Origin of the sequence: Streptomyces iakyrus, assembly GCF_000717055.1 — a bacterium.
GTDB lineage: Bacteria > Actinomycetota > Actinomycetes > Streptomycetales > Streptomycetaceae > Streptomyces > Streptomyces iakyrus.
On the sequence record NZ_JNXI01000001.1, the window covers coordinates 400,417 to 456,414 of the forward strand.

Annotated in this window: 50 protein-coding genes (2 of these 50 cut by a window edge); 27 read left to right on the forward strand and 23 right to left on the reverse strand. The window is 72.2% G+C overall.

Going from position 1 to position 55,998, the window contains the following annotated elements; translation table 11 throughout:
• On the reverse strand, positions 1-534 hold the 5' portion of the coding sequence (locus OO68_RS01815; protein WP_033306271.1) for a sirohydrochlorin chelatase. The gene continues 234 nt to the left of window position 1, outside the view; the window shows 534 of its 768 coding nt (coding positions 1-534); the start codon lies at positions 532-534; the stop codon falls past the left edge of the window.
• A gap of 213 nt (positions 535-747) precedes the next feature.
• On the opposite strand from OO68_RS01815, the gene OO68_RS01820 reads away from it, so the two are divergent.
• Both OO68_RS01820 and OO68_RS01825 read left to right on the forward strand, forming a co-directional pair.
• Positions 748-1,446, forward strand: a complete 699-nt coding sequence (locus OO68_RS01820; protein ID WP_033306272.1) for a SanA/YdcF family protein — start codon at positions 748-750, stop codon at positions 1,444-1,446.
• Between the two features lie 160 nt (positions 1,447-1,606).
• Positions 1,607-1,915: a hypothetical protein gene (locus OO68_RS01825; RefSeq protein WP_157852661.1), complete on the forward strand. Its 309-nt coding sequence runs from the start codon at positions 1,607-1,609 to the stop codon at positions 1,913-1,915.
• A 113-nt stretch (positions 1,916-2,028) separates the two neighbouring features.
• Here OO68_RS01825 and OO68_RS01830 read toward each other — a convergent pair whose 3' ends face one another.
• Genes OO68_RS01830 through OO68_RS01840 form a run of 3 tightly spaced genes read right to left on the reverse strand, consistent with a single transcriptional unit; the run spans position 2,029 to position 5,581 of the window.
• On the reverse strand, positions 2,029-2,796 hold the full coding sequence (locus OO68_RS01830; protein ID WP_033306274.1) for an enoyl-CoA hydratase-related protein: 768 nt from the start codon (positions 2,794-2,796) through the stop codon (positions 2,029-2,031).
• An 11-nt stretch (positions 2,797-2,807) separates the two neighbouring features.
• The gene (locus tag OO68_RS01835; protein ID WP_033306275.1) at positions 2,808-4,064 is read right to left on the reverse strand and encodes an FNR domain-containing protein; all 1,257 of its coding nucleotides are present in this window, start codon (positions 4,062-4,064) and stop codon (positions 2,808-2,810) included.
• On the reverse strand, positions 4,061-5,581 hold the full coding sequence (locus tag OO68_RS01840; protein ID WP_033306276.1) for an amino acid adenylation domain-containing protein: 1,521 nt from the start codon (positions 5,579-5,581) through the stop codon (positions 4,061-4,063). The genes OO68_RS01835 and OO68_RS01840 overlap by 4 nt, the downstream gene beginning before the upstream one ends.
• A gap of 393 nt (positions 5,582-5,974) precedes the next feature.
• On the opposite strand from OO68_RS01840, the gene OO68_RS01845 reads away from it, so the two are divergent.
• A complete protein-coding gene (locus OO68_RS01845) occupies positions 5,975-8,089 on the forward strand; it encodes a molybdopterin oxidoreductase family protein (protein WP_033306277.1) in 2,115 nt (704 codons plus the stop codon).
• Between the two features lie 3 nt (positions 8,090-8,092).
• Here OO68_RS01845 and OO68_RS01850 read toward each other — a convergent pair whose 3' ends face one another.
• Positions 8,093-9,739 carry a M4 family metallopeptidase gene (locus tag OO68_RS01850; protein WP_033306278.1) on the reverse strand — a complete coding sequence of 549 codons (1,647 nt, stop codon included), beginning with the start codon at positions 9,737-9,739 and terminating at the stop codon, positions 8,093-8,095.
• A 139-nt stretch (positions 9,740-9,878) separates the two neighbouring features.
• On the opposite strand from OO68_RS01850, the gene OO68_RS01855 reads away from it, so the two are divergent.
• Positions 9,879-10,295, forward strand: coding sequence for a gamma-glutamylcyclotransferase family protein (locus tag OO68_RS01855; RefSeq protein ID WP_033306279.1), 417 nt, complete (start codon positions 9,879-9,881; stop codon positions 10,293-10,295).
• 24 nt (positions 10,296-10,319) lie between these two features.
• Here OO68_RS01855 and OO68_RS01860 read toward each other — a convergent pair whose 3' ends face one another.
• Complete coding sequence (locus tag OO68_RS01860) at positions 10,320-10,937, reverse strand: NADPH-dependent FMN reductase (RefSeq protein ID WP_051814281.1); 618 nt, start codon at positions 10,935-10,937, stop codon at positions 10,320-10,322.
• A 269-nt stretch (positions 10,938-11,206) separates the two neighbouring features.
• Here OO68_RS01860 and OO68_RS01865 point away from each other — a divergent pair, with 269 nt between their 5' ends.
• On the forward strand, positions 11,207-11,728 hold the full coding sequence (locus OO68_RS01865) for a GVDTG sorting domain-containing protein (protein ID WP_033306280.1): 522 nt from the start codon (positions 11,207-11,209) through the stop codon (positions 11,726-11,728).
• A gap of 109 nt (positions 11,729-11,837) precedes the next feature.
• Positions 11,838-12,497 (forward strand): class F sortase, encoded by a 660-nt coding sequence (locus OO68_RS01870; RefSeq protein ID WP_051814283.1) that lies wholly within the window; start codon positions 11,838-11,840, stop codon positions 12,495-12,497.
• On the opposite strand, the gene OO68_RS01875 is transcribed toward OO68_RS01870, so the two are convergent.
• On the reverse strand, positions 12,435-12,821 hold the full coding sequence (locus OO68_RS01875) for a winged helix-turn-helix transcriptional regulator (protein ID WP_033306281.1): 387 nt from the start codon (positions 12,819-12,821) through the stop codon (positions 12,435-12,437). The genes OO68_RS01870 and OO68_RS01875 overlap by 63 nt on opposite strands.
• A 107-nt stretch (positions 12,822-12,928) precedes the next feature.
• Between OO68_RS01875 and OO68_RS01880 the strand changes: the two genes are divergently transcribed.
• Entirely contained in the window at positions 12,929-13,822 is an 894-nt protein-coding gene (locus OO68_RS01880; RefSeq protein ID WP_033306282.1) for an NAD(P)-dependent oxidoreductase, read from the forward strand.
• On the opposite strand, the gene OO68_RS01885 is transcribed toward OO68_RS01880, so the two are convergent.
• Complete coding sequence (locus tag OO68_RS01885) at positions 13,819-14,601, reverse strand: sulfite exporter TauE/SafE family protein (protein WP_033306283.1); 783 nt, start codon at positions 14,599-14,601, stop codon at positions 13,819-13,821. The genes OO68_RS01880 and OO68_RS01885 overlap by 4 nt on opposite strands.
• A 206-nt stretch (positions 14,602-14,807) precedes the next feature.
• Between OO68_RS01885 and OO68_RS01890 the strand changes: the two genes are divergently transcribed.
• The 5 genes from OO68_RS01890 (at position 14,808) to OO68_RS01910 (ending at position 20,578) form a co-directional block, all read left to right on the forward strand.
• Positions 14,808-16,025 (forward strand): NAD(P)/FAD-dependent oxidoreductase, encoded by a 1,218-nt coding sequence (locus OO68_RS01890; protein ID WP_033306465.1) that lies wholly within the window; start codon positions 14,808-14,810, stop codon positions 16,023-16,025.
• Entirely contained in the window at positions 16,025-18,640 is a 2,616-nt protein-coding gene (nirB, locus tag OO68_RS01895; protein WP_033306284.1) for a nitrite reductase large subunit NirB, read from the forward strand. Before OO68_RS01890 ends, nirB begins: the two co-directional genes overlap by 1 nt.
• On the forward strand, positions 18,637-18,987 hold the full coding sequence (nirD, locus tag OO68_RS01900; RefSeq protein ID WP_033306285.1) for a nitrite reductase small subunit NirD: 351 nt from the start codon (positions 18,637-18,639) through the stop codon (positions 18,985-18,987). Before nirB ends, nirD begins: the two co-directional genes overlap by 4 nt.
• An 88-nt stretch (positions 18,988-19,075) precedes the next feature.
• On the forward strand, positions 19,076-19,660 hold the full coding sequence (locus tag OO68_RS01905; RefSeq protein WP_033306286.1) for a TetR/AcrR family transcriptional regulator: 585 nt from the start codon (positions 19,076-19,078) through the stop codon (positions 19,658-19,660).
• Between the two features lie 138 nt (positions 19,661-19,798).
• The gene (locus tag OO68_RS01910; protein ID WP_033306287.1) at positions 19,799-20,578 is read left to right on the forward strand and encodes an SDR family NAD(P)-dependent oxidoreductase; all 780 of its coding nucleotides are present in this window, start codon (positions 19,799-19,801) and stop codon (positions 20,576-20,578) included.
• A 49-nt stretch (positions 20,579-20,627) separates the two neighbouring features.
• Here the strand turns inward: OO68_RS01910 and OO68_RS01915 are convergent, their stop codons facing one another.
• A complete protein-coding gene (locus OO68_RS01915) occupies positions 20,628-21,905 on the reverse strand; it encodes a helix-turn-helix domain-containing protein (protein ID WP_033306288.1) in 1,278 nt (425 codons plus the stop codon).
• Positions 21,906-22,138: 233 nt separating this feature from the next.
• Between OO68_RS01915 and OO68_RS01920 the strand changes: the two genes are divergently transcribed.
• Positions 22,139-22,567 carry a peptidase inhibitor family I36 protein gene (locus tag OO68_RS01920; RefSeq protein WP_051814286.1) on the forward strand — a complete coding sequence of 143 codons (429 nt, stop codon included), beginning with the start codon at positions 22,139-22,141 and terminating at the stop codon, positions 22,565-22,567.
• Between the two features lie 90 nt (positions 22,568-22,657).
• Here OO68_RS01920 and OO68_RS01925 read toward each other — a convergent pair whose 3' ends face one another.
• Positions 22,658-24,268: a SulP family inorganic anion transporter gene (locus OO68_RS01925; protein WP_033306467.1), complete on the reverse strand. Its 1,611-nt coding sequence runs from the start codon at positions 24,266-24,268 to the stop codon at positions 22,658-22,660.
• A 764-nt stretch (positions 24,269-25,032) separates the two neighbouring features.
• Positions 25,033-25,638 carry a carbonic anhydrase gene (locus tag OO68_RS01930; protein ID WP_033306289.1) on the reverse strand — a complete coding sequence of 202 codons (606 nt, stop codon included), beginning with the start codon at positions 25,636-25,638 and terminating at the stop codon, positions 25,033-25,035.
• A 217-nt stretch (positions 25,639-25,855) separates the two neighbouring features.
• Between OO68_RS01930 and OO68_RS01935 the strand changes: the two genes are divergently transcribed.
• From OO68_RS01935 to OO68_RS01950, 4 genes are all read left to right on the forward strand, one after another.
• Positions 25,856-26,662 (forward strand): response regulator transcription factor, encoded by an 807-nt coding sequence (locus OO68_RS01935; RefSeq protein ID WP_033306290.1) that lies wholly within the window; start codon positions 25,856-25,858, stop codon positions 26,660-26,662.
• Complete coding sequence (locus OO68_RS01940) at positions 26,659-28,146, forward strand: sensor histidine kinase (RefSeq protein ID WP_033306291.1); 1,488 nt, start codon at positions 26,659-26,661, stop codon at positions 28,144-28,146. Before OO68_RS01935 ends, OO68_RS01940 begins: the two co-directional genes overlap by 4 nt.
• Before the next feature lie 165 nt (positions 28,147-28,311).
• The gene (locus OO68_RS01945) at positions 28,312-29,469 is read left to right on the forward strand and encodes an alkaline phosphatase PhoX (RefSeq protein WP_033306292.1); all 1,158 of its coding nucleotides are present in this window, start codon (positions 28,312-28,314) and stop codon (positions 29,467-29,469) included.
• A gap of 114 nt (positions 29,470-29,583) precedes the next feature.
• Positions 29,584-30,102 (forward strand): NUDIX hydrolase, encoded by a 519-nt coding sequence (locus tag OO68_RS01950; protein ID WP_033306293.1) that lies wholly within the window; start codon positions 29,584-29,586, stop codon positions 30,100-30,102.
• Between the two features lie 147 nt (positions 30,103-30,249).
• Here OO68_RS01950 and ppdK read toward each other — a convergent pair whose 3' ends face one another.
• Together ppdK and OO68_RS01960 are read right to left on the reverse strand one after the other, a co-directional pair.
• A complete protein-coding gene (gene ppdK, locus OO68_RS01955) occupies positions 30,250-32,997 on the reverse strand; it encodes a pyruvate, phosphate dikinase (RefSeq protein ID WP_033306294.1) in 2,748 nt (915 codons plus the stop codon).
• Between the two features lie 406 nt (positions 32,998-33,403).
• On the reverse strand, positions 33,404-34,606 hold the full coding sequence (locus OO68_RS01960; protein ID WP_106974239.1) for an ROK family transcriptional regulator: 1,203 nt from the start codon (positions 34,604-34,606) through the stop codon (positions 33,404-33,406).
• A gap of 121 nt (positions 34,607-34,727) precedes the next feature.
• On the opposite strand from OO68_RS01960, the gene OO68_RS01965 reads away from it, so the two are divergent.
• The 3 genes from OO68_RS01965 (at position 34,728) to OO68_RS01975 (ending at position 40,058) form a co-directional block, all read left to right on the forward strand.
• Positions 34,728-36,137 (forward strand): MGH1-like glycoside hydrolase domain-containing protein, encoded by a 1,410-nt coding sequence (locus OO68_RS01965; protein ID WP_033306296.1) that lies wholly within the window; start codon positions 34,728-34,730, stop codon positions 36,135-36,137.
• Positions 36,137-38,074 (forward strand): amylo-alpha-1,6-glucosidase, encoded by a 1,938-nt coding sequence (locus OO68_RS01970; RefSeq protein ID WP_033306297.1) that lies wholly within the window; start codon positions 36,137-36,139, stop codon positions 38,072-38,074. Before OO68_RS01965 ends, OO68_RS01970 begins: the two co-directional genes overlap by 1 nt.
• 154 nt (positions 38,075-38,228) lie before the next feature.
• A complete protein-coding gene (locus tag OO68_RS01975; protein WP_033306298.1) occupies positions 38,229-40,058 on the forward strand; it encodes a sulfatase-like hydrolase/transferase in 1,830 nt (609 codons plus the stop codon).
• On the opposite strand, the gene dusB is transcribed toward OO68_RS01975, so the two are convergent.
• Positions 40,059-41,192, reverse strand: coding sequence for a tRNA dihydrouridine synthase DusB (gene dusB / locus OO68_RS01980; protein ID WP_033306299.1), 1,134 nt, complete (start codon positions 41,190-41,192; stop codon positions 40,059-40,061).
• Positions 41,193-41,270: 78 nt separating this feature from the next.
• On the opposite strand from dusB, the gene OO68_RS01985 reads away from it, so the two are divergent.
• Entirely contained in the window at positions 41,271-42,716 is a 1,446-nt protein-coding gene (locus OO68_RS01985; protein ID WP_033306468.1) for an MFS transporter, read from the forward strand.
• 81 nt (positions 42,717-42,797) lie between these two features.
• Here OO68_RS01985 and OO68_RS01990 read toward each other — a convergent pair whose 3' ends face one another.
• The gene (locus tag OO68_RS01990; protein ID WP_033306300.1) at positions 42,798-43,232 is read right to left on the reverse strand and encodes a VOC family protein; all 435 of its coding nucleotides are present in this window, start codon (positions 43,230-43,232) and stop codon (positions 42,798-42,800) included.
• A gap of 205 nt (positions 43,233-43,437) precedes the next feature.
• Here OO68_RS01990 and OO68_RS01995 point away from each other — a divergent pair, with 205 nt between their 5' ends.
• Positions 43,438-43,647, forward strand: a complete 210-nt coding sequence (locus tag OO68_RS01995; protein ID WP_033306301.1) for a hypothetical protein — start codon at positions 43,438-43,440, stop codon at positions 43,645-43,647.
• A gap of 6 nt (positions 43,648-43,653) precedes the next feature.
• On the opposite strand, the gene OO68_RS02000 is transcribed toward OO68_RS01995, so the two are convergent.
• From OO68_RS02000 to OO68_RS02015, 4 genes are all read right to left on the reverse strand, one after another.
• On the reverse strand, positions 43,654-44,520 hold the full coding sequence (locus OO68_RS02000; protein ID WP_033306302.1) for a GNAT family N-acetyltransferase: 867 nt from the start codon (positions 44,518-44,520) through the stop codon (positions 43,654-43,656).
• A 91-nt stretch (positions 44,521-44,611) separates the two neighbouring features.
• Positions 44,612-45,205, reverse strand: a complete 594-nt coding sequence (locus OO68_RS02005; RefSeq protein WP_033306303.1) for a TetR/AcrR family transcriptional regulator — start codon at positions 45,203-45,205, stop codon at positions 44,612-44,614.
• Between the two features lie 25 nt (positions 45,206-45,230).
• Positions 45,231-46,235, reverse strand: coding sequence for an aldo/keto reductase (locus tag OO68_RS02010; protein ID WP_033306469.1), 1,005 nt, complete (start codon positions 46,233-46,235; stop codon positions 45,231-45,233).
• A 127-nt stretch (positions 46,236-46,362) separates the two neighbouring features.
• Positions 46,363-46,980, reverse strand: coding sequence for a LysE family translocator (locus OO68_RS02015; RefSeq protein ID WP_033306304.1), 618 nt, complete (start codon positions 46,978-46,980; stop codon positions 46,363-46,365).
• A 211-nt stretch (positions 46,981-47,191) separates the two neighbouring features.
• Between OO68_RS02015 and OO68_RS02020 the strand changes: the two genes are divergently transcribed.
• Positions 47,192-48,316 carry an endonuclease/exonuclease/phosphatase family protein gene (locus OO68_RS02020; protein WP_051814287.1) on the forward strand — a complete coding sequence of 375 codons (1,125 nt, stop codon included), beginning with the start codon at positions 47,192-47,194 and terminating at the stop codon, positions 48,314-48,316.
• A 153-nt stretch (positions 48,317-48,469) separates the two neighbouring features.
• On the opposite strand, the gene OO68_RS02025 is transcribed toward OO68_RS02020, so the two are convergent.
• Entirely contained in the window at positions 48,470-49,852 is a 1,383-nt protein-coding gene (locus OO68_RS02025; RefSeq protein WP_033306305.1) for a glycine--tRNA ligase, read from the reverse strand.
• Between the two features lie 184 nt (positions 49,853-50,036).
• Here OO68_RS02025 and OO68_RS02030 point away from each other — a divergent pair, with 184 nt between their 5' ends.
• From OO68_RS02030 to OO68_RS02045, 4 genes are read left to right on the forward strand one after another with little or no spacing between them, the layout of a single operon-like run.
• Positions 50,037-51,002, forward strand: coding sequence for a metal ABC transporter substrate-binding protein (locus tag OO68_RS02030; RefSeq protein WP_033306306.1), 966 nt, complete (start codon positions 50,037-50,039; stop codon positions 51,000-51,002).
• A 20-nt stretch (positions 51,003-51,022) separates the two neighbouring features.
• Complete coding sequence (locus OO68_RS02035; protein WP_033306471.1) at positions 51,023-51,790, forward strand: metal ABC transporter ATP-binding protein; 768 nt, start codon at positions 51,023-51,025, stop codon at positions 51,788-51,790.
• Positions 51,790-52,692 carry a metal ABC transporter permease gene (locus OO68_RS02040; RefSeq protein WP_033306307.1) on the forward strand — a complete coding sequence of 301 codons (903 nt, stop codon included), beginning with the start codon at positions 51,790-51,792 and terminating at the stop codon, positions 52,690-52,692. Before OO68_RS02035 ends, OO68_RS02040 begins: the two co-directional genes overlap by 1 nt.
• Positions 52,693-52,750: 58 nt before the next feature.
• Entirely contained in the window at positions 52,751-53,170 is a 420-nt protein-coding gene (locus tag OO68_RS02045; RefSeq protein ID WP_033306308.1) for a Fur family transcriptional regulator, read from the forward strand.
• A 97-nt stretch (positions 53,171-53,267) separates the two neighbouring features.
• Here OO68_RS02045 and OO68_RS02050 read toward each other — a convergent pair whose 3' ends face one another.
• The 3 genes from OO68_RS02050 to recO all read right to left on the reverse strand — a co-directional run.
• Positions 53,268-54,668: an MFS transporter gene (locus OO68_RS02050; protein ID WP_051814289.1), complete on the reverse strand. Its 1,401-nt coding sequence runs from the start codon at positions 54,666-54,668 to the stop codon at positions 53,268-53,270.
• A gap of 64 nt (positions 54,669-54,732) precedes the next feature.
• Positions 54,733-55,566: an isoprenyl transferase gene (locus tag OO68_RS02055; protein ID WP_033306309.1), complete on the reverse strand. Its 834-nt coding sequence runs from the start codon at positions 55,564-55,566 to the stop codon at positions 54,733-54,735.
• 55 nt (positions 55,567-55,621) lie between these two features.
• Positions 55,622-55,998, reverse strand: partial view of a DNA repair protein RecO gene (gene recO, locus OO68_RS02060; protein ID WP_033306310.1) — the 3' portion only. The gene runs 370 nt beyond the window's last position; only the last 377 of its 747 coding nucleotides appear in the window; its start codon lies beyond the right edge, outside the window; it ends in the stop codon at positions 55,622-55,624.

A 55,998-nucleotide genomic window follows, 5' to 3' on the forward strand; every position in this document is an offset into this window, starting at 1 on the left:
GGCCGACGCGTAGGCCGGGACGACCGGGACGCCCAGGCGGGCCGCCAGGAGGTGGGCCGTGCGGGCGGTGTCCGCTTTCGCGTCCGGGTCGCGGGAGCCGGCAGCGGCGAGGACGACCGCGCTGGTGCGGTGGGGGGTGTTGCCCCAGCCGGCTTCCGTGAGGCGGGCCTGGAGGGCGTCGACCAGGAGCGGGTGCGGGCCCAGCGGGGCGGCCAGGTGGGTGCGGGCCCGGGAGACCGCAGCCATCTCGGGGATGTCCCGCTTGACGTGGTAGCCGCGGCTGAGGAGCAGCGGTACGAGGACCGCCTCCGTGTCTTTGAGGCCGGCGAGCGTGTCGGGGAGCAGCGGGGCGTTGAGTTCGATGTGGCCCAGGTGCACCGGCACGTCGGGGCGCAGGGCCCGGACCCGGTCCAGGAGCGCGCTCACCGTGCTCAGCGCGCGGGGGTCGCGGCTGCCGTGGGCCACGACCACGAGGGCGGGCGGGGCCGGGCGGCGCGTGGCGGGCGGCGGGACGAGGCTGAGCTGACTGGGCATGCACCGATGGTCGCGGCGCCACGTTGCCTTCCCGTTGCGTGGGCGTCACGGGTGTTTTCCAGCGGTTCACCATGCGGGGCAGGGAGGATGTGAGCCGCCTTGACCTGCGGTTTCCATGGACGGCGTGAAGCTGGTCACGTGACCGCGGGTGAACCGGGCGGCCCGTAGGGACGTCCCTGACTGTCGAGGGGCCGACCTGGGGAGGGACCGCCGATGCGTCGTGTGACGTTCCGCAGACCGCGGCTGCCGCGGACCCGGCGGGGGCAGCGGAGGCTGGTGCAGGCCGTGATGGCCGGGTGCGTACTCGCGCTGCTTCCGGCGACGTGGATGTACACCGTGGCGGGTGACCGGCTGCGTACGGCGGCTGATGTGCCGCGTACCGATGTGGCGGTGGTGTTCGGTGCCGGGCTCTGGGACGGGGAGCCGTCGCCGTACCTCGCGCACCGGCTGGACGCGGCGGCGGAGCTGTACCGGGAGGGCCGGGTCGAGGTGGTGCTGGTCACCGGGGACAACAGCCGGGAGGACTACGACGAGCCGGACGCCATGCGCGGTTATCTGACGCGGCACGGGGTGCCCGACGGGCGGATCGTCAGCGACTACGCGGGGTTCGACACCTGGGACTCCTGCGTGCGCGCGAAGAAGATCTTCGGGGTGGAACGGGCCGTGCTGATCAGCCAGGGTTTCCACATCCGGCGGGCGGTGGCGCTGTGCGAGGCGGCCGGGGTGGAGTCGTACGGGGTCGGGGTGGACGCCGTGCACGACGCGACCTGGTACTACGGGGGCGCCCGGGAGATCTTCGCCGCCGGGAAGGCGGCGCTGGACGCGGTGTTCCGGCCGGATCCGCGCTTCCTCGGGCCGCGGGAGCCGGGCGTGGAGAGGGCGTTGGCCAGGGCCGAAGAGACGCTCGGATGAATCCGGACGTTCTCCTCCCACAGGTTTGACGCGGTCATTTCACCCCCGCGCGTGAATTGCACCTCCGGCGCTCCCCGTGTTCATGCGATCACGCTTAGTGTCTTCGCCGGGCGGCGGCGGATCGGACCGTCCGCCGCGAACTGGGGGAAAGGACAGAGCGATGACTCGACTTCGCTCCGCATGGGTGGTGGCCGCCGCGGGTGCGCTGCTGGCGGTGCCGGCCGCCATGGGGACCGCCTCGGCGGCGCCCGTGGCGGCACCGGTGATCCAGGCTCCGGAGCCGGGCTGCGCGAAGCTCGGCGGCTACGGCCAGGGGTGGGCCGACATCCGCAACGTGTGTGGACACACCATCTCCGCCAGCGTGGAAGTCGACGGCTGGGACCCGTCGTGCATCCAGATCGGCCCCGGCGGGGTCGGCAGGATCGGCCTGGATCAGGGTGACGAGCCGTACTACGCGTACGAGTGCTGACCCTGCTGTCCGCAGGGTGACCGGGACCGTGTCCTGACCAGGCACCGTCCCTGCACGCGTCCGGGGGTGGGGGCATGGCTTGACGCTGCCCCCGCCCCCGGATCAACCTGGCCTCAGCGGCCCCGGAAGCGCGGCGGGCGCTTCTCCAGGAACGCCGTCATCCCCTCCTTCTGGTCGTCGGTGGCGAACAGGGCGTGGAAGACGCGGCGTTCGAAGCGGATGCCGTCGCGCAGGCCGGTTTCCAGGGCCCGGTCGACGCACTCGCGGGCCGCCCTGACCGCCGCACGGCCGTGGGAGGCGATCGCCGCCGCCGCTTCGAGGGCCTCGGGCAGGACCCGGTCGTCCGGGACCACGCGGGAGACGAGACCGCAGCGTCCAGCCTCCCGTGCGTCCATCGTGCGGCCCGTGAGGACCAGGTCCATGGCCGTGGCCCGGCCCACGAGACGGGTCAGCCGCTGGGTGCCGCCGATGCCGGGGATCACGCCCAGCTTGATCTCGGGCTGCCCGAAGACCGCCGACTCCCCCGCGACGACCAGGTCGCACATCATCGCGAGCTCGCAACCACCGCCGAGGGCATGGCCGTTGACCGCCGCAATCTTCGGGGTGCGGAGCTCGGCGAACTCCTCCCAGTCGGCGAAGTAGTCCTCGGCCATCATGTCGACGGCCGACTTCCCCGCCATCTCCTTGATGTCCGCGCCGGCCGCGAAGACCGTGTCCGAGCCGGTGACGACGAAGCAGCCGACCTCTGGGTCCGCGTCCAACGGGCGTAGTGTGCCGAGGAGTTCGGCGAGGAGCTCACTGCTGAGCGCGTTGCGCACGTGCGGGCGGTGCAGGCGTACGGTCACCACCCGGCCGTCCCGCTCCAGCTTCAGGTTGTTCATCGGCATCCCTTCTACGAGTCCCAGATCGCGCCGTACGCCGGAATCCCCCGCCGTTCCAGGCCGTGGACCACCTGCCAGGTCAGCTTCTTGTTGGAGATGCAGATGACCGCCTCGGCGCCGAAGTCCCGGTGGGCCTCGTGGGCGAGTCGCACCATGTCGGGCTTGCCGTGCCGGGAGGTGTCCCAGATCAGGGCGTGCGGCTGCACGGCGAGGATCTCGTCGACCAGGGCGTCGCCGTAGGTCGTCCGGGGGTCGCGGGTCGCCCAGACCAGCCGGGAGGGCACCTGGGCGGCGAGCAGGTGGGGCAGGCAGGGGCCGATGCCGCTGCCGGTGGCGACGTAGACGACCTTGGTGAACAGGACCTCGATGTTGGCGACGCCGGCCGTGGTGATGCCCTTGACCCACACCTGCCGGGGCAGGTCGTCGATGAAGGAGCCGGTCCAGTCGCCGGCCCGGGAGATGGTCAGGCGGAAGCCGGGCTCGCCGGGGGCGGGGACGTTGGCGAAGGAGTGCCATTCCCTCAGCGGGCTGCGGCTGATCGCGGTGGAGGAGCCCGCGAAGGGGGTCTCGCCGTGGTCGAAGCGGGCCAGCACCACGTGGGAGGAGGGACGTTCGAGGCGGACGTCCACCCTGCGCAGCCGGAGCCAGGGCAGGGCGACGCTGAAGGTGACCACCGCGAGCGTGCCGACCTCCCAGGGACCCGGCGACGCCAGCAGCGTGTGCGTCCAGAACAGGGCCAGGGCCGTCCAGCCGCCGAAGCGGTGGATCTTCTCGAAGTGGTCGTGGTGGCGGGAGCGGAAGGGCGGCAGGGCGGTGGCGATGATCAGGGCGAGGAGGGCGATCAGGGTCCAGCCCACGGCCCTGAGGGGGCCGCCGGGTGTCGTGACCGTCAGGGCCAGGAACCAGGCCGTGCCCGCCAGCGCCCCGCCGACGTGCAGTCCGCCGAAGTGGTAGACCTTGCCGAGCGTCCAGCGGACCCGCAGCGGCCAGCTGGTCGGCGCCGAGGTCGCCAGGCGGAACAGCAGGTTGATGACGTACTGCTGGCGGACGACGACGGCGAGGGCGAGGTTGGCGAGGGCCGCGTGCCCGAGGGTGGCGGCAGACAGGGGCCACAGGGTCCAGGCGCACGCCGCGTTGGCGAGGAGCACCAGGGCCGCGAGCCGGTTGTAGTGCATCAGGCGGGGGTGCTTGAGCAGGCGGCGGGGAGCGGGCAGGAGAGGCGGGAGCCCGCCGGTGGCCTGGTGGTTCCGGGGCGGGGACGTGGTCATCGCGCCACCGCCACGCGCTCCTCGATCATGTGCAGCAGCGCCTGTTTGTCGACCTTGCCGCGGTCGGTCTCGGGGAGGAACGCGAGCGGCAGGATCCGCTCGGGGACGCAGTAGTAGGGCAGGGCGTCCGCGACCGCGCGGCGCGCCGCGTCCGGGTCGACGTCGGCCGGGCAGACGAAGGAGACCAGGGTCCGGGCGTCGCGTTTCAGGGTGACGGCCCGGGTGCAGCCGGCGGCCGACTCCAGGACCGAGGAGACGGAGTCCAGCTCGACGCGGAAGCCGCGCACCTTGACCTGGTCGTCGGTGCGGCCGAGGTGCTCCAGCTCGCCCCCGGCGGTCCAGCGGCCGAGGTCGCGGGTGCGGAACATGCGCCGGCCGCCGCCGAGGAACGGGTCGGGGGCGTAGCGCTCGGCGTTGAGGGCGTCGTCGCCGAGGTAGCCGGCGGAGACGCAGTCGCCGCCGGCCCACATCTCGCCCACCTCGCCGACCGGCAGGGGGCGGCGGTCGGCGTCGAGGACGTACACCGTGTTGTTGGGGGTGGGGCGGCCGATGGTGAGCAGCGGGGCGGACGGGTCGTGGCGGCTCATCGTGTTGACGATCGTGGTCTCCGTGGGGCCGCAGCAGTTGAAGAAGGCGGCCTGCCGGGCCCACCGGTCGGCCAGCGGGCGCGGGCAGGGCTCCCCCGCGACGGCGACCGTGCGTACCCGGGGGCAGGCGGCCGGGTCGAGGCCGGAGAGCACGGTCGGGGTCGCGATCAGCACGTCCGCGGTGCGGGCCGCCGCGGCGAGGTCCTTGCCGCGGATGACGAGCGTGCCGCCCTGGGCGAGGCAGCCGAGGATCTCCCAGGCGGCCATGTCGAAGGCGATGTTGAGGAGCTGGGCGACCCGGTCGCCGGGCCGGACGCCGAGGCCGCCCGGGGCGGTGAGCAGGAGGTTGGCGACGTTGCGGTGGGTGACCTTCACGCCGTTGGGGCGGCCGGTGGTGCCGGAGGTGAACAGCACGTAGCAGCCGTCGTCGCCGGTGACGCGGACGCGTGGGGCCGGGGCGTGCGGCAGCGGTTCGTCGAGCGGGAGCAGCAGATGGCCGTCCGGCAGGGGCACGCGGTGGACGTGCTCCGCGGCCGTGAGGACGACCCGGGTGCGGGCGGTGCGGATGACGTGGGTGAGCTGGGCCGGGGGCGCGAGGCCGATGTCCTGCGGGACGTAGGCGGCGCCGGCCTTCAGGATGCCGAGCAGGCCGACCAGCATCGGGATCGAGCGGCGGACGAACAGGCCGACGTGGTCGCCGGGGCGGATGCCCTCGCGGACCAGGCGGGCGGCGAGGGCATCGGCGTACCGGTCGAGCTCCCCGTAGGTGATGCGGGCGCCCTGGTGTTCGGCGGCCACGGCGTGCGGGGTGGCCCTGGCGTGCCGGGCGACGGCGTGGTGCAGGAGCGGGTCGGGGACGGGGACGGTGGGGCCCCGGCCGTACTGCCGGAAGAGCTGCTGGTCGTGTGGGGTCAAGTGGCGCAGAGGCATGATCGGATGGCCTCCTGGCTGTTTCGAGATCGGATTGCCACCCGCGGGCCGGCCGCGGGTGGATGCTGCCGTGAGCGGCGGGCATGCCCGGGTGTCGAACGCCGTGCGGAGTCGTGCGAGCGCTGCGCGTAGCCAGAGCGTAGTGCTGCTGGTTCAACTCTCAACGAGGTCGGATCGGCCAAGAAAGGAACGCAATGAGCCACATGTGGCGTTCCTCGTCCCAAAGGCAACGTACGTGGCGGTCGGCGACGACCTGTAGGAGGGCGGGCCTGTGCCCGGCCGGGCCAGGGGCTGCTGCCTCACGCGGGCGGGCCGGTGGCGGGGAGGTTGCCGTCCCGGCCGCGTAACAGGGAACCGTCCCGGGCGTAACACGGCCGACGCACGCTGAACGGTATGCAGAGCACCGTGACGCCCACGCACTGCCCGTACTGCGCCCTGCAGTGCGGGATGAACCTGACGCCCGCGCCGGACGGGACCGTCGAGGTGAGCGAGCGCACGGACTTCCCGGTGAACCGGGGAGCCCTGTGCGGCAAGGGGCGCACATCAGCGGCGGTGCTCGCGAGCAACGTCCGTCTGACCTCCCCGTTGGTGCGCGACGAGGGCGGCACCCTGGTGCCCGCCTCCTGGGACGAGGCGCTGGAGAGGATCGCCGCGGGGCTGGGCCGTACGCGCGCGGAGCACGGGCCGGACGCGGTCGGGGTGTTCGGCGGAGGCGGGCTGACGAACGAGAAGGCGTACACGCTCGGCAAGTTCGCGCGGGTCGTGCTCGGCACCTCGCAGATCGACTACAACGGCCGTTTCTGCATGTCGTCGGCGGCCGCAGCGGGCATCAAGGCGTTCGGGCTCGACCGGGGGCTGCCGTTCCCGCTGGAGGACATCCCGAAGTCCGGCTGCGTGATCCTCGTCGGGTCGAACCTCGCGGAGACCATGCCGCCGTCGCTGCGGTTCTTCACCGAGCTGAAGGAGAACGGCGGCACGCTCATCGTGATCGACCCGCGCCGCACCAAGACCGCCGAGCAGGCGGACCTGCACCTGGCGCCCCGGCCGGGCACGGACCTGGCTCTCGCCCTGGGCCTGCTGCACCTGGTGATCGCCGAGGGCCGGGTGGACGAGGGGTACGTCGGTGAGCGCACGGCCGGCTGGGAGGACGCCCGGGCGGCGGCGATGGCGCACTGGCCGGAGTACGTGGAGCGGATCACGGGGGTGTCCGTTCCACAACTGCGGGAGACGGTACGGCTGTTCTGCGAGCCGGAGTCGGCGATGGTGCTCACCGCCCGGGGGCCCGAACAGCAGTCCAAGGGCACCGACACCGTGGGCGCGTGGATCAACCTGTGCCTGGCGACCGGCCGGGCGGGCCGCCCGCTGTCCGGGTACGGCTGTCTGACCGGGCAGGGCAACGGGCAGGGCGGGCGTGAACACGGGCAGAAGGCCGACCAGTTGCCCGGCTACCGCAAGCTCGACGACCCGGCCGCGCGGGCGCACGTCGCCGAGGTGTGGGGCGTCGACCCGGACAGTCTGCCCGGGCCGGGGCGCAGCGCGTACGAGCTGCTGGACGCGCTGGGCACCGACATCAGGTCGCTGCTGCTGATGGCGTCGAACCCGGTGGTGTCGGCGCCGCGGGCCGCGCACATCGAGGAGCGGATCAGGTCGCTGGACTTCCTGGCGGTCTGCGACGTGGTGCTGTCGGAGACGGCGTCGCTCGCGGACGTGGTCCTGCCGGTCACCCAGTGGGCCGAGGAAACGGGCACGACGACCAACCTGGAGGGCAGGGTCCTGCTGCGGCGCCGGGCGATCACCCCGCCCGAGGGCATCCGCAGCGACCTTGAGGTGCTGCACGAACTCGCCGCCCGGCTGGGCGTGGAGAAGGGCTTCCCGACCGACCCGGAGGAGGTCTTCGAGGAGCTGCGGCGGGCGTCGGCGGGCGGGGCGGCGGACTACTCGGGGATCACCTACCGGAGGCTGGCGGAGGAGAACGGGGTGTTCTGGCCCTGTCCGGCGGCGGTGGAGGCGGCCGGTGACCCCGCCGGGGAGACACCTGCCGCGCACCCGGGCACACCCCGCCTCTTCCTGGACCGTTTCGCCACCCCCGACGGCCGGGCCCGGTTCGTTCCCGTGTCGCACCGCGCGATCGCCGAGGAGCCGGACGACGAGTACCCCGTGCTGCTCACCACCGGGCGGGTCGTGGCGCAGTACCAGTCCGGGGCGCAGACCCGGCGCGTGGCGGAGCTGAACGCCGCCGCGCCGGGGCCGTTCGTCGAGCTGCACCCGAGGCTGGCGGCCCGGCTCGGAGCGGCCGAGGGGGATCCGGTGGCCGTCGTGTCCCGGCGGGGCCGGGCCGTCGCGCCCGCGAGGATCACGAACGCCATCCGGCCCGACACCGTCTTCATGCCCTTCCACTGGCCGGGCGAGGGCCGCGCCAACACCCTCACCAACCCCGCGCTCGACCCGACCTCCCGGATGCCGGAGTTCAAGGCGTGCGCGGTGCGGCTGGAGGCCGTCGAGCGGTAGGGGTCAGCTCACTGCGACGGCCTTCCAGGCCGCGGCGACCGCCTTCTGCTCGGTGCTGTCGGCGCCGTAGAGGTCCTTGGCCGCGCTCAGGGTCGCCGTGCGGGCGTCCGCGTAGTCCGTCGAGGACGTCATGTAGACCGTCAGCGCGCGGTACCAGATTTTGCCCAGGGCGGCCCGGCCGATGCCGTTCACCGTGGAGCCGTCACAGGTCGGGGAGGTGTAGGCGACGCCGTTGACGGTCTTGCTGCCGCTGCCCTCCGCGAGCAGGTAGGCGAAGTGGTTGCCGACGCCCGAGGAGTAGTGCACGTCGAGGTCGCCGAGCTTCGGGTTCCAGCAGTCCGCCGACTTGCCGTCCTTCGACGGCTTGTCCATGAAGCGCAGGGCCTCGCGGCCCAGGCCGGAGCGGACGACTTTCTCACCGATGAGCCAGTCGCCCCGGTCCTCGGAGTTGGCCGCGTGGAACTCCACCAGCGTGCCGAAGATGTCCGAGGTGGCCTCGTTCAGGCCGCCGGACTCGCCCGAGTACGTCAGCGCCGCCGTCTTGGACGTCACGCCGTGGGACATCTCGTGCCCGGCGACGTCCAGCGACACCAGCGGGCCCATCAGCTTGCCGTCTCCGTCGCCGTAGGTCATGCAGAAGCAGTTGTCGTCCCAGAAGGCGTTGTTGTAGTCCTTGCCGTAGTGGACGCGGTTGAAGGAGCCCTTGCCGTCGCCCGCGATGCCGGCGCGGCCGTGGACCTCCTTGTAGTAGTCCCAGGTGACGTCGGTGCCGTACTGGGCGTCGACCGCGGCCGTGGACCGGTCGGCGGCCGTCCCCGTCCCCCAGTGGTTGTCGGCGTCCGTGAAGAGCGTCGCGGGGGCGCGGGTCAGACAGATGGTCAGCAGGCACTGGTCCGTCTTGTTCTCGGCGTCGCCGGTGTAGGTGCCGCCGCGTGTCGCGTCCTTGAGCCGGTACGACGAGCCGGACGCCGTCGTCTCCAGCGGGACCGTGCCGCCGTAGAGGGACTTGCCGTCGCCGGAGGCCGACTCCATGGTGTCCCAGGCGTCGATCCGGGTGCCGGTCGTCGCGTCGGTCAGCACCGTGCGTCCGACCGGGTTGCCGAGCTCGTCGTGCGCCACCGCGTCGGTCTGCCAGGCCAGCTTCGGGGCGCCGTGCAGGGCGTCGACGACCAGCCGCGGCTTGGCGGTCAGCTTCTTCAGGGTCTCGCCGAGGTGCGCGGCGCGCAGCAGGTTCGCCGCGAGGTCGGCGGCCCTGGGGGCGGTCACCTTCGGGGTGACGCTCGCCAGGGAGAGCGCGGACGTCGTCGCGCGGGTCGTGCCCCGGTAGGTGCCGTCCGGGTTCAGGTGGAGCACGAAGTCTCCGCCCAGGACCGGGAGCCGGTGGTAGGTGCGGTCGTAGCGGACGTGGCGGGTGCCGTCCTCGTCGACGACGACGTCCCGGACCTCCGTCTTCTGGGCCGGGGTGAGGCCCAGGGCGGCGGCCCGGTCCGCGAGCACCGCCTCCGCGTCCTCGATCGCGCCGGACCTGGTCGGCCGGTCCGCCGCGCCGGCGGCCGGGGAGAGGACGGCGGCCAGCAGGGCGGTGGTGCCGGTGAGGGCCACACCGGCGAGGGCGAGACGGGAACCGCGGACATGACGTATCCGACTCATCGGTCTCCTCATACGGGCGCACCCGGTCGCGTGGGGTCGACCGGGGGCGGCGTTGATGTTGACCGCGAGTTAAGGCGGCGCGGACATGGCATGTCCATAGCGCCGTTGTGCAGGTGTGTGAGGGTGCAGAATCGTTCCTGTGACCCTCCCCTTCTTCGTCTACGGCACCCTCCGCCCGGGGGAGGTCAACCACGACCTCTTCCTGCGCGGCCGCACCCGGTCCGAGGAGCCGGGGCGGCTCGCGGACGCGGTGCTCTACGCCGGGCCGGGCTACCCCTACGCGGTCGAGGAGCCGGGCGGCGGCGTGGTCAGCGGGGAACTGGTGACCGCATGGCCGGAGGCGTACGAGCGGCTGCTCGCCGAGCTGGACCGGCTGGAGGAGTACGTGCCCGGGGATCCGCGCAGCCTGTACGAACGCGTCGAGCGCAAGGTCGTCCGGGCGGCGGACGGAGTGGCGGTCCGGGCCTGGGTGTACGTGGCCGCACCCGCCGTCGCCACGCGGCTGCGGGCCCGCGGGCGGACGATCGAGGGCGGCGACTGGCGGACTCGGACGTGAGGGCCGTGCGCGGCTGAAGCCGGCTCAGCCCCCGTACGGCCGCTTCGCCCTGGCCTCCCGCAACGCGTGGCCCCACCACACCAGTTGGTCCAGCATGGTCTTGGCCGCCGCGTCCGGGCCGGACCGGTCGCGCAGGGTGCCCCGGTCGTCGAAGGAGGCGCCGACGTTGTGGAAGGAGACGGTGTCGCGGACCGTCACGGCGTGGAGCTCCGCGAAGACCTGGCGCAGGTGCTCCGCGGCGCGCAGGCCACCGGACAGGCCGCCGTAGGAGACGAGCCCGACGGGCTTGGCCTGCCATTCGGTGAAGTGCCAGTCGACGAGGTTCTTCAGGCCCGCCGGGAAGGAGTGGTTGTACTCGGGAGTGAGGACCACGAACGCGTCCGCGCGGGCCAGCTTCGGGGTGATGCCGGACAGCGCGGTGGTCGCCTCCTCGGTCGGTTCGAGGGACATCGGCAGCGCGGCCTCGGCGACGTCCACGACCTCGGCGACCAGGTCGTCCCGGTCCCGGATGCGGCCGAGGAGCCAGTCGGCGACGACGGGGCCGAAGCGGCCGTGCCGGTTGCTGCCCACGACGAGGGTCAGCCGGAGCGGGTCGGCGGCGGTCCGCGGCGGGGCGGCTGGATCCGTAGCGGTTGTCTTCATGCGGCACAGCCTCGTACCTCAACCAAACTTGAGGTCAAGCACCGGCCGCGCGCATCCGGGGTCACCCGTTCACACGCGCTCCCCGCGCTTTTCCCCACCTCGCCCGCCGAACGCCCGTGACCTGCCGAAACGGCCAACGAAGGCAGCCGGTTCGGCCCTGCCCGACACCCATTCACCCCAATTCTGACGCCCTTTCAGCAAGCGCGGTCGTCCCGCTGCCCGTTACCTCGGAAGGGCAGGCGCCGACCGAACCGCTCGAAGGAGCACCGATGCGACGTATCGCCCCGCCGCTGACCGGTACCGCGCTCGCCGTCGCCACCGCGGCCCTCGCCGCCGCCCCCGCGTACGGCGCGTCCGCCGGTGGCCTGGAGCTGTCCCCGGCCTCGGTCGTGCCGGGCGGCCAGGTCACGGTGCGCACGACGGCCTGCGGCGACGGCGGCTCGGCGACGGGTGACGCCGGCGCGGTCGGGGCGGGTTCCGTCGGCCTGGCGCCGGACGCGCACGGGCCGGGCGCGACCGGGCGGTTCAAGGTGCCGCCGAGCGCGCAGCCGGGAACGTACGAGATCATCGCGACCTGCACCGGCAGCGGCCGGCGGCTCACGGGGGACCTGGTGGTCACGCTGACGCCGGTGCGCGAACAGGTCCATCCCCGGGGAAGCGTGAAGACGGGGGTCGGCGGCGCTCTGGGCCCCGATCCCGTGCAGACCGCGGCAGGTGTGGCGGCCCTCGCCGTCGCCGCCGCGGGCGGTACCTGGCTCCTGCATCGCCGGGCGAGAGGCGACGGGATCTGACGGACACCCTCCGCTGTCCGTCGCCGGTACCGCATGTCCCCTCCCCTCCGGGTCCGACGCCCCTCGCGGCCCGGAGGGGGTACGGGGCTGGCTCAGAAGAGGGTGGGTTATGCGCGGGTTCCCCAGGTTCGGCAGCGGTGTGCGCGATCCCGCGAACGCCGCCATGGCCGCCGTCACGGTGTTCGCCCTGTGCTCCGGGGTGTGGCTGCTGCGCGACGGCGCCGGGACGCACACCCCGCCGCAGCCGTCCGCCGCACAGGCCCGGGCCGGGCTGGACGGCCGGGCCGGTGAGCGGCCCGCCGTGCCCCCGCTGCCGCCCTCACCGCCCGACCGGATCCGCATCCCGGCGATCGGGGTGAACGCGCCGCTGACCGGCCTCGGCCTGACGAGGACCGGCAGCCTCGACGTACCGCCCGCCGCGGAGAAGAATCTCGCCGGCTGGTACGAGGCCGGCACGACCCCCGGGGAGCGGGGCACGGCGATCGTGGCCGGCCACGTCGACAACGCCGACGGCCCCGCCGTGTTCTACGACCTCGGCGCCCTGGCCAGGGGCAGCACGATCGAGATGGACCGGCGGGACGGCGGGGTCGCGGTGTTCACCGTGGACGCCGTGGAGGTCCACGCCGCGAAGGACTTCCCCGACGAGAAGGTCTACGGCGCCGCCGGCCGCCCCGAGTTGCGGGTCATCACCTGCGGCGGCACCTACTCACGCGGCACCGGTTACCAGGGGAACGTCGTCGTCTTCGCGCATCTGACCGGGAGCCGGTGACAGGACGTTGGCCCTCCCCCAGGCCCCCAGCGGTTCCAGTGCCTCGTTCAGGGACATGCCCCGGGGCGTCAGCGAGTACTCCACGCGCGGCGGCACCTCGTCGTACGCCTCGCGGTGCACCAGGCCGTCGGCCTCCATCTCCCGCAGCTGCGAGGCGAGCACCTTCTCGGTGACACCGGGCAGTTCCCGGCGCAGCTCGCCGAAGCGGCAGGGCCGCTCGTGCAGCGCCCAGAGGATCAGCACCTTCCACTTGCCACCGATCACGTCCATCGCCGCGTCGATCCCGCAGACGTACGCGCCCGGCCGCCGTCCCGTCGTTCCCATGCCCGGTCTCCTCCCCCTTCGCCTGCCTGGACTCTTCCCCCGTGGTAACCACCCACTTCGAAGTACGTACTTGAGCAGGCGCTTCCCCTGCGACGAGCCTAATCGCCATGACCGATAACGCAGTTGTTCCCCGTACCTCTCTCACCCTTCTCGGCACCGGTGCCATGGGCACCGCCCTCGCACGCGTATGGCTGGCCGCCGGGCACGAGGTGACCGTCTGGAACCGCACCGCCGCCCGGACCGAGCCCCTCGCCGCCGAGGGCGCCACGGTCGCCGCGAGCGCCGCCGACGCCGTGGCGGCGAACCGCCTGGTGATCGTCTGCCTCCTGGACGACGCCTCGGTGGGCGAGGCCCTCGACGGGGCCGATCTCGCCGGGCGGGACCTGGTGAACCTCACCACCGGCACCCCGGCCGAGGGACGGGCGCGGGCCGCCTGGGCCGAGGCGCGCGGCGCGCGCTTCCTGGACGCCGGGATCATGGCCGTCCCGCCCATGATCGGCGCCCCCGACTCCGGCGGATACGTCTTCTACAGCGGCTCCCCCGAGCTGTTCGAGGAGCACCGCGCCACCCTGGGCGTCCCGGCCGGCACCCGCTACGTCGGAGCCGACCCGGGTTTCGCCGCCCTGCACGACGTGGCGCTGCTGAGCGCGATGAGCGGCATGTTCGCGGGCATCACCCACGCCTTCGCGCTGATCCGCCCGGAGGACATCGCGCCGAAGGACTTCGCGCCGCTGCTCGCGGACTGGCTGACCGCGATGGCCCCCGCCGTGCACCAGAGCGCGGACCAGCTGCAGAGCGGCGACTACACCCGCGGCGTCGTCTCCAACCTCGCGATGCAGGTCGCCGGCAACGCCACCCTGCTGCGCACGGCCGAGGAGCAGCGGGTCAGCCCGGAGCTGCTCACGCCGTACATGAAGCTCATGGAGCGGTGGCTCGCCCTGGGGCACGGGGAGGAGGACGGGACGGGGACGGTGGAGCTGCTGGACGTGCGGGGGCGCTAGGCCAGCCACTGTTCGTACGCGAGGTTCCCCACCAGGGCGAAGACGACCGTCAGCAGTACGACGCGGACGAAGCCGCTGCCCTTTTTGAGGGCGGTATGGGCGCCGAGGGTGCCGCCCGCCAGGTTGAAGACGGCCATCAGGGCGGCCAGCTGCCACAGGACCGCGCCCTGCCAGGCGAAGGTGGCGAGCGCGCCGGCGTTGGTGCAGCAGTTGACGATCTTCGCGGTGGCGGAGGCGGTGACGAGGTCGAGGTGGAGCACGGCGGTGAGGGCGAGGACCAGGAACGTCCCGGTGCCGGGGCCGATCAGGCCGTCGTAGAAGCCGATGCCCAGGCCGGCGAGGCCGATCGCGGCGAGGATCCGGCGGGGTGAGGCCGGGCCGGTCGCCGGGGCGGTGCCGAAGGCGGGCCGCAGGATCACGAAGGCGGCCACGCCCAGCAGCACCACCATGATCACGGGCTTGAGCACCTCGGTGCTCATCCCGGCCGCGAAGAAGGCGCCCCCGGAGGAGCCCGCGAGCGCGGCGAGGCCGATGCGCACGGCGAGGCGTACGTCCACCGGTGCCTTGCGGGCGTACGTCACCGCGGCGCCCGTCGTGCCGACGATGGCGACCGCCTTGTTGGTGCCGAGCGCGTAGGCGGCCGGGGTGCTCGCCGGCAGTCCGAGCAGCAGCACGGGCAGCAGCAGGAGGCCGCCCCCGCCGACCACGGCGTCGATCCAGCCTGCGGCGAGGGCCGCGACGCAGAGCAGGACGATCGTGGTCAGCGATATGTCGGGCATGATCGCGACCCTATGCGAGGCCGGTGTACCGCCTCTGCGACGCCCCTCGCAGCCCGCCGCCCCCGCGCCGCCGAACCCCTCACAGCCCGCCGTCTTCGCACCTCAGGAAGCCTCACACCCGCCGCCCCCGTCCGCTGAGGGCAGCGTTCCCCGCGGGAAACAGAGGTGATGCTGCCGGGTAACACCGGCACCGCACGCTCATGGACATGACCTCGAATGAGCGTGTGGTGGTGATCGGCACCGGCCTGGCGGGCGTACGGCTCGCCCGGCGGCTCGGTGAGCTCGGCACGCCCGCGCTGCTGATCGGCGAGGAGGAGCACCGGCCCTACAACCGGGTGCTGCTCGCCGAGGTGCTGGCCGGACGGTACAGCCCCGAGGTGATCGCCCTGCCGGCACCCGCACAGGTCAGGCGCGGCCGGATCACCGGGATCGACCGCGAGCGCCGGACGGTCGCCTGTGCGGACGGGTCCGTGATCGCATACGGCCGGCTCGTCCTCGCCACCGGCTCCAACCCGGTGCTGCCGCCGCTGCGCGGCCTGTTCACCGAGAACCACGAACTGCCCGAGGGCATCCACGCGTTCCGCACCATGGACGACTGCCTGGGCCTGTCCAAGGCGCTCCGCCCGGGGGTGAAGGCGGTCGTCATCGGCGGCGGGCTCCTCGGGGTCTCCGCCGCCCGGGCGCTCGCCCGGCGCGGCGCGCAGGTCGTGCTCGCCCAGCAGTCCGAGCGGCTGATGGAGCGCCAGCTCGACCCGGCCGCCTCGAAGCTCGTCGAGCGGCACCTCACCGACCTGGGCGTGGAGGTGCACACCGAGTGCCGCGTCCGGGACGTGCGCTGCGTCGGCGGCGCCGTCCGCTCCGTGGAGATGGCCGACGGATACGCGCTCGACGCCGATCTGGTGGTCGTCGCCTGCGGTGTGCATCCGCGAGTGGGCCTCGCCCAGGCCGCCGGCCTCGACGTCCGCAAGGGCGTCGTCGTCGACGACGAGCTGCGCACCTCCGACCCGTACATCCACGCGATCGGCGACTGCGCCCAGCACGACGGCGTCCTCTACGGACTCGCCACTCCCGCGCTCGAACAGGCCGACGCGCTCGCGGAACTGCTCGCCGGTGACGCGAACGCCCGCTACACCGGCACCCGTTCCCTGACCCGGCTCACGCTGAACGGGCACGACAGCCCCTTCGACCTCGCCGCGTTCGGCGAGACCGAGGCGCTCCCGGGCGACGACGTCGTCCAGCTCGCCGACGCCACCCGCGGCACCTACCGCAAGGTCGTCGTCCGCGACGACCGCCTGGTCGGCGGGGTCCTCGTCGGCGAACTCGGCACCGTCGGCGCGCTCGCCCGCGCCTGGGAGGGAGCAGAGCCGCTCCCCTCCGCCGGCGGCCCGCTGCTCCACCTGCTCACCAACGATGGAGGCTCCTGATGACCGCCACCCCGGAGGCCACGGAGGCCACCCCCACGATCGTGCTCGTCGGCCACGGCATGGTCGGCCAGCGCTTCCTCGAAGCGCTCGCCGCGCGCGGCCTGACCGCCACACACCGCGTGGTCGTTCTCTGCGAGGAGCCGCGCCCGGCCTATGACCGCGTGGCGCTCACGTCGTACTTCTCGGGGAAGACCCCCGAGGACCTGTCCATGACGGACATGGAGTTCATCGAGACGCACGGCATCGAGCTGTACGTCGGTGACCCGGCGACCGCCGTCGACCGCGAGGCCCGCAAGGTCACCGCCAGGTCCGGCGAGGTCTTCGACTACGACGTCCTCGTCCTCGCCACCGGCTCCTACCCCTTCGTGCCGCCGGTCCCGGGCAAGGACGCCGAGGGCTGTTTCGTCTACCGCACCATCGAGGACCTGCTCGCGATCGAGGAGTACGCGAAGTCGAAGGCCACGGTGGGTGCCGTGGTCGGCGGCGGTCTGCTCGGGCTGGAGGCGGCCGGTGCGCTGAAGGGGCTCGGACTCACCTCCCACATCGTGGAGTTCGCGCCCCGGCTGATGCCCGTCCAGGTGGACGAGGGCGGTGGCGCGGCGCTGCTGCGCACCATCGAGGAGATGGGCCTGACCGTCCACACGGGCGTGGGCACGCAGGAGATCCTGGTCGACGCCGAGGGCGCCGTCACCGGCATGAAGCTCTCCGACGGCTCCGAACTCGCCGCCGACATGGTGGTGTTCTCCGCCGGTGTCCGCCCCCGCGACCAGCTGGCCCGCGACTGCGGCCTGACGGTCGGCGAGCGCGGCGGCATCACGGTCGACGAGCAGTGCCGTACGGTCGCCGACCCGCACGTCTTCGCGATCGGCGAGTGCGCACTGGCCTCCGACGGCCGGGTGTACGGCCTGGTGGCGCCGGGCTACGAGCAGGCCGAGACGGCCGCGGCCACGATCGCCGCGGACGAGGCGTCCTTCACCGGCGCCGACCTGTCCACCAAGCTGAAGCTGCTCGGCGTGGACGTGGCGTCCTTCGGCGACGCGCACGGCACCGCCGAGGACTGCCTGGACGTCGTCTACTCCGACTCCCGCGCGGGCCTGTACAAGAAGCTGGTCATCGGCCGCGACGGCACGCTGCTCGGCGGCATCCTGGTCGGCGACGCGGAGGCGTACGGCACGCTGAAGGCGTTCACCGGCTCGGTCCCGCCGGTGTCGCCCGAGTCGCTGGTGCTGCCCGCCGGTGCCGGGGCGCCCGCCCAGCTCGGCCCGGCCGCGCTGCCGGACGACGCGATCATCTGCTCCTGCAACAACGTCCGCAAGGGCACGATCCGCGACGCGGTCACCGAGCACAAGTGCACCACCGTGCCCGAGGTGAAGAAGTGCACCAAGGCCGGTACGACCTGCGGAAGTTGCGTCAAGGTCCTCGGCCAGCTGGTCACCGCCGAGCTGGAGGCGTCCGGCGTCGAGGTCGACAAGGGCCTGTGCGGCTGCTTCGCGCAGACCCGCGAGGAGCTGTACGAGATCGTCCTCGCGCTGCGCATCACCACCTACCAGGACCTGCTGGACCGCCACGGCCGCGAGGGGGCCCGGGGCGGTGACGGCTGCGAGGTCTGCAAGCCGGCCGTCGGCTCGATCATCGCCTCCCTCGCCCCGACGATCGGCGCGAGCGGCTACGTCCTGGACGGCGAGCAGGCGGCGCTCCAGGACACCAATGACCACTTCCTGGCCAACCTCCAGAAGAACGGCTCGTACTCGGTCGTCCCGCGCATCCCCGGCGGCGAGATCGCCCCGGAGAAGCTGATCGTCATCGGCGAGATCGCCCGCGACTTCGGCCTCTACACGAAGATCACCGGCGGCCAGCGGATCGACATGTTCGGTGCGCGCGTCGAGCAACTGCCGGTGATCTGGGCGCGCTTGGTGGACGCCGGTTTCGAGTCCGGCCACGCCTACGGCAAGTCGCTGCGCACGGTGAAGTCCTGCGTCGGGCAGACCTGGTGCCGCTACGGCGTCCAGGACTCCGTCCGCATGGCGATCGACCTGGAACTGCGCTACCGGGGTCTGCGCTCCCCGCACAAGCTGAAGTCGGCGGTCTCCGGCTGCCAGCGCGAGTGCGCCGAGGCCCAGTCGAAGGACTTCGGCGTGATCGCCACCGCCAACGGCTGGAACCTCTACGTCGGCGGCAACGGCGGCGCGACCCCGCGCCACGCGGACCTGCTCGCGCAGGACCTGTCGGACGCCGAACTGGTCCGCCTGATCGACCGGTTCCTGATGTTCTACATCCGTACGGCCGACCGCCTGGAGCGGACCTCGACCTGGCTGGAGCGGATCCCGGGCGGCCTCGACCACGTGAAGGACGTCGTCGTCCACGACTCGCTCGGCATCTGCGACGAGCTGGAGCAGCTGATGCAGGCGCACGTCGCGCACTACCGCGACGAGTGGGCCGAGACCATCAACGACCCCGAGAAGCTCGCCCGGTTCGTGTCCTTCGTGAACGCCCCGGACACCCCGGACCCGGTCGTCGCCTTCGTGCCCGAGCGCGACCAGATGAAGCCCGACCTGCCGCTGCTGTCCATCGGCATGCGACCCGCCGACGTACTGGAAGGAAGCGCCCAGCGATGACCCTGGCACTGGAGACCACCGACCTCAAGGTCGAACTCGCCCTGGACGACGACTGGTTCGCGGTCTGCGACCTGAGCACGCTGCTCCCGGGCCGCGGGGTGGCCGCACTGCTGCCGGACGGCCGGCAGGCCGCGATCTTCCGCGACCGCTCCGGCGAGCTGTTCGCCATCGACAACCGCGACCCCTTCACCGGCGCGGCCGTCCTCTCCCGCGGCCTGACGGGCACCCACCAGGGCCGCCCGTTCGTCGCCTCGCCCCTGCTGAAGCAGCGCTTCGACCTGGCGTCCGGGCAGTGCCTGGACGACGAGGCGGTACGGGTGACGGCCTACAAGGTGCGGACGTCGTAGCAACGGTGCCCGACCGCAGGTCCTCGACCGACGGTTCTTGACCGACGTTTCTTGACCGGACGTTCTGAAAAAGCCTAGGCTGCACTGCGTGGCCAGGACCAAGGAGTTCGATCCGGACGCCACGCTCCAGGCAGCTCTCGAGCTGTTCTGGCGGCGCGGCTACGAGGCGACGTCGATGTCCGACCTCGTCGCCCACCTCGGCATCGGACGCGCCAGCATCTATGCGACCTTCGGCAACAAGCACGAGCTGTACCTGAAGGCGCTGGACCGCTACGACCGGACGGGACTCCCGCCGATCCTGCGGGAGCTGTCCCAGCCGGGACCCGCGCTGCCGGCCGTGCGCGAGCTCGTCCGGCGGTACGCGGCGGAGGCCGCGGACGCCCGGGAACGCCTGAACGGCTGCATGATCACCAATGCGGCGTCCGAACTCGCCCCGCACGACCGGACGACCGCCCGGCGCGTGAAGCGCAACTGGGACCAGCTGGAGACCGTGCTGCACTCGGCGCTGGTCCGCGCCCAGGCGCAGGGGGAACTGCCCGCCGGACGCGACCCGCTCGCACTGGCCCGCATGCTGCTCGTCCTGCTCCAGGGCCTGCGGGTGGTCGGCAAGGCCTCACCGGACCCTGCGCGCGTCAGGGACGCGGCCGAGCAGGCCCTGGCACTTCTGGACTGAAAGGCACCTCGACCGGGGTGCCTTTTCTGTGCCGCGATATTGAACCGATCGTTCAAGAACTCCTCGGCACTTCGGCACTTCGGCACTTCGACACTTCGGCACTTCGATATTTCGATACTTCGAGACAAGGACCGTCACATGACCACTGCACCGCACCGGGCCCGCTTCACCGACCGCACCGCCCTGGTCACCGGCGCCGGGTCCGGCATCGGACGCGCGATCGCCCGCGCACTCGCGGCGGAGGGCGCGAACGTCGTGGTGGTGGGCCGTCGGGGAGAACCACTGGAGGAGACCGCGGAGTCGATCGAGGCCGCGGGAGGCAAGGCGCTGGCCGTCACGGCGGACGTGGCGCGGGCCGCGGACGTCGAGGCGGCGGTGGCAGCCGCCGCCGAGCACTTCGGCTCCTTGGACGTGGCGGTGAACAACGCGGGCGTCTTCCGGGGCGGAGCACCGCTGGCGGACCTCGCCGAGGAGGACTGGCACACGCAGCTCGGCGTCAACGTCACCGGCGTGTTCCTCGCCCTGCGGGCCGAGATCCGCCAGATGCGCACACAGCCGTCCGGCGGGGCGATCGTCAACATCGCCTCCACCTTCGGCGCCCACACTCGTCACCCCGGCGCCGCCGCGTACGCCGCCACCAAGGCGGCGGTGTCCGTCCTCACCCGAGGGGCCGCACTCGACCACATCCGGGAGGGCATCCGCATCAACGCGGTCAGCCCCGGCGCCGTCGACACACCGATGTCGCTGCAGCCGGGCGAGACGGACGCCGACCGCTCGGCCCGCGCCCGGTCCACCCTCCCGCTCGGCCGCGTGACCACGACGGAGGAGGTGGCCGCGGCGGTCCTCCACCTGGCCTCCGACGACGCCGCCTCGACGGTGGGCACGGACCTGGTGGTGGACAGCGGCGCCACGGCCTGAGCGGCGGCTGGGCGAGGCCGTCTGACGGATCGTGTCCGTCGTGTACGGATCACGTCCGTTCCGGAGCCGGGGAGCGGGGTGCGTCGGCCGCGCGTTCGCAGTGGGGCCAGTCGCCGAAGTCGCGGTCCCGGCTCCACAGCTTCCGGGCCGCCCGGATGTTCCACTCCGGGTCCAGGGCCTCACGCGGTGTGCCGCCCAGTTCGCGCAGCCGGGCGTCGGAGATCTGGAACAGGCCCCAGTTCCGGGTGCCGTTGGTGTTGGGGAGGATGTGCAGCGGGTCGAGGAAGGACTGGCAGTCGGCTATGGCCACCGCCTTGTCCGGCACCTCGGGGAACACCTCCCGGACCCGCTGCCGCACCTTCTGCGGCGACCACACCCGCATCCGGACGGGCGAGGTGTACAGCGCCTCCTTCGTCGGCTCCGCGACGACCCCGTTGGGCTGTAGTCCGGCGAGCACCTGGAAGGCCGTGACGCGGCGCAGGGTCTGGGGGCCGAAGTCCCCGTCCACGCCGATGTCCGCGCCCTTGGCGTGCAGCAGGCGCTGCACCTCCCGCACGCACTCGTCGTGCTCGCCCATCGCGATCACCGGCGGGCAGCCGGCCGAGAACAACGGCCGGACCGCCTCGCCGGTGCGCAGGCCGCCGCCGGCACCGGCGGCGTCACCGTCGCCGGAGGGCGACCGGCCGCTCGACAGCACCCAGGCCGAGACCGTGACGGCGGCGAGGACCGCGACGACGACGGTGGCGCGCAGCCGGTGCCGGCGCGGCCGGCGCGCGGGACCGGATGCCGCATCGGGGGTGGGCTGCTCCGGTGCCCGGTCGTCGCCCGGGGCCGGGGCAGGGGTCTGGGCAGGGGTCTGGGCCGGTCCCTGGTCCGGGGTTGATGCCAGCCCCTGGTCCGAGGTCGGGGTTTGACCCTGGGCCGGGGTCGAGGCCTTGGTGGGCGCCTCCGCCTTCGGATCGGCCTTCGGATCGGCCTTCAGGTCGGTCTTGGGAGCGACTTTCGGGTCGGCTTCCTGGGGCGCTTCCGGTTCCGCTCCCCCTGCCGCTTCCGGCACCGCTCCCCGTTCCGCGGCGGCACGCGCCGTGTCCGCCAGTGCCCACAGGCGGTGCAAGGTGCGCAGTTCGTCCGGGGTCGCGCCGCAGACCGTGGCCAGCCGGTGCACGCTCCCGTAGTCCTGGGGCACCGACGTGCCCCGGCAGTAGCGGTGCAAGGTCGAGCCGGCCAGGCCGGACTTCCTGGCGAGGGCCTCGTAACTCAGGCCGGACCGGCTCTTCAACGAACGCAACAGCGCGGCGAACCGCTCCGTTTCCGGGCATGCGGACAAGGCCGTTCCCCCCTCGGGAATCCCCACGGACGCTGGTCGGGCGTCTCGTGCCGACACTGTGCCACCAAAGGCGTCCCATGGCCGTCCCAACGGTTCCGGAACGCGCCAGGTGCGCGGCCCACCGGCGTCCCGGCGTCCCAGCGGCCCCCCACGTCCTTGCCCGGCCCGGCCGCGCCTTGCCAGCGTCGGGCCGTCCGCACCACCGTCCCCAGATCTCCGAGGAGACCAGGCTCATGCGCCTTTCCGTCCGCCGGAACTCCCGTGCGAACCCGCTGCTCGCCGTGCTCGCCGTCAGCGCCGCCGCCGTCGCCACCCTGGCCGTGCCGAGCTCCGCGTCGGCGGCCCCGGCCGCGCCCGCCGCGGTGGACTGCGCGTCCGGGCACATCTGCTTCTGGACCGGAGCCAACTTCACCGGCAGCAAGTGCGCCTGGGACGTGGCCGACCCCGACTGGCAGAGCGGTGCCGTCCGGTGTTCCTGGGCCGCCACGACCAACGTGAAGTCCGTTTGGAACGCCGGCACCAGCAGCTCCAGCGGTGTCGCCTACTACCGGGGCGCCAACTACAGCGACCGGGTCGGCTGCACTCGCCAGCAGCACGGCGGCAACCTCGCCGGCACGTACAAGGTCCGCTCCCACCGGTGGATCTCGGGCAGCTGCGGCTGACCGGACCGGCCATCGGCACGAAACGCGGTGGCGTGCACGCCCGAGCAGACGGGCGTGCACGCCACCGCGGCCTGACCGCAGGGGGCGGGGTCAGCCCAGCAGGGGCGACCGCGCGTGCTCCTCGGGGAGGGGCCGGGTGTCGAGGTAGAACCACTCGGCGTCCGCAGTGGGCCAGGGCGCCGGTTCCGCCGCCTCCTGGCCGGGGACCGGGCGCCGGGGCAGCGGCGTCGGGGCCGGGCCCGGGTCCGCGGCCTGCTTCGCCTCCCCCGGCATCAGCAGCTCCACCCGCAGCCCAAGGCCCCGCTGCTGGGCGGTGAATTCCTCGACCTGGTTGCGGCAGGCGTGGTCCAGGTGGGTCACGCCGGTCAGGTCGAGACGGATCCTCGGCTTCCCGGACGCGGCGGCCGCCTCCAGCGCGTCGATCACCTTCGGCAGCCGCAGGAACGTGGCGTTGCCCGCCATGACGACCTTGGCCGTGTCCTGCTCGACCTGCTGGCGGATCACCGTCTGCGACATACGCAGCGCGGCCAGCACGATTCCCGCGGCGAGACCGAACAGCACGCCCTCCAGCAGCGCGGTCGCCACGATGACCAGCATGGTCAGCGTCATCACCGCGAACTCGCCCCTGTCCTGGCGCCACATCTTCGGGAACTCGGCGGGCCCGAACAGCTTCCAGCCGCTGTGCACGAGGACGCCGGCGAGCACGGAGATCGGGATCAGCGCGAGCACCTGCGGCAGCAGCAGCGCGAACAGCAGCAGCCACAGGCCGTGCAGGGTGCGGGAGAGCCGGGTCTTGGCCCCGGCCTGGACGTTCGCCGAACTGCGCGCCACCACCGCGGTGATGGGGAGCGCGCCGAGGATGCCCGCGACGGTGTTGCCCGCGCCCTGGGCGATCAGCTCGGTGTTGTAGCGGGTGCGCGGACCGTTGTGCATACGGTCCACGGCGGCGGCCGTGAACAGGCTCTCCGCGGACGCGATGACCGTGAAGGTGAGGATCGCGGTGATGATCGTCCCGTCGGCGAGCCCGGCGAACTGCTCCGCGCCCGGCACCTGCACGGAGTTGAGCAGGTTGCCCACCTGGAGGGTTTTCACGTCCACGCCGGGCAGCGCGGCGACGACCATGCCGATGCCGACGGCGACCAGAGCGGCGGGGATCTTCCCGGCCGGCCCGGGCACCTTCTTCCAGATGAAGCTCAGCACGATCGTGACGACACCGAGCAGCATGGCGATCATCGCCTGCGGGTTCGTCAGGACGCCGGCCAGCAGTCCGGGCACCCCGGCCATGTTCTCCAACGCGGTGCCGGGGGCCTTGGCGTCGGCCATCGGGTAGGCCTGGCTGAACATCAGCGGCACGCCGATGCCGGCGAGCATGCCCTGCACGACGGCGACCGAGATGGCCTGGAACATCCGGCCGAGCCGTACCAGTCCGAGGACGATCTGGAGGAGGCCGGCGAACAGCACGATCACGCCGAGCATGGCCACGCCGACCTCGGCGACCGTCTCCGCGACCAGCGCGGCGAGCCCCGCGGCCGGGCCGCTGACCTGGAGCGTGCTGCCCCGGACGGCGCCGACGACCAGACCGCCGATCACCCCGGAGATGATTCCGAGTTCGGCGGGGACGCCGGAGGCGACGGCAACGCCGATGCACAGCGGCAGGGCCACGAGGAAGACGACGAGGGAGGCGGTGATGTCGGTGGCCAGGTCGCCCTTCGCGCCACCCTTGCCGCCGCTGCCCTTCGCTCGCCCCTTGCCGCCGACGCCTTCCGCTCCACCCCTGCCGCTGACGCCCTTTGCACCGCTCAGCACGCCGCGGAGCAGCCCGCCCAGCGCGCCACCGCCCGCGGTGCCGGCGCCCGGGCCGTCCGGGAGGCGCCCGTCCGGCCCATGGCCCGGGCGGCCCCCTGAACCGCCCCCTGACGGGTGGCCTTCGGGCGCCCCGCCCCTGGAACCGCCACCCGCCGGCCCACCTGCCCACCGGCCCCATGGCCCGGCCGCGCCTCCCCTGCTGTGGGCCCCGGTGTGGGCCCCGGGGTCACCCGGCACGCCTCCCGGCGCCCCACCCCCCGCATCACCCTCCGCCGACCAGGCCCACGGATCCCCCACCGGACCTCCGGCGAGCCGGCCCCCCTGATCTCCCACCGGGGCCCCCTCCGAAGCCCCGCCGGACCAGCCCCCCTGTTCCCCCGCCAGGCCGCCGCCCGACCAGTCCCCTCGCTCCCCCGCCAGGCCTCCGCCCGACCAGCCTCCGGTCTCCCCTTCAGGGCCCCCCGTCGACCAACCCCCCGTGTCCCCCGCGGCACCGGCCCCCCACTCGGCGAACCCGTCCGTCGGAGGACCGCCGGTCCGCCAACCCCCCTCGCCGCCCGACGGCCCCCCGGATCGCCGGCCCACCGTGTCCCCCGCCGCTCCTCCCGGCCGCCCGCCCCCCGGGCCGCCCCGCGTCCTCCCCCGTGCATGGGCCCCGCTCACGCGGCGTGCACCCGGAAGCCGCCCTCGTCGCCCAGCTCGTAGACGAAGCCGGTGTCGACCTCGTAGTACCAGCCGTGCAGCCGCAGCCGGCCCGAGTCGAGGCGTTGCCGGACCACGGGGTAACTCCGCAGCGCGGCCAGCTGGTTGACGACATTGCCCTGGGACACCTCCGGCAGGGACGGGTCGTCCGGGGCGCTCTCCAGAACGGAGGTCAGCTCCGGGCGGGCGATGCGGAGCCAGGCGTCCACGCCGGGCAGGGCCGACAGGTCGTCACCGGACTTCAGCGCGCCCATCGCACCGCAGTGTGAGTGACCGCACACCACGATGTCCTGAACCCCGAGCACCTCCAGTGCGTACTCGATGGTGGCCGCCTCTCCACAGGCCCCGGGCCGTCCGTAGGGCGGCACGATATTTCCTGCGTTCCGCAGCTCGAATATCTCTCCGGGCCGCGCTCCCGTGATCATGGCGGGTATGACACGCGAGTCCGAGCAGGTAATGAACAGCGCTTCCGGATATTGCCCTTCGGCCAGTTTCCGGTATTCGCCGCTGTTGAAATCGACGCGCGTCCTGAACGTCCGGGCACGGTCCAGCAAATCCTTCATCGCACTCTCCTGAACTGGGGTTCCTCCCTGTGTGCTCCACCGTAGACCGCCGACCTACAGAGGAAGGTTAAGCAAACTCCAGAGCCCGGACAGCAATTGCACATTCTTTGTCCGGATTCCCAGACGCAGCGTCTTCTTGTAGCGTGTGAACTCCGCGGCAGGGAATGCTAATTCACGCTGCCCGGATTCATACCGGTTTCACGGAGAGACAGGACGTATGGGCCTACGAGTGCTGCTCATCGAAGACGACGAGACGATCGCCGAGCCGCTCGCCGAGGGGCTCGGCCACTTCGGGCTGACGGTCGACCACGTCGCCACCGGGACGGACGGCCTGAGAGGCCCGTACAACGACGTCGTGCTGCTCGACCTGGGGCTGCCGGACATGGACGGCATCGACGTCTGCCGCGGCATCCGGCAGGTCTCGGACGTGCCCATCGTCATCCTCAGCGCGCGCGGCGAGGAGGCCGACCGCGTGCTGGGTCTGGAGCTCGGCGCCGACGACTACCTGGCGAAACCATTCAGCGTGCGGGAACTGGTCGCCCGGGTCCGTGCGGTGACCCGCCGCACGCAGCGCACCCACACGGCGTTCCCCGAGGCGCCGGGCCTGGTGAGCGCCCCCGAGCCGGCACCGGCCGAACCGGCCTACGAACCCGCCCCGGCCCTCTCCTACGACCCCCCGGCGGCGTCCGCGTCCGCCCCCGACCCCGCCCCCGCGCACGACCCGGGCCCGCTCGTCGTGGACCGCCGTACCCGCCAGGTCTGGGTCGGCGACGCCCCCGTCCTGCTCACGCCCAAGGAGTTCGACCTGCTGGCGCTGCTCAGCGAGGACCCCGGCGCGGTCTACTCGCGGCAGCAGATCCTCGACCGCGTCTGGGACCCGCACTACGACGGCCCGACCAAGACGCTGGACGTCCATGTCGCCGCGCTGCGGAAGAAGCTGGGGCACCCGGCGTGGATCCGGACCCTGCGGGGCGTCGGTTTCCGGCTGTCCGTGCACACGGGGCCGCAGGTGGCCTCTCCATGACCCGCCGGCTGCTGCTCAGCTACCTCAGCCTCGCCGCGCTGGTGCTGCTCTGCCTGGAGATCCCGCTGGGCTTCGTGTACTCGCGCGGGGAGCGGGAGCGGGTGGTCAACGCGGCGAAGGACGAGGCCGAGTCGGTCTCGGCGTACGCGGCACTGTCCCTGGCTGCGGGGCGCGGCGACCGGGACCTGCCCGGACGGGTGGCGCACTGCGCGCAGCGCATCGGGGGCAAGGTGGTGATCGTCGACGCGGCGGGCACGCCGCTCGCCACCTCGCACCGGCTGGACGCCGGGATGTCCGGCACGCTGGCCGCCCGGCCGGGCATCGCGGCGGCGCTGCGGGGGACCTCGACGGTGGACGTCCGCACCTCCACCATCGGCGGGGTCGAGTACCTGTCGGTGGCCGCGCCGGTCGGCCAGGAGGCGCGGCCGGTGGGTGCGGTGTGGCTGACGGTGCCGACGCGGACGGTCCACGAGCGGGTGCACCACGTCTGGCTGCTGCTCGCGCTGGGCGGGTGCGCGGTGCTGACGGCCGTCGCGGTGGTCGGTTTCGCCTTCGCGCGCTGGGCGGGCCGCCCCATCCGTGAACTGGAGCAGGCCACACATGACTTGGCCGACGGCGGCCGGTTCGAGCCGGTGACGGTCACCAAGGGGCCGCCGGAAGTACGCAGTCTGGCCGCGGCGTTCAACCACACCGGCGCCCGGCTCGCCCATCTGCTGGCGTCGCAGCGGGCGTTCGCGGGCGAGGCCTCGCACCAGCTGAAGACACCGCTGGCGGCGCTGCGGCTGCGCCTGGAGAACATGGAGCCGGACGTCGCCGCCCGCGCCCGGGGCAGTCTCACCGCGGCCGTCACGGAGACGGACCGGCTCGCCCGGATGGTCGGGCACCTGCTGGCCATGGCGCGGCTGGAGGAGCACGCGGCCATTCCCGCCACGGTCGATCTGGGTGCGGTCTGCGCGGAGCGGCACCGCACCTGGCAGCCGCTGTTCGCGCGGGAGGACGTCTCGCTGGTGCTCTTCGCGGGGAGCGTGGGCCCGGTGCTCGCGGTGCCGGGGGCCGTGGAGCAGATCATGGACAACCTGCTGTCCAACGCCCTGCGCGCGTCCCCGGCGGGCAGCACCGTAACGGTCGAACTGCGGTTGCAGGCACCGCCCCGGCGGGCCTTGCGAGACAGCCGCCCCCGCTGGGTCGACCTGCACGTCACCGACGAGGGCCCGGGCATGACGGAGGAGCAGCGGGCCCGCGCCTTCGACCGTTTCTGGCGGGCCCCGGGAGCCCCCAAGGGCGGTACGGGACTCGGCCTCGCCCTGGTGCAGCGCCTGGCCCATGCCAGCGGCGGGGAGGCGACTCTGCGCGCGGCGGCCACCGGCGGCCTGGACGTGGTGATCCGGCTGCCGTCCGCGCGGCCGCCCGGCGAGAGTGACCACGGGCCGGGCGGCGACCGTCCGAGGAAGCCGAGACGGGAGGCACCGGCGCTGCCGGCGTAGGGCCCGTGCCGGGCGGGGCACAGCCGGCACACAGCATGCCGCCCCGCGGCCACGAGTTGGCCATGCCCCGTCAACCCTGTCCCCTTAGCGTCCCTCTCGCCTCCCCCCACGCACAACCCTGCCGTCGACCGGCGGCAGGGCGGTACGGCACCTCTTGGAGTGAGAGTGGAACGTCGTAGCCTCCTGCGTGCGGCCGTCCTCGGCGGCACATCGGCCGCTCTGGGCGGAACCCTGTGGCGCGGGGCCGCGTACGCGGCCCCCGCCCAGCCCGGCACCGGCCCCTACGGACCGCTGGGCTCCCCGGACGCCAACGGCATCCGACTCCCGAGCGGCTTCACGAGCCGGGTGATCGCCCGGTCCGGCCAGCGCGTCGGCAGCACGTCGTACACCTGGCACAACGCCCCGGACGGCGGCGCCTGTTACGCCGACGGCACGGGCTGGATCTATGTCTCCAACTCCGAGATCAACCCCTCGGGCGGCGCGAGCGCGGTGAAGTTCTCGTCGGCGGGCGCGATCACCGGCGCGTACCGGATCCTCTCCAACACCCGCCAGAACTGCGCGGGCGGCAAGACCCCGTGGAACACCTGGCTGTCCTGCGAGGAGGTGTCCCTCGGCTACGTCTACGAGACCGACCCGTGGGGCACGAACGCGGCGGTGCAGCGGGCGGCGATGGGCCGTTTCAAGCACGAGGCGGCGGCCGCCGACCCGGTGCGCAGGGTGATCTACCTGACCGAGGACGAGACGAACGGCCGCTTCTACCGCTTCGTCCCGACCACGTGGGGCAACCTGTCGTCCGGCAGACTCCAGGTGATGGTCGCGGGCAGCGCCACGAGCGGTTCCTTCACCTGGGCCGACATCCCCGACCCCGACGGCTCCCCCACCGCCACCCGCTCGCAGGTCTCCGGCTCGAAGTCCTTCAACGGCGGCGAGGGCTGCCACTACGCGAACGACACGGTCTGGTTCACCACCAAGGGCGACAACCGCGTCTGGCAGCTCAACCTCCTCACCAACACCTACGAACTGGCCTACGACGACTCCCTCGTCAACGGCACGGCCCCCCTCACCGGCGTCGACAACATCACCGGCGCCTCCTCCGGCGACCTCTTCGTCGCCGAGGACGGCGGCAACATGGAGATCTGCGTGATCACCCCGGACGACGTCGTCGCGTCGTTCCTGCGCGTCGACGGCCAGTCGAGCTCGGAGATCACGGGCCCGGCCTTCTCCCCCGACGGCACCCGCCTCTACTTCTCCAGCCAGCGCGGCACCAGCGGCACTTCCTCGGGCGGCATCACGTACGAGGTGACGGGCCCGTTCCGCTCGTAACGGGGGTCGTGCGCGACACCTGAGCCCGGCCCGCCGGTGACCATCGGCGGGCCAGGCCGTTCCACCGGTTGGGCAGTCGTACCAAGCTGCCCTGCCGATGGAAGGAACACCACCGTGGACACGACCGTGCCCGTCCCGAATGCGCCGGGTGTGCTGCCCCGCGCCGAGTGGGTCAAGACCCTGCCGCAGACCATCGTCGCGTCCTGCGTCCTGCTGCTCGACGCCGAGGACCGGCTCCTGCTGCTGCGCTACGCCGGGGGCCTGCCCGCCGCGGGGCTCTGGGGGCTGCCGGGCGGCATGCTCGACCACGGCGAGGACCCCGCCGGTGCCGCGCGCCGGGAGCTGCACGAGGAGACCGGCATCGTCCTGGAAGAGGACCTGCGGTTCATCGGGTACGACCACCGGGCGGACGTACTGGGCACGGGGCCGGTGATCGACTTCTACTTCCACGGAGGCCGGCTCCCGGCCGGGCAGCCCGTCCGGCGCAGCTCGGAGCACGACCACCACGGCCTGTTCGCCCTCGCCGACCTGGAGTCCGTCCCACTGGCGACCGGGTTGCCCACCCTCACCGCGCTGCTGACGGCGGCCCGGACCGGCACGGTCGTGTGCCTGCGCGACGGTGTGCCGCAGTGACCGGGCCCGGAATCTGAGAACACCGCGCGAGAGCGGGGCGGCACCTCCGCACAAGGTGCCACCCCGCTCTTCTCCGTGCACCGGAGCCGCCGCGATCGGTGAGGGTGGTCGGGGACCGTCGACGGCTCCGGGTTCTGCGGGTCCCGGCTAGCGGTGGTCGCTGCCCTGGGACTGGACCGCCGCCCGGCCCGCTTCCAGGCGGGCCACCGGGATGCGGAACGGGGAGCAGGAGACGTAGTCGAGTCCGACCTCGTGGAAGAAGTGGACCGACTCGGGGTCGCCGCCGTGCTCGCCGCAGACGCCGAGCTTGAGATCGGGGCGGGTCTCGCGCCCGGCCTTGGCGGCGAGCTTCACCAGCGAGCCGACGCCGTCCTTGTCGATCGTCTCGAACGGGGAGACGCCGAAGATGCCCTTCTCCAGGTACGCCGTGAAGAAGCTCGCCTCCACGTCGTCCCGGGAGAAGCCCCACACCGTCTGGGTCAGGTCGTTCGTGCCGAAGGAGAAGAACTGGGCGGCCTCGGCGATCTGACCGGCGGTCAGCGCGGCGCGCGGCAGCTCGATCATCGTGCCGATGGACAGCTTCAGCTGCGCACCGGAGGCCGCCTCGACCTCGGCGATGACCTTGTCGGCCTCCTCGCGGACGATCTCCAGCTCCTGGACCGTGCCGACGAGCGGGATCATGATCTCGGCGCGCGGGTCGCCCTTGGCGGCCTTGCGCTCGGCCGCGGCCTCGGCGATCGCCCGGACCTGCATGGTGAACAGGCCGGGGATGACCAGGCCGAGACGCACACCGCGCAGACCCAGCATCGGGTTCTGCTCGTGCAGCCGGTGCACGGCCTGGAGCAGGCGCAGTTCGTTCTCGTGCGGCTCCTGGCGGGACTCGGCGAGGGCCACGCGGACGGACAGCTCGGTGATGTCCGGGAGGAACTCGTGCAGCGGCGGGTCCAGGAGGCGGATGGTGACCGGCAGGCCGTCCATCGACTCGAAGAGCTGCACGAAGTCCTGCTTCTGGAGCGGCAGCAGCTCCTTGAGGGACTCCTCGCGCTCGGCCTGCGTGTCGGCCAGGATCAGCCGCTCCACCAGCTCGCGCCGGTCGCCGAGGAACATGTGCTCGGTGCGGCACAGGCCGATGCCCTGGGCACCGAAGCGGCGGGCGCGCAGCGCGTCCTCGGCGTTGTCGGCGTTGGCGCGCACCCGCAGGCGGCGCTTGCGGTCGGCGAAGGCCATCATGCGGTGGACGGCCTCGACCAGCTCGTCGGCGTCGTCGGCGCCCGGGTGCATCCGGCCCTCGAAGTACTCCACGACCGGCGACGGGACGACGGGTACCTCGCCGAGGTAGACCTTGCCGGAGGAGCCGTCGATGGAGACGACGTCGCCCTCCTCGACGACGTGCCCGCCCGGCACGGTCATCCGGCGGCGCTTGGTGTCGACCTCCAGCTCCTCGGCGCCGCAGACACAGGTCTTGCCCATGCCGCGCGCGACCACGGCCGCGTGGGAGGTCTTGCCGCCGCGCGAGGTCAGGATGCCCTCGGCGGCGATCATGCCGTCCAGGTCGTCGGGGTTGGTCTCACGGCGGATCAGGATGACCTTCTCGCCGGACCGGGACCACTTGACGGCCGTGTAGGAGTCGAAGACGGCCTTGCCGACGGCGGCGCCGGGCGAGGCGGCGATGCCCCGGCCGACCTGCTGGACCTTCGCGTCCTCGTCGAAGCGCGGGAACATCAGCTGTGCGAGCTGGGCGCCGTTGACGCGGGTGAGCGCCTCGGCCTCGTCGATCAGGCCCTGGTCCACCAGCTGGGTGGCGATGCGGAAGGCCGCGCCCGCGGTGCGCTTGCCGACACGGGTCTGGAGCATCCACAGCACGCCGCGCTCGATGGTGAACTCGATGTCGCAGAGGTCCTTGTAGTGGTTCTCCAGCGTCTCCATGATCTGCATCAGCTGGTCGTACGACTTCTTGTCGATACGCTCCAGATCGGCCAGCGGCACGGTGTTGCGGATGCCCGCGACGACGTCCTCGCCCTGCGCGTTCTGGAGGTAGTCGCCGTAGACGCCCTGGTGGCCGGAGGCGGGGTCGCGGGTGAAGGCGACGCCGGTGCCGGAGTCCGGGCCGAGGTTGCCGAAGACCATGGAGCAGACGTTGACGGCCGTGCCCAGGTCGTGCGGGATGCGCTCCTGGCGGCGGTAGAGCTTGGCCCGGTCGCCGTTCCAGGAGTCGAAGACGGCCTTGATGGCGAGGTCCATCTGCTCGCGCGGGTCCTGCGGGAAGTCCCGGCCGGCCTCGGTCTTGACGATCTTCTTGAACTTGGTGACGAGCTTCTTGAGGTCCGCGGCCTCCAGCTCGGTGTCGACCGTGACCTTCTTGGCCGCCTTCGCCGCCTCCAGCGCGTCCTCGAAGAGCTCGCCGTCGACGCCCAGGACGGTCTTGCCGAACATCTGGATGAGGCGGCGGTAGGAGTCCCACGCGAAGCGGTCGTCGCCGGCCTGCTTGCCCAGGCCCTGCACGGACTTGTCGGAGAGCCCGATGTTGAGGACGGTGTCCATCATGCCGGGCATGGAGAACTTGGCGCCCGAGCGCACCGACACCAGCAGCGGGTCGTCGGCCTGGCCGAGCTTCTTGCCCATGCGGGCCTCCAGCGCGTCGAGGTGCGCACTCACCTCGTCACGCAGTGCCGCCGGCTCCTCGCCGCTGTCCAGGTAGGTCTTGCAGGCCTCGGTGGTGATCGTGAAGCCGGGCGGGACCGGAAGGCCCAGGTTCGTCATCTCGGCGAGGTTGGCGCCCTTGCCACCGAGGAGGTCCTTGAGGTCCTTGTTGCCCTCGGTGAAGTCGTAGACGAACTTCACGCCCTCAACGCTCGCGGCCTGCTCGGCTACCGGGAGATCTTTGTTTTCCGACACGGGTCTCGACTCCTCGAGGACGCGGTGGCTGCCCTGACGGGCAGGAACATACCCAGATCAAAGGCGTCTGGGTACGTCCACTTGTGCGTCATGCGCCTGTAACCACTCGTCCGCCAGCGGATCGAAAGTCAAGGCTGAGCAAGCGATCGCAGCCGCATGTTTTCACTTCTTGAACGCAATAGCCTCCCTGAGACCTCCTGAGCGCTCATGTGAGCGGAGTTTCCGCACATTTGATTTCGCTCGATGAACGATCAAAGGGTGGCACTCAGTGCCACCCCTTGGAGAAGTGCAGTCGCCCAAGATCCGCTCATTTGAGCGCAACCCTTATCAGGGGTGGCGAGAATCACGCTGCCACAGCCGCCCGGATTTCACCATGCGGACGCGTCACGGGACCGGAACGCGGCCGTCACACCCCGAGCGCGCGCAGCCGCTCCTCGACCCGCTCGGGCGCGTAGAGGTGCTCCACGACCATCGCACCGGCCCCGACCAGCGCGGCCCGCTCACCCAACCGTGCGGTCACCACCTCCAGGCGGGCGGTGGAGCGGGGCAGCGCCCGCTGGTACAGCAGTTCCCGCACGCCCGTCAGGAAGGGGGTTCCGGCCAGATCCCCGGCGATCATCAGCACGCCGGGGTTGAGCAGGGTCACGACGGTCGCGAGGACCTCCCCGACCCGGCGCCCGGCCTCGCGGGCGAGTCCGACCGCCTCGGGGTGCCCGGCCGCCAGCAGGTCCCGCACGTCCGAGCCGGAGGCCGCCGGCACCCCCGACTCCGCCAGCCGCCGCGCCACCGCGCCACCGCTCGCGACGGCGGCCAGACATCCGTACGAACCGCACCGGCACAGCGCCTCGGCGCCCTCCGGCACCCGGATGTGCCCGATGTCGCCCGCGCCGCCGTCGGTGCCCCGGAAGACCGAGCCGTCCACCACGACCCCGGCGCCGATGCCGGTGGAGACCTTGACCAGCACGAAGGCGGAGCAGTCGGGGTGGCCGGCGCGCTGTTCGCCGTACGCCATGAGGTTGGCGTCGTTGTCCACCAGGACGGGCACCCCGGTGGCGCCCGCGTGCTCGGTGAGCGCCCGGGCCAGCCGGCCCCGTATGTCGAAGCCGTCCCAGCCGGGCATGATCGGCGGCTGGACGACGCGGCCGGTCTCGGAGTCGACCGGTCCGGGCACCGCGAGCCCGGCCCCGCAGACCGCCGCGGCCCCGTGCCCGGTCTTGGCCAGCAACTCGGCGAACCAGCGTCCGAGTTCACCGAGCACGGCGTCCGGCCCGTCCTCGACGACGAGGGTGCCGGAGTGCTCGGCGAGGATCTCGCCGCTCAGCGACAGCACGGCCGCCCGGGCGTGCCGGGTGTCGAGGTCGGCGGCGAGGACCACCGCGTGCTCGTCGTCGAACTCCAGGGTGATGGAGGGGCGCCCGCCCAGCGGGGAGTCCACCGGCCCCCCGGCGCCCTCGCGCAGCCAGCCCGCGCGGAAGAGCCGGTCCAGCCGCTGCCCGACGGTCGCCCTGGACAGACCGGTCGCCTGCTGGAGCGCACCCCGGGTCACGGCGCGGCGACTGCGCACCAGTTCGAGCAGATCGCCGGCACTCGCCTGAACACGTCCCGTCATGCGCACCCCCTTGTGTTTCCCAACCGTGCATTACATATTGGGTTTTGCGTGTTAAATAGACGTAACCCTACGGTAGCCCCTGCCGATCCTGGTCAGGCGTACGTCTTTGGGAGAGCCCCGAGTGGATCGCATCGCCCAGCTCACCACGCGTCCCGCGGGGCGCGAGACCGCATACGATCCGGCCGCCGCCCCGCCTTCCTTGCACGTCAGAGCCGCACAGGTGCTGGAGGGCAACTGGACGGGCGCGTCCACCGTGCCCTCGCGCGGCCTGTATCCGCACCAGTGGTCGTGGGACTCGGCGTTCATCGCGATCGGCCTGCGGCACCTCTCGCCGTTACGCGCCCAGACGGAACTGGAGACGCTGCTCGCGGCCCAGTGGGCGGACGGGCGGATCCCGCACATCGTCTTCAACCCCTCCGTCCCCCTCGACGCGTACTTCCCGAGCCCCGACTTCTGGCGCTCGTCGACCGCCGGGCGCGCGGCGGGCGCCCCGCGCACCGTACAGACCTCCGGCATCGTGCAGCCACCGGTGCACGCGCTGGCCGCGTGGCTGGTGCACATCGCCGACCCGGGCCTGTCCAGGGCGCGCGGCTTCCTCGCCCGGGCGTACCCCCGGCTGGCCGCCTGGCACGACTACCTCCTGCACCGGCGCGACCTCGGCGGGGGCGGGCTGGTGTCCGTCGTACACCCCTGGGAGCAGGGTATGGACAACAGCCCCTGCTGGGACCGCCCGTTGTCCCGGGTCGCTCCGGCCCCGGCCCACTCCTTCCGCCGCGCCGACCTCGCCCACGGCGCCCCCGAGGACCGGCCGACAGATCTGGACTACGGGCGGTACGTGCGGCTGGCGGCCGACTACCGGGACCGCGGGTACGCCGACGGCCCGGGCGACTTCGCCGTGGAGGACCCGGCGTTCAACGCCCTGCTCGCCGCCTCCGAGTACGCCCTGGAGCGGATCGCCCACGAGCTGGGTATGCGCGGCCCGGCGCGGGAGGCCCGCGCGGAGCGCCTGACGGCGGCCCTGGTGGAGCGGCTGTGGGACCCGGCGGCGGGGATGTTCCTGTGCCGGGACGTGCGCGCCGGGGAGCTGATCCCCGAGCGCGGTGTCTCCGGGCTCGTCCCCCTGCTGCTCCCCGCCCTGCCCCGCGGCCTCGCGGCCGCCCTGGTCCGCACGATGTGCGGCCCGCACTTCGGCCTCGGCGGCACGACCCGCCTGGTCCCGAGCTACGACCTGCTCGGCGACGCCTTCGACCCGCACCGCTACTGGCGCGGCCCGGCCTGGTTCAACACCAACTGGCTGCTGGAGCGCGGGCTTCGGCTGCACGGCGAACGCGGCCGGGCCGACGCGCTGCGCAAGGGCATGCTGCACACCGCCGGCGCCTCCGGCTTCGCGGAGTACGTCGACCCGTACACGGCACAGGCCTGCGGTGTCACCGGCTTCGGCTGGAGTGCCGCGCTCACCCTCGACCTGCTGCACGACCGGCCCGCACGGGGCAGGAACGGCCTCACGGCGATCATGGAAGGGGACCGATGATGACGGACCGGCATCATCTGCTCGTGCACGGCCGGACGTTCGCCGCCGTCGGCGACCGCGGCGACATCAGCGGCTACCGGGGCGGCAGCGCCCCGGACGGCCTGTTCGTACGGGACGCCCGGCATCTGAGCCGGTGGCAGCTCACCGTCGACGGGGCGGTGCCCGACACGCTGACGCCGGTGGCCGACGGGGACACCGCGCGCTGTGTGCTCGTCCCGCGCGGCGGCCGCGACGAGCCGCCCGCGTACACGCTTTTCCGCGAACAGGCCGTCGGGGACTCCTCGTTCGTGGAGTCCCTGCGCCTCACCAGCAACCGCCCGGTGCCCACCACGGTCCGCCTCGCGGTCACCGCCGACGCCGACTTCACCGACCAGTTCGAGCTGCGCTCCGACCACCGCACCTACACGAAGGCCGGTGCCGTCCGCTCCCGCCACGTGCTGGAGCACGGCGTGGAGTTCGCCTACCGGCGCGGCGAGTGGCGTTCCGTCACGACCGTGACGGCCGACCCCCGGCCGGACGCCGTGGAGGAGACCGGCACCGGCGCCCGCCGCCTGGCCTGGACCCTGGACCTCGAACCGCACGGCACCGCCGAGCTGACCCTGCGGGTCATGGCCCGCCCGCACGGCGACCGGCGCGCCCTGCGCGTGCCCCGCTCCCCCGCCGCCGTACGGCAGCGACTGCGCGCCCGCGAGGGCGAGTTCACGCAGGGCGTGGACCTCCCCGCCGGCTGGCCCGAGCTGGCCGCCGCCTGCGCCCGGGGTCTCGCCGACCTGGCCGCGCTCCAGGTGCCGGCGACCGGCCCGGACGGCGAGGAACTGCGCGTCCCGGCCGCCGGCGCCCCCTGGTTCCTGACGCTGCTGGGCCGGGACGCCCTGCTGACCTCGCTGTTCGCCCTGCCTTACCGGCCGGCTCTGGCCGCCGCCACCCTGCCCGCGCTCGCCGCCACCCAGGCCACCGGGAGCAGCATCGACGGCATCGCCCAGCCCGGCAAGATCGTGCACGAGGTGCGGCACGGCGAACTGGCCCACTTCGGCCAGGTCCCCTACCGCCGCTACTACGGCTCGGTCGACGCCACCCCGCTGTTCCTCGTGCTGCTCGGCGCGTACACCGAGCACACCGGCGACACCGGCCCGGCGCGCCGCCTCGAATCCCACGCCCGCGCCGCCGTCGGCTGGATGCTCGACCACGGCGGCCTGACCTCGCGCGGCTACCTCGTCTACCGCGCCGACCAGGGCGGCCTCGCCAACCAGAACTGGAAGGACTCCCCCGGCGCCATCTGCTCCGCCGAGGGCACCCGCCCGCACGGGCCGGTGACGGCGGCGGGCGCCCAGGGCTACGCCTACGACGCCCTGCGCCGCACGGCGGTCCTGGCCCGCACCGTGTGGCAGGACTCGACCTACGCGCATCTGCTGGAGCAGGCGGCCGGCGACCTGCGCGACCGTTTCCGGCGCGACTTCTGGATGCCGGAGCACTCCTTCCCCGCCCTCGCGCTCGACGGCAGGGGCGAGCAGGTCGACGCGCTGGCCTCCGACGCCGGGCACCTGCTGTGGTCGGGGCTGCTGGACAAGGAGCAGGGCGAACTCGTCGGACGGCGGCTGCTCGAACCGGACTTCTTCTCCGGCTGGGGCGTCCGCACCCTCGCGGCCGGGCAGCCGGCCTACCACCCGCTCTCCTACCACCGCGGCTCGGTCTGGCCGCACGACAACGCGCTGATCGCGCTGGGCCTGGCCCGCTACGGGCTGCACGACGAGGCCCGTGCGATCGCCCACGGCCTGGTCGACGCGGCGGGCGCGACCGGCCACCGGCTCCCGGAGGTCCTCGCGGGCTACGGCCGGGACACCCACCCGGAGCCGGTGCCGTACCCGCACGCGTGTGTGCGGGAATCCCGTTCGGCGTCGGCCCCGTTGGCGCTGCTCACGGCGGTCGGCGTGGTCTGAGGACCCTGTTGGGCCGCCGTTCGCCGGGTGTTTGCCGAGCGCTGGCCCGGCGGGCTGAACACACCCGAGGAGCCCCCCGTACGGAACGGTGGCGGACCCGCACCCCCACGCGGGTCCGCCACCTCACCGGGCTTTGAACGGGAAGGACCTCCGGGTGCCTGTCTTCACACGCTTCAGCGGGTCGTCACAGCCGGGTGACGGCGTATCCGGGGCCGAGGAAGAACCGGCGGGCGGGGAGCGGGAGGAGGGCGAGAGAGGGGCGACGGCGGCATCCGGTCCGTGCCCAAAGGCCTCACGCTCCTCCCTCGGCCACCGCCTCACCCGCCTGCGCACCTGGCGCACCCGGCACCCCCGCACGGCCCGCGCGCTCCACCTGGCCACCACCGCTCTCGCCGCCGCCCTGGTCCTCGGGGCCCTGCTCCTGCCCAACACCCTCCCCGCCCTCAAGGCGGTCAGCTTCGCGCGGATCCCGGCCGAGGCGGTCATCGGGGCCGTCGTCGTGCTGGCGCTGCCACGGCGGCCCCGGCTGGTGGCGGCGGTGCTGTACGGACTCGGCCTGACCGTCCTGACCACGGTGAACCTGCTCGACATGGGGTTCAACGAGTACCTGGGCCGGGGCTTCAACGCCGCGCTCGACTGGGACCTGCTGCCCGACGCGCAGGCCTACGTCGAGGACACGCTGGGCGGGGGCGTCGCGACGGCCGCCGCCATCGGCGCGGTCGTGCTCGTGCTGCTCGTGGCCGCCGCCATGGTCGCGGCGACGATCCGGCTCGCGACCGTGCTGGCCCGCCACCGGGTACGGGCGACCAAGGGCGCCCTGATCGCCGGCACCGTCTGGGTCACCTGCTCCGCGCTGGGCCTGACCCTGTTCGGCGGGCCGATCGCCTCCGAGCGCGGGGCCGGTGCCCTCCGGGTGCACGCTCAGCGCACGGTGGAGTCGCTGCGGGACGAGGCCGCGTTCGTGCAGCAGTCGAAGGCGGACACCTTCGGCAACACCCCGCCCGGCGAACTGCTCCCGGACCTGCGCGGCAAGGACGTGATCTTCACGTTCATCGAGAGCTACGGCCGCAGCGCCGTCGAGGACCCGATCATGGCGCCGGGCGTCGACCGGACCCTCGACACGAGCACCAAGGCCCTGGAGAAGGCCGGTTTCGCCGCCCGCAGCGGCTGGCTGACCTCGGCGACGTACGGGGGCAGCAGCTGGCTCGGCCACTCCACGACCATGTCCGGCCTGTGGATCGACAACCAGCGCCGCTACCGCACGGTCAGCGCGGGCGACCACCTCACCCTCACCAAGGCCTTCCAGAAGACCGGCGCCTGGGACACGGTCGGCGTCATGCCGGGCGTACAGAAGGGCTGGCCGGAGGAGAAGTGGTACGGCCTCGACCAGCTCTACGACTCCCGGGACCTGGGCTACCGAGGCCCGAAGTTCAGCTGGTCGACCATGCCCGACCAGTACGCGCTGGAGGCGTTCCAGCGGCAGGTGCACGGGAAGAAGCGGGACAAACCGCTGATGTCGTTCGTCATCCTGACCTCCAGCCACCAGCCCTGGGCGCCCCTCCCGAAGATGGTCGGCTGGGACGAACTCGGCGACGGCTCGGTCTTCGACGCGATCCAGAAGGCCGGCAACAAGGCCTCGGACGTCCTGACCGACACCACCAAGTCCCGCGAGGAGTACGGCAGGTCCATCCAGTACTCGGTCACCAGCCTCACCCAGTGGCTGGAGCGCTACGGCACCGACGACACCGTGCTGGTCTTCCTCGGCGACCACCAGCCCATCGCCCGGGTCAGCGGGAACGGCGCCAGCCGGGACGTGCCGGTGTCGATCGTCGCGAAGGACCCGAAGGTTCTGGACAAGGTCGCCGGCTGGAACTGGACGGAGGGCCTCAAGCCCGACCGGGACGCGCCCGTGTGGCGGATGGACTCCTTCCGCGACCGCTTCCTGAAGGCGTTCGGCTCCACGCCGCGCCCCTCCAAGGGCTGATCAGCCGCCGGAGGTGTCCAGCTCGGCGTCCTCGCCGACACCGGCGCAGTCGTAGGGGTCCTTCAGCCAGCCGTCCGGCAGCACCACACGGTTGTTGCCGGAGGTACGGCCGCGGGGCCCGTCGGCGCCGGTGGGCCAGGGCTGGTCGAGGTCCAGCTCGTCCAGGCCGGAGCGCAGTTCCTCCAGGGACGAGGTGATCGCGAGGCGCTTACGCATCTCGGAGCCGACCGCGAAGCCCTTCAGGTACCAGGCGACGTGCTTGCGGAAGTCGATCACGCCCCGGGCCTCGTCGCCGATCCACTCCCCGAGTAGCGTGGCGTGCCGGACCATGACGTCGGCGACCTCGCGCAGGGCGGGGCGGGCGATGTCCTCGGTGCGGCCCTCGAAGGCGGCGACCAGGTCGGAGAAGAGCCAGGGCCGTCCGAGGCACCCGCGGCCCACGACCACGCCGTCGCAGCCGGTATCGCGCACCATCCGCAGGGCGTCCTCGGCCGACCAGATGTCGCCGTTGCCGAGCACCGGGATCTCCGGCACGTGCTCCTTCAGCCGGGCGATGGCCTCCCAGTCGGCGGTGCCGCCGTAGTGCTGGGCGGCGGTGCGGCCGTGCAGGGCGATGGCGGTGACGCCCTCCTCGACGGCGATCCGGCCGGCGTCGAGGAAGGTGATGTGGTCGTCGTCGATGCCCTTGCGCATCTTCATCGTCACGGGCAGTTCGCCGGCGCCGCTGACGGCCTCGCGCAGGATGGCCCGCAGCAGGTTCCGCTTGTACGGCAGCGCGGAACCGCCGCCCTTGCGGGTCACCTTGGGCACCGGGCAGCCGAAGTTCAGGTCGATGTGGTCGGCGAGGTCCTCCTCCGCGATCATGCGGACGGCCTTGCCGACGGTCGCCGGGTCCACGCCGTAGAGCTGGATCGACCGGGGCCGCTCCGTCTCGTCGAAGTGGATGAGCTGCATGGTCTTCTCGTTGCGCTCGACCAGCGCCCTGGTGGTGATCATCTCGCTGACGAACAGGCCCTTGCCGCCGCTGAACTCCCTGCACAGGGTGCGGAAGGGCGCGTTGGTGATCCCGGCCATGGGGGCCAGGACGACGGGGGGCTGGACGGTGTGCGGGCCGATCTCCAGGGGCGTGGACATGCCTCCATTGTGCCGTGCAATGAAACGGCAAAATTCATTAGTTAGCCACACTATCGAAATCGGCCTACGATGGACCGCATGCCCGAGCTCAGTCATCGCCGCCGCATGCTGGTGCTCGCGATCTGCTGCATGAGCCTGCTGATCGTGAGCCTCGACAACACGGTCCTGAACGTGGCCCTGCCCTCCATGCAGCGCGACCTGCACGCGAGCACGTCGGGCCTGCAGTGGACGATCGACGCCTACACCCTGGTCCTGGCCTCGCTGCTGATGCTCGCGGGCTCCACGGCCGACCGGATCGGCCGCAAGCGGGTCTTCATGGCGGGCCTGGTCGTCTTCACCATCGGCTCGGTGCTGTGCTCCCTCGCGCCGAACCTGGAGGCGCTGGTCGCCTTCCGGATGGTCCAGGCGGTGGGCGGCTCGATGCTGAACCCGGTCGCCATGTCGATCATCACCAACACGTTCACCGAGCCGCGCGAGCGGGCCCGGGCGATCGGGGTCTGGGGTGCGGTGGTCGGCATCTCGATGGCCGCCGGTCCTCTCGTCGGCGGCCTCCTGGTCGACTCCGTCGGCTGGCGCTCCATCTTCTGGATCAACCTGCCGGTGGGGCTTGCGGCCCTGCTGCTCACCCTGCGCTTCGTCCCCGAGTCCCGGGCGCCGCGCGCCCGTCGCCCCGACCCGGTCGGGCAGGTGCTGGTGATCGCGCTGTTCGGCTCCCTGACGTACGCGATCATCGAGGCGCCGAGCACTCCGTTCCGGTCCGTCGCGCCGCTGGCCGTCGTCGCCGTGGCCGCCCTGGCGGGGCTGCTCGTCTACGAGCCGCGCCGCAAGGAACCGCTGATCGACCTGCGCTTCTTCCGCTCGGCGCCGTTCAGCGGGGCGACGGTCATCGCGATCAGCGCCTTCGCCGCGCTCGGCGGCTTCCTGTTCCTGTCGACGCTGTACCTGCAGAACGTACGGGGCCTGAGCGCCCTGGAGGCGGGTCTGCGGATGCTGCCCATGGCGGTGCCGACGTTCCTGTGCGCACCGCTGTCGGGCCGCCTGGTGGGCACGCTCGGCCCCCGCCTGCCCCTGCTGATCGCGGGCTTCGCGATGACGACGAGCGGGGTCCTGTTCGCCGCGTTCGAGGCGGAGACCTCGAACGTCAGCCTCTTCGCCGGCTACGTCCTGTTCGGCATCGGCTTCGGGTTCGTCAACGCGCCCATCACCAACACGGCGGTGTCCGGCATGCCGCGCGCCCAGGCGGGTGTGGCCGCCGCGGTCGCCTCCACGAGCCGGCAGCTGGGCCAGACGCTGGGTGTCGCGGTGGTGGGCGCGGTGCTCGCCTCGGGCGTCGGCTCGTCCTCCTACCGCGAGGCGTTCGTGTCGGCGGCGCGGCCCGGCTGGTGGGTCCTCGTGGTGTGCGGCTTCGCGGTGCTGGCGCTGGGGGCGGTGACGAGCGGGCGGTGGGCCCGGGGCACCGCCGAGCGGACCGCCCAGCGGCTGGAGCCGGCGGAGGTACGGCAGACCGTCGGGACGAGCGGCTGAGTCCGGAGCGGCTCGCGGGCCCGGCGGTCGCCGGTGCCGGTGCCGGTGCCGGTGCCGGCCGGTCGTGCGACGCGCATCCGCTCAGTCGAGACAGAACTCGTTGCCCTCGATGTCCTGCATCACGATGCACGACTCGTCGTACTCGTCGGCGAGCAGCACGCGCACGCGTGTGGCGCCGAGCGCGACCAGTCGTGCGCACTCGGCTTCGAGCGTGGCGAGGCGTTCCTCGCCCACGAGCCCGGTGCCGACCCGCACGTCGAGATGGACCCGGTTCTTGACGACCTTGCCTTCGGGGACGCGCTGGAAGTACAGCCGCGGGCCCACGCCCGAGGGATCACCGCAGACGAACCCCGCACCCTGACGCTCGGGCGGCAGCGTGCGGTCGAAGTCGCCCCACGTCGCGAACCCCTCCGGCGGCGGCGGGACGACGTACCCCAGAACCTCGCACCAGAAGCGGGCCAGCCGCTCGGGCTCCGCGCAGTCGAACGTGACCTGGACCTGCCTGATCGATGACATCGGCGCACCCTAGCAGGGCTCTGTCGCTCATCTCCCGGTGAATATCGGCAGGTTGTCGTGCAGGTCGTCGTACGACCTCACGCTCGTCGGCCCTGTCCGGGTCTGAGAACTCGTCCCCGGGGAAACCCCGTTGATGTTGGTCTTGCTGCACACTCCTTGCTGCGAGCAGACCGGAACGCCGGATTTCTCGACGCGGGAGGGCGCCATGACACAGATCGACGCGAGCAAGGTCAGCCGCTGGGACCAGCACGGCCGGGAGCATGTGGTCCGGGTGCGGCGTGCGGGTGTGCAGCGCACGATCAGGTGCGACACCTGCGGCTGGCGCAGAGGCGCGCAGTTCCTGCCCTGGCTGAAGGCGGAGGAGCACCTGGCGGAGGCGCACCAGGCGACGGTGAACCCGGGGTCCGCGGCGTGACACCCCCTAGTAGAGGATCGAGGGCAGGTAGGCGCCGTCGGGCTGGTTGTACAGACCGGTGGTCATCAGGCTCATCAGCTGGACGAGCTTGAGGTCGTGGGACAGGCACCACCTGAGCAGTGCGCTGTCGCTGGTGGGTACGAGGATCCCGGGGCCGCGGAACTGCGGGGCGGCCGCGATCAGGGCCTGGAGGTCCGGGGTGGTCTCGCCGACGGCGTGCGCGAAGAAGGCGAGGTCGGTGGCGTAGCCGGTGACGCGTCCGGCGCGCTCCACGACCCGGGCGGTGCCCTGTTTGAGCGCATCGGCGACCTCGCCGCCGCGGTCGACGCCGTGGACCTGCCGGCACACGTCGTTGCAGGCGCCGAGGTCCGCGTCCGTGGCCTCCCGCACCGCGTACCCGGGCATCTCTTCCCGCAGCGGCGGTCCCTGTACGCAGGCCAGCGTGGCCCGGTGGACGAAGCCCAGGCTCACGTACAGCGAGAACGACCGGTTGTGGTAGCCGGTCTGCAGGAGCCGGATGCCGGGTGCCCCGCGCTCGGTGGCCCTGTCCATGACGTCCCGCATGAGCCGGCGGCCCACTCCCGCGTTCTGCACGGTGGGGTCGACGGTGATGGGCCCGACCCCGACGACGGCCGAGCGTTCGTCGAGGAAGTTGCTGCCCACGATCCGCCCGTCGAGTTCGGCGACGACACTGTAGAACCCGGGGTGGGTGAGGGCGCCCTCCATCAGCGCGACACCCACTTCGGGGCTCGGGAAGTCGGGCGGGAAGGCGTGCTCCTCGGCGATGCCGCTGAAGGCCTCGTAGCAGATCCTTCCGCACTCTGCGGCATCGTCCGCAGTGCCCGGGCGCAGTGTGAGAGCCACGATCGCCATCCCTTCTTCGCGCCCCCGCGCGGCGACCCACCCCTCACGTCCATCCTGTGCCCGTCCCGGCCGGGATGCACCCGGTGCCGGCGGGGCACCCCTACGGTGTCCGCCGCAGTCCCTGCACGAGCAGGTCGACGACCGCCGCGAAGTCGGCCTCGGTCCCCGGCTCCTCCCACTCCTTCGCGTAACACGGGTCGTGGAAGCGGCCCGTGGCCTGGAAGACCGCCCTGGCCGATGCCTCCGCGTCGGCCGCGGCGAAGTCGCCGGTGTCGACGCCGGCCTGGATGATGCGGGTCAGCTGGGACTCCAGGTCGGTGATGTGCTCACCGACCACCGAGCCGTTCTCGCCGGTGAGGACCGTGTACGTGGCGAACAGCTCCGGGTCCTCGCCCGCCTTGCGGCGCTTCGCGGCGAACAGCGCGGCGAGCCACTCCCGCAGCCGGGCCTCCGGGACGCGGTCCGCCTCGGCGATCCCGGACAGCTGTCCGGACGTGCGGTCCAGCCAGCGCTTGGTGACCGCCTCGCGCAGCGCCGCCTTCGTCCGGAAGTGGCGGTAGACACTGCCGTGGCTGACGCCGAGCGCCCGGGCGACGTCCACCACGGTGGCCTTGGCCGGTCCGTGGCGGCGCAGCACCTCCTCGGTGGCTTCAAGGATGCGCTCGGCGGTCAGGGTCTCGCTGGTCGGTGCCATGCCCTGACCGTACCCAAAGCCCTGTTCAGCTTTCGAGGTGCGCCATCTGGGCTGCCGGGTAGCGGTCGCCGGCGGCGGCACCGGCCGGTACGGCCTCCTCTATCGCGGCCAGGTCGGCCGGCTCCAGCGTCACGTCCAGCGCGCCCAGCGCCTCCGTGAGCCGGTCGCGCCTGCGGGCGCCGACGAGGGGCACGATGTCCTCGCCGCGGGAGAGCACCCAGGCGATGGCGATCTGCGCGACGCTGACGCCCTTCTGCTCGGCGATCTTCCGCAGCGCCTCGACGAGGTTCAGGTTGTGACGGAGGTTGTCGCCCTGGAAGCGCGGCGACATGGCCCGGAAGTCGCCCGGGCCGAGCTGCCGGTCGGCGGTGAAGTGGCCGGAGATCAGGCCCCGGGAGAGCACGCCGTACGCCGTGACGGCGATGCCCAGCTCGCGGGTGGTGGGCAGGATCTCGTCCTCGATGCCGCGGGAGATGAGGGAGTACTCGATCTGGAGGTCGGAGACGGGCGCCGTGGCCGCCGCCCGGCGGATCGTCTCCGCGCCGACCTCGCTGAGGCCGATGTGCCGTACATAGCCCTTCTCGACGAGTTCCGCTATGGCGCCGACCGTGTCCTCGATGGGCACGTCGGGGTCGAGGCGGGCGATGCGGTAGACGTCGATGTGGTCGACGCCGAGCCGCTGGAGGGAGTACGCGGCGAAGCTCTTCACGGCGGCGGGCCGTCCGTCGTAGCCGAGCCAGCTGCCGTCCGGGCCGCGCAGGGCGCCGAACTTCACGCTGAGCAGGGCCTGTTCACGCCGGGCGGCGGGGGCGGCGCGCAGGGCCTCACCGATCAGCAGCTCGTTGTGGCCCATGGCGTAGAAGTCGCCGGTGTCGAGCAGGGTGACGCCCGCTTCGAGCGCCGCGTGGATGGTCGCGATGGACTCGGCCCGGTCCGCCTCGCCGTACAGGGCGGACATGCCCATGCAGCCGAGACCGAGGGCGGAGACCTGGGGGCCGGTGGTTCCGAGGTGGCGGGTTCGCATCGTCATGCCCTCCACGATGCCATGACAGCTGACAGGTTTCAATATCTGTCATTCGATACTTGTCAGCCACTGCGCGTCAGCCGCTACTCGTCAGCCCTTGGGTGCGCCTCACGTCCCCGCCCGCCAACCACAGCTACCGCGCCGTGAACGCCAGCTTCGCCCCCAGCGCCACGAACGACCCCGCGAAGCCCCGCCGCAGCCAGGCCGTCACCCGCGGCCGGCCCACGACATGCCGGCGCACCGACGCGGCCAGTACCCCGTACGCGGCGAACACCGCGAAGGTCGCCAGCATGAAGACCCCGCCGAGCCCCGCCATCCGCAGCACGGCGTGCGGCTCGCCGGGGGCGACGAACTGCGGCAGGAACGCGAAGAAGAAGATCGTCAGCTTCGGGTTGAGGATGTTGATCAGCACCCCCCGCACGATGACCCGCCGGGCCGGCACGTCCGGGGCCGCCTCCCGCTCCTCCACCGCGAGCGCCTCCTTGTCCCGCACCGTCGCCCACGCCATGTACAGCAGGTAGGTGACGCCCGCGTACTTCAGGACCTGGAACGCGGTCGCGCTCGCGTGCAGCAGCGCGGCGACGCCGGTGACCGTGGCCAGCAGGTGCGGCGCGATCCCGAGCGTGCAGCCGACGGCCGCGACGACGCTCGCGCGCCGCCCCCGGGAGAGCGCGGCGGCGAGGGTGTAGACGACGCCGGTGCCCGGCGTGGCGACGACGATCAGGGTGGTCAGCAGGAAGGCGATGCTCATGCCGTCACCCTGGCGCGCCCCCCGCTCCGGGCAACAGGACCAATCGGCCTCGGCGCTACGGGACCAATCCCCCGACCCCAGGGACCGCAGCGTCCCCACCGTTCGACACGTTTCACACCCGATCCGACAATGGAAGTGCCGGTGAGCGGTCTCCCCGGCGGCGCCCGCCCACCGGTCGCGCGGAACTCTGCGCCGCCCGAGGGAGCGCGCCATGACGATCCGTATCGCCACCTTCAACATGGAGAACCTCTTCCGCCGCCCCGCGGTCCTCGGCCTCCAGGACGTCGAGCGGCGCCGGCGGATCCTGGCCGACTTCGCCGAGTTGGTGTCCCTGCTCGACCTGGCGACCTATGAGCGGGACGAGAAGCTCCGGATCGCCGAGCTCATCAAGAAGTACAGGGCCTATTCGACGGATCCCGACACCCCTCCGCCGATCTTCATCAACCAGACCCGCGGGGGAGCCAATCTCTTCCAGACGTCCGGGCGGCCGGGGTCGGCCGACTTCGAGGTGCGGATCCTCGCCAGCGGCCGGAGAAACTGGTCCGGTTGGGCCGAACTCGTGCGGGAGCACCTCGACGGGGACGCCGTGCGGAACACCGGCAAGGTGGTCACCGAGGTCAACGCCGACGTCCTGCTCACGGTCGAGGTCGAGGACCGCCTCACCCTGGACCGCTTCAACGAGCAGATTGTGGGCGGCCCGGCCGAAGGGAAGCCGTATCCCTACAACATGCTGATCGACGGCAACGACATCCGCGGCATCGACATCGGCATCCTGAGCCGCTTCCCGATCAGGTCCGTGCGGTCGCACATCTTCGACCCCGATCCGGACGAATCCGGGAATCCGCTGTTCAGCCGCGACTGCCCCGAGTTCGAGATCGAGATCAGAACCGCTCCCGGGGAGGAGCCCCTGTGGCTCCTGGGCAACCACCTCAAGAGCAAGTCCAACGACAACCCGAAGCTGCGGGAGAACCAGGCCAAGCGGGTCGCGGAGATCTACCAGGCCGCCCTCACGCGCTCTTCGCGCGTGCTGGTCGCCGGAGACATGAACGATTCCCCCGGCAGCAAGCCGGTCAGCGCCCTCCTGGCCACCGGCCTGCAGGATGTGATGAGCCACCCGAGCTACAAGGGGCTGCCCGGCACGTTCGGGGAGTGCGACTCACCACGGCAGAAGATCGACTATCTGCTGCTGTCCCCGTCGTTGTGGAGCCAGGTGCAGCACGTCGGCCTGGAGACCCGCGGAATCTTCGCCGAGGGCATCAAGTCCTTCAACAGCGTCAGGTCAAGGACCACCGCAGCCTCCGACCACGCGGCCCTCTACGCCGACCTGGACCTGTAACGGGTCGGACCCCGCGTCCCTGAGGGGCAGCGGGGTCCGACAGGGGCGCGGGGCTGTATCGATATGCGGCTCCGCCGCGTGGGCGCGACAAGCCACGACGGGTCCGCACCCGGCAGATCACACAAGCCGGGCAGACCCTGACCCGTCGAGCACCTAGCAGCCGACGAGACGCGCCGCGAGGTACCCCTCGATCTGGTCCAGCGACACCCGCTCCTGCTTCATGGAGTCGCGCTCACGCACAGTCACCGCGTTGTCCTCGAGCGTGTCGAAGTCGACGGTCACGCAGAACGGCGTGCCGATCTCGTCCTGGCGGCGGTAGCGGCGGCCGATGGCGCCGGCGTCGTCGAACTCGATGTTCCAGTTCTGGCGGAGCGCCTGGGCGAGACCCTTGGCCTTCGGGGAGAGCTCCGGGTTGCGGGACAGCGGCAGGACCGCGACCTTCACCGGGGCGAGGCGCTGGTCGAGGCGCAGCACCGTGCGCTTCTCCATCTTGCCCTTGGCGTTGGGCGCCTCGTCCTCGACGTAGGCGTCCAGCAGGAACGCCAGCATCGCGCGGCCGACACCGGCCGCGGGCTCGATGACGTACGGCGTCCAGCGCTCGCCGGCTTCCTGGTCGAAGTAGGTGAGGTCCTGGCCGGAGGCCTTGGAGTGGGCGCCGAGGTCGTAGTCGGTGCGGTTGGCGACGCCTTCGAGCTCGCCCCACTCACTGCCGCCGAACTGGAAGCGGTACTCGATGTCGGCGGTGCGCTTGGAGTAGTGGGAGAGCTTCTCCTTCGGGTGCTCGTACCACCGCATGTTCTCCTCGCGCAGGCCGAGACCGGTGTACCAGTTCCAGCGCTGCTCCATCCAGTACTCCTGCCACTTCTCGTCCTCGCCCGGCTTGACGAAGAACTCCATCTCCATCTGCTCGAACTCGCGGGTGCGGAAGATGAAGTTGCCGGGCGTGATCTCGTTGCGGAAGGACTTGCCCATCTGGGCGATGCCGAACGGCGGCTTGCGGCGCGAGGTGGTCTGCACCTGGGAGAAGTTGGTGAAGATGCCCTGGGCGGTCTCGGGGCGCAGGTAGGCGACGGAGCCGGAGTCCTGCGTGGGGCCGAGGTGGGTGGACAGCAGGCCCGAGAACTGCTTGGGCTCGGTGAACTGGCCCTTGTTGCCGCAGTTGGGGCAGTTGACGTCGAGGAGGCCGTTCTCCGGGGCGCGGCCCTTCTTCTCCTCGTAGGCCTCCTCCAGGTGGTCCGCGCGGAACCGCTTGTGGCAGGAGGTGCACTCGGTCAGCGGGTCCGTGAAGGTGGCGACGTGGCCGGAGGCGACCCAGACCTCGGGGGCCAGGATCACGGACGAGTCGATGCCCACGACGTCCTCGCGCGACGTCACCATGTAGCGCCACCACTGGCGCTTGAGGTTCTCCTTGAGCTCGACACCCAGGGGGCCGTAGTCCCAAGCGGCGCGCTGACCGCCGTAGATCTCACTACAGGGGAATACGAAGCCACGGCGCTTGCTCAGGCTGACGATGGTGTCGATCTTGTCGGCGGCCACGGTGCTCTCTTCATTACGACGACGGGCGACGAAGCGAGTTGCTTCCAGCGAATGCTTCAGGTTACCGGCGGGGGCGCCCCCTCAATCAAATCGCTCCCCCTTCGGCCGCCTCCGGCCCCCTCGGGATCCCACCGCTCGGACCGTTTATTGACAACGGTTTCCATATTTGCTGAAAATGAGTGTCATGAACGTACGACGACGCCTCATACCCGCCGCCCTGGCCTCCGCTCTCGGCCTCGGCGCCCTGACCGCCTGCTCCAGCGACAGCGCGGCCTCGGGCAACACGGACAAGTTCGACGTCGTCGCGTCCTTCTACCCGATGGCGTTCCTCGCCGAGCAGATCGGCGGCGACCACGCGAACGTCACCAGCCTGACCGAGCCCGGCCAGGAGCCGCACGACCTGGAGATCAGCACCCAGCAGCGCGCGCAGCTGGAGGAGGCCGACGCGGCGCTCTACCTCAAGGGCCTCCAGCCCGCAGTCGACGAAGCCGTCGGCCAGACGGGCATCAAAACCAAGATCGACGCGGCCACGCTGACCCACCTGGAGGACCACGGCACCGGCGGCCACACCCACGAGGGTGAGGAGGGCCACGCCGAGGAGGAAGGCCACTCCGAGGAGGAGGAGCACGCCCGCGACCCGCACGTCTGGCTCGACCCGGTGAAGTACGCCGAGATCGCGCAGGGCGTCGGCAAGGCCTTCGAGAAGGCCGATCCCGACCACGCGGCCGACTACAAGAAGAACACCGAGGCCCTGGTCAAGAAGCTGAACGGGCTGAACGGCGACTTCGAGAACGGCCTGAAGAACACCAAGACGAAGGTCTTCTTCACCAACCACGCCGCCTTCGGCTACCTCGCCGAGCGCTACGGCCTCACGCAGGAGGCCATCTCCGGCATCGACCCCGAGAGCGAGCCCAGCGGCGCCCGCGTCCGGGAACTCCAGCAGGAGGCGAAGGCCGACGGCGTCACCACCGTCTTCTACGAGACACTGGTCTCCGACAAGACCGCGAAGACCCTCGCCCGCGACGCGAACCTGAAGACGGACGTCCTCGATCCCCTGGAGGGCATCACGGACAAGTCCCGCGGCGACGACTACTTCCAGGTCATGGAAGCCAACCTCAAGGCCCTGCAGACGGCCCTGGGAGCCAAGTGATCGACCCATCGGAGGACGGCATGACCGAGCCCGTCGTATCCCTGCGCGGGGTCCGCGCGGACCTCGGCTCGCGCCCCGTGCTGCGCGGCATCGACCTCACCGTGCGCGGCGGCGAGGTCGTCGCCCTGCTCGGCGCGAACGGCTCGGGCAAGTCGACGGCCGTGCGCAGCATCATCGGCCAGGTGCAGACCGGCGCCGGCGAGATCCGGCTGTTCGGCACGGACCGCAGGCGGTTCCGCGACTGGCACCGCGTGGGCTACGTGCCGCAGCGCACCACGGCCGCGGGCGGAGTGCCCGCCACGGTGACCGAGGTGGTCTCCTCCGGCCGCCTGTCCCGGGCCCGCTTCGGCGTGCTGCGCAAGGCCGACCACGCGGCCGTACGGCGTGCCCTGGACCTCGTCGGCATGGCCGACCGGGCCAAGGACTCGGTCGACGCCCTCTCCGGCGGCCAGCACCAGCGCGTCCTCATAGCCCGCGCGCTCGCCTCCGAACCCGAGCTGCTGATCATGGACGAGCCGATGGCCGGCGTCGACCTGGCCAGCCAGGAGGTCCTCGCGGACACCCTGCGGGAGCAGGTCGGCCAGGGCACGACCGTGCTGCTCGTGCTGCACGAACTGGGCCCCCTGGAGCCCCTCATCGACCGGGCGGTCGTCCTGCGCGACGGCTGCGTCGTCCACGACGGGCCGCCCCCGAAGGCCGTCGGTCAGCACGCCCTGCCCGGCCACGACCACGTACACCCGCACGCGCCGGCGGGCGCCGAACCGATCCGCACGGGACTGCTGAGCTGATGGACTTCCTCGACTACGCCTTCATGCAGCGGGCCCTGCTCGCCGCCGTCCTGGTCGGCATCACGGCCCCCGCCGTGGGGATCTACCTGGTCCAGCGCCGCCAGGCCCTGATGGGCGACGGCATCGGCCACGTGGCGATGACCGGTGTCGGTCTCGGCTTCCTGCTGACCTGGTCCCCGGTGTGGACGGCGGCCCTCGTCTCGATCCTCGGCGCGGTCCTCATGGAGCTGATCCGCTGGTACGGCAAGACCCGCGGCGACATCGCCCTCGCGATGCTGTTCTACGGCGGCATGGCCGGCGGTGTGATGTTCATCAACCTCGCGCCCACCGGCTCCAACGCCAATCTGACGTCGTACCTGTTCGGCTCGCTGTCGACGGTGTCCGAGTCGGACGTCACCGCGATCTGCGTGCTCGCCGCCTTCGTCGTGCTGGTCACCCTCGGTCTGCGGCGGCAGCTGTTCGCGGTCAGCCAGGACGAGGAGTTCGCCCGGGTGACGGGCCTGCCGGTGCGCATGCTGAACCTGCTGACGGCGGTCACCGCGGCCGTCACGGTGACGGTGGCGATGCGCGTGGTCGGGCTGCTGCTGGTCAGCGCGCTGATGGTGGTGCCGGTCGCGGCCGCACAGCAGATCGGCCGGAGCTTCGCCGCGACGTTCGCCATCGCCGTGGCCATCGGGGTGAGCGTGACGATCGGCGGCACGGTCACCTCGTACTACCAGGACGTGCCGCCCGGCGCGACGATCGTGCTGCTGACCATCGGCGCGTTCATCGTGCTGACGGCGCTCGCGGCGCCGCTGGCCCGCCGCCGCGCCCGCGCCGCGGCGGGCGGGGACACGACGGGCGACCCCGCCGAGTGCGCGATTCCGGGCAGCCGGGCGGCGACCGACGAAGTCGGCGTCTGACCGCCCCCGCCACGGGCTGGCACAATGGCCCGGGCAAGGCAGACGTGAGGAGGCAACGGTGACGACCGCTGGACCGTCCGTGAAGGGCCGCGCCACCAAGCAGCGGGCCGCTGTGGCGGCGGCCCTGCAGGAGGTCGACGAGTTCCGCAGCGCGCAGGAACTGCACGACATGCTCAAGCACAAGGGCGACTCGGTCGGGCTCACCACGGTCTACCGCACCCTGCAGTCCCTCGCCGACGCCGGTGAGGTCGACGTCCTGCGGACCGCCGACGGCGAGTCCGTCTACCGGCGTTGTTCCACCGACGACCATCACCACCACCTCGTGTGCCGGAGCTGCGGCAAGGCCGTCGAGGTCGAAGGGCCGGCGGTGGAGAAGTGGGCCGAGTCCATCGCGGCGGAGCACGGGTATGTGAACGTGGCTCACACGGTGGAGATTTTCGGGACCTGTGCGGACTGTGCGGGGACCTCCGACGGTTGATCGCCGTGGGGCTTGTGTCCGGTCGCCGGCTGCGGGTGCACCGTGGCTTGTCGCGCAGTTCCCCGCGCCCCTGGGGCACGTTCCCGTCAGCTCGGTCTTAGGCAGAGGGCACCGCGCACCGGGTGGCGAGTGCGCGCCGGACGAGCAGGGACAGGGCCGTCGAGGCCAGGATCACGGTGCCGCCGATGCGCAGGATGAGGTCGTAGGCGGGTTCCGGGCCGGTCTCGGGGGTGAGCGAGGTGATGGCCGCCGCCGTCGCCGCGAGGCCGATGGCGCCCAGTGTGACGAGGGCGGTGAGGACGACGCCCGAGGCCTCGCCGGCCCGGGCGGGCGGGACGACCTGCTGGGTGGCCACACTGGCGAAGGTCCAGCCCAGGCCGAGCCCGAGTGCGCACCAGGTGAAGACCGGCAGGTAGACCCACCAGGACCAGGCCCAGCTGAGCCCGATCATGCCGGTGCCGGCGACGACCCCGGCCAGGGCCATGACGCCGGTGGCGCGCATCCGGCCGGACAGCCAGGCGCCGATGGGCCCCGAGCAGGCCACCATGACGGCCGGGGCGAGGAACACCGTGCCGGACAGGACCGCCGACAGGCCCCGCACCTGCTGCAACTGGAGGGTGGCGAGGAACACGGTGACGGCGTAGCCCGTGTTGGCCACCGAACCCATCACGGTGACGAGGTCGAAGCGGATGTTGCGGAACAGCCGGAAGTCGACCAGCGGATGCCGGCAGGTCCGTTCCCGCAGGACGAACAGGGCGCCGGCCACCACGGCGGCTCCGAACAGGGCGAGCGTGCGGGCGTGGTCCCAGCCCCAGGCGCTGCCCCGCTCCACGGCCAGGGTCAGGGCGGCCAGGCTCGTCACGACGGCCAGGCAGCCGGGCAGGTCGACCTGGCGCGGGGCGCTCTCGTCCCGCGAGTCCGGCACGTACCGCAGGGCGATCAGCAGGGCGAGGGCGCTCAGCGGAGCCAGCAGCCAGAAGATCCACCGCCAGCCCGGCCCGTCGGTGAAACCGCCGCCGACGAACGGCCCGAGGGCGGTGCCGACGTTGGCGATCCCGAACATCGCCCCGAGCGCCCGGGCCCGGGCCGCCCCGGGAAAGGCGTTGGTGATCACGGACACCGACACCGGGAAGATCAGCGCCGCGCCCGCGCCCTGCACGATCCGGGCCGCGACGAGCACACCCAGGCTCGGTGCCAGGGCGCAGCCGACGGAGGCGGCGGCGAACAGCCCGGTCCCGGCCAGCAGGACCGGACGCCGGCCGAGGAGATCGCCCAGCCGCCCGCCGACGATGAACAGGCAGCCGACGGCGAGCATGTAGGCCGACAGCGTCCACTGCGCCGCGGAGACGGTCGTGTCCAGCTCGTCGGCGATCCCGGGGATCGCCAGGTTGAGCGCGAAGAAGTCCAGCTGGATGCAGAACAGGGCGAGGGAGGAGGCGAGGAAGATCCCGGCCCGTCGTGTGCTCCGCCGGGGCGCGCCGACGGCGGTGGAACCCATGCCCCCAGGACACCGCCGCCGCGGCCCGGCTGCCACCGGGGGGATGCCGGGCCGCCCCCGCGCGCTACGGCTGCTCGCCCTCCATGGCCAGCAGCTCCTCGTTCGGGACGGCACCGCCGAAGCGCCGGTCCCGGGAGGCGAACTCCAGGCAGGCCCGCCACAGGTCGCGCCGGTCGAAGTCGGGCCACAGCACGTCCTGGAAGACCATCTCTGCGTAGGCGCTCTGCCAGATCAGGTAGTTCGAGGTGCGCTGCTCACCGCTGGGCCGCAGGAACAGGTCCACGTCCGGCATGTCCGGGTAGTACATGTACTTCGCGAAGGTCTTCTCGTTGACCTTGGACGGGTCGAGCCTGCCGCTCTTCACGTCCTCCGCCATGGCCTGGGCGGCGTCGGCGATCTCGGCCCGGCCCCCGTAGTTCATGCAGAAGTACAGGGTCAGCCGGTCGTTGCCCTTGGTCTGCTCCTGGGCGACCTGGAGCTCCTTGGCGACCGAGCGCCACAGCTTGGGCATGCGGCCCACCCAGCGCACCCGGATGCCCAGCTCGTCGAGCTGGTCGCGGGTCTTGCGGATGAAGTCCCGGTTGAAGTTCATCAGGAAGCGCACCTCGTCGGGCGAGCGCTTCCAGTTCTCGGTGGAGAAGGCGTACAGGGAGATGGCGCCCACGCCCATCTCGATGCCCCCCTGGAGGACGTCCAGCACGCGCTCGGCGCCGACCTTGTGCCCTTCGGTGCGCGGCAGGCCCCGGTCCTTGGCCCAGCGGCCGTTGCCGTCCATGACGATCGCCACATGCTGCGGTACGAACTCCCCGGGGATCTTCGGGGGCCGCGCGCCGGACGGGTGCGGCTCCGGCGTCCTGTACTCCCGGCGCTGGCGCCCCAGGATCCCGCGTACGGCCATGTGTTTCTCGTCTCCTCGTGCTCGCTTGCTTGTGTTGCGGTGCTTCTCCGCCGCGCTACTTCTCGACGTAGCGCAGGGAGCGCAGCCCGCGCTCCATGTGCCAGTGCAGATACGCGGACACCAGCCCGCTGCCCTCGCGGACATAGCGCGCCTCGCACGCGTCCGCGGTCTCCCAGTCTCCCGTAAGCAGGGCGCCGAGGAGTTCCAGGGCCTGAGGCGAGGGTACGACGCTGCCGGGCACCCGGCAGTCCGCGCAGACGGATCCGCCCGACGCGACGGAGAAGAACCGGTTGGGCCCGGGCATCCCGCACTTCGCGCAGTCGGTGAAGCTCGGGGCGTACCCGTTGACGGCGAGGGAGCGGAGCAGGAACGCGTCGAGCACGAGGTGCGGCGCGTGCTCCCCCCGGGCCAGGGTCCGCAGGCCGCCGACCA

What these genes read in the sequence shown, in the direction of transcription:
- OO68_RS01820 (WP_033306272.1), top strand. Translation starts at nt 748, where the DNA reads ATGCGTCGTGTGACGTTCCGCAGACCGCGGCTGCCGCGGACCCGGCGG.
- OO68_RS01825 (WP_157852661.1), top strand. Translation starts at nt 1,607, where the DNA reads ATGACTCGACTTCGCTCCGCATGGGTGGTGGCCGCCGCGGGTGCGCTG.
- OO68_RS01830 (WP_033306274.1), bottom strand. Translation starts at nt 2,796, where the DNA reads ATGAACAACCTGAAGCTGGAGCGGGACGGCCGGGTGGTGACCGTACGC.
- OO68_RS01835 (WP_033306275.1), bottom strand. Translation starts at nt 4,064, where the DNA reads ATGACCACGTCCCCGCCCCGGAACCACCAGGCCACCGGCGGGCTCCCG.
- OO68_RS01840 (WP_033306276.1), bottom strand. Translation starts at nt 5,581, where the DNA reads ATGCCTCTGCGCCACTTGACCCCACACGACCAGCAGCTCTTCCGGCAG.
- OO68_RS01845 (WP_033306277.1), top strand. Translation starts at nt 5,975, where the DNA reads ATGCAGAGCACCGTGACGCCCACGCACTGCCCGTACTGCGCCCTGCAG.
- OO68_RS01850 (WP_033306278.1), bottom strand. Translation starts at nt 9,739, where the DNA reads ATGAGTCGGATACGTCATGTCCGCGGTTCCCGTCTCGCCCTCGCCGGT.
- OO68_RS01860 (WP_051814281.1), bottom strand. Translation starts at nt 10,937, where the DNA reads ATGAAGACAACCGCTACGGATCCAGCCGCCCCGCCGCGGACCGCCGCC.
- OO68_RS01865 (WP_033306280.1), top strand. Translation starts at nt 11,207, where the DNA reads ATGCGACGTATCGCCCCGCCGCTGACCGGTACCGCGCTCGCCGTCGCC.
- OO68_RS01870 (WP_051814283.1), top strand. Translation starts at nt 11,838, where the DNA reads ATGCGCGGGTTCCCCAGGTTCGGCAGCGGTGTGCGCGATCCCGCGAAC.
- OO68_RS01875 (WP_033306281.1), bottom strand. Translation starts at nt 12,821, where the DNA reads ATGGGAACGACGGGACGGCGGCCGGGCGCGTACGTCTGCGGGATCGAC.
- OO68_RS01880 (WP_033306282.1), top strand. Translation starts at nt 12,929, where the DNA reads ATGACCGATAACGCAGTTGTTCCCCGTACCTCTCTCACCCTTCTCGGC.
- OO68_RS01885 (WP_033306283.1), bottom strand. Translation starts at nt 14,601, where the DNA reads ATGCCCGACATATCGCTGACCACGATCGTCCTGCTCTGCGTCGCGGCC.
- OO68_RS01890 (WP_033306465.1), top strand. Translation starts at nt 14,808, where the DNA reads ATGACCTCGAATGAGCGTGTGGTGGTGATCGGCACCGGCCTGGCGGGC.
- nirB (WP_033306284.1), top strand. Translation starts at nt 16,025, where the DNA reads ATGACCGCCACCCCGGAGGCCACGGAGGCCACCCCCACGATCGTGCTC.
- nirD (WP_033306285.1), top strand. Translation starts at nt 18,637, where the DNA reads ATGACCCTGGCACTGGAGACCACCGACCTCAAGGTCGAACTCGCCCTG.
- OO68_RS01910 (WP_033306287.1), top strand. Translation starts at nt 19,799, where the DNA reads ATGACCACTGCACCGCACCGGGCCCGCTTCACCGACCGCACCGCCCTG.
- OO68_RS01920 (WP_051814286.1), top strand. Translation starts at nt 22,139, where the DNA reads ATGCGCCTTTCCGTCCGCCGGAACTCCCGTGCGAACCCGCTGCTCGCC.
- OO68_RS01930 (WP_033306289.1), bottom strand. Translation starts at nt 25,638, where the DNA reads ATGAAGGATTTGCTGGACCGTGCCCGGACGTTCAGGACGCGCGTCGAT.
- OO68_RS01935 (WP_033306290.1), top strand. Translation starts at nt 25,856, where the DNA reads ATGGGCCTACGAGTGCTGCTCATCGAAGACGACGAGACGATCGCCGAG.
- OO68_RS01940 (WP_033306291.1), top strand. Translation starts at nt 26,659, where the DNA reads ATGACCCGCCGGCTGCTGCTCAGCTACCTCAGCCTCGCCGCGCTGGTG.
- OO68_RS01960 (WP_106974239.1), bottom strand. Translation starts at nt 34,606, where the DNA reads ATGACGGGACGTGTTCAGGCGAGTGCCGGCGATCTGCTCGAACTGGTG.
- OO68_RS01970 (WP_033306297.1), top strand. Translation starts at nt 36,137, where the DNA reads ATGACGGACCGGCATCATCTGCTCGTGCACGGCCGGACGTTCGCCGCC.
- dusB (WP_033306299.1), bottom strand. Translation starts at nt 41,192, where the DNA reads ATGTCCACGCCCCTGGAGATCGGCCCGCACACCGTCCAGCCCCCCGTC.
- OO68_RS01985 (WP_033306468.1), top strand. Translation starts at nt 41,271, where the DNA reads ATGCCCGAGCTCAGTCATCGCCGCCGCATGCTGGTGCTCGCGATCTGC.
- OO68_RS01990 (WP_033306300.1), bottom strand. Translation starts at nt 43,232, where the DNA reads ATGTCATCGATCAGGCAGGTCCAGGTCACGTTCGACTGCGCGGAGCCC.
- OO68_RS01995 (WP_033306301.1), top strand. Translation starts at nt 43,438, where the DNA reads ATGACACAGATCGACGCGAGCAAGGTCAGCCGCTGGGACCAGCACGGC.
- OO68_RS02000 (WP_033306302.1), bottom strand. Translation starts at nt 44,520, where the DNA reads ATGGCGATCGTGGCTCTCACACTGCGCCCGGGCACTGCGGACGATGCC.
- OO68_RS02005 (WP_033306303.1), bottom strand. Translation starts at nt 45,205, where the DNA reads ATGGCACCGACCAGCGAGACCCTGACCGCCGAGCGCATCCTTGAAGCC.
- OO68_RS02010 (WP_033306469.1), bottom strand. Translation starts at nt 46,235, where the DNA reads ATGACGATGCGAACCCGCCACCTCGGAACCACCGGCCCCCAGGTCTCC.
- OO68_RS02015 (WP_033306304.1), bottom strand. Translation starts at nt 46,980, where the DNA reads ATGAGCATCGCCTTCCTGCTGACCACCCTGATCGTCGTCGCCACGCCG.
- OO68_RS02020 (WP_051814287.1), top strand. Translation starts at nt 47,192, where the DNA reads ATGACGATCCGTATCGCCACCTTCAACATGGAGAACCTCTTCCGCCGC.
- OO68_RS02030 (WP_033306306.1), top strand. Translation starts at nt 50,037, where the DNA reads ATGAACGTACGACGACGCCTCATACCCGCCGCCCTGGCCTCCGCTCTC.
- OO68_RS02035 (WP_033306471.1), top strand. Translation starts at nt 51,023, where the DNA reads ATGACCGAGCCCGTCGTATCCCTGCGCGGGGTCCGCGCGGACCTCGGC.
- OO68_RS02040 (WP_033306307.1), top strand. Translation starts at nt 51,790, where the DNA reads ATGGACTTCCTCGACTACGCCTTCATGCAGCGGGCCCTGCTCGCCGCC.
- OO68_RS02050 (WP_051814289.1), bottom strand. Translation starts at nt 54,668, where the DNA reads ATGGGTTCCACCGCCGTCGGCGCGCCCCGGCGGAGCACACGACGGGCC.
- OO68_RS02055 (WP_033306309.1), bottom strand. Translation starts at nt 55,566, where the DNA reads ATGGCCGTACGCGGGATCCTGGGGCGCCAGCGCCGGGAGTACAGGACG.